The following is a 56975-nucleotide window of genomic DNA, read 5'->3' as shown; positions in this document are numbered from 1 at the left end:
CTTCATCCGGAGGTTGTCGATCGCCTCGCGCAGCGTGAAGAATCCGCCGAAGAAATAGGCTGCGATATAGCAGGCGGTCGGCAGCCATTCGGGCGCGCCAGCGACCAGCCTCTCGATCGCGTAGCCGATCCCCAGCAGCGCGCCACAGGCGAGCGCGAAGATCAGCTCGGTATTGGGGCCGAGAAATTCGGCGTGGCTATGGTCGTGGCCATCGCCGGGGCCGTGCTTCTCTTCGCCCGCGCCGTGGCCCCCGGGGCCGTGGTCGTGGCCGGCATGTTCATCGGCAGCGACCCGCTTGCCCACCCTCACCTTCAGCTTGCGAAGCGCAGCGCGCACCTCCTCTTCGGTGGTTTCGCGGCGATCATATTCGACCCGGACAGACCCGCTGGTGCTGGCGCTTGCCTGGACCACGCCGGGCAAGGCGCACAGCGCATCGCTGACCGTGCGCGCCCGACGTTCGTGGTTGATCCCCGTCACCTGCCAGATCGCATGGCCGTAGCGCTCGGTGATTTCGGCACCTGCGGCGCGCACCATTTCGCGCAACCGTGGCAGCGGCAGCTTGGCGGCATCGAAATGGATGCACAGCGCCGCTGGCGTGTTGCCGTCGAGACAGATCACATGCGCCCGCTCGACACCTTCGCGCTTTGACAGGGTTGATACGAGACGGTCCAGGCAGGCATCGGCCGCGTCAGGAAGGTCCGGCAACAACACTGGAATGTCGAGTTCGAGCTTGTCGTTCATGACGACCTCCTTTCGCTTTTCTTGGTTTCGGCGCGCGCGTCGCGCAGGATTTCGACACCGCCCTTGATGGCGATGATGGCGGTGGCGAAGCCGACCAGCAGGTCCGGCCAATTGGTACCCAACCACAGCACCAGCACGCCGGCGATCAGGATGCCGCCGTTGGAAATGAAGTCGTTGAAGCTGAAGGTGGTTGCGGCCCGGAGATTGACGTCCGGATCCTTGAGGCGCTGGAGCAGCCGCAGGCAGAGGTAATTCACGACGCCGGCGATCGCGGACATGACCATCATGGTAGGTCCGATGGGCTCGCTGCCCTGCACGTAGCGCCGTCCGACATCGATCAAGATGCCGCCCGCGAAGATCAGCAGCATGACGCCCGAAGCGACCGCGGCGCGTGTCTTCCATGTCTGGCCCCGGGTGAGCGCCACAAGGCTCAGCGCATACACAGCCGTATCGGACAGGTTGTCGACGCCGTTGGCGATCAGCGCGCTCGAGTCCGCGAAGAAGCCGGAAACGAAGAAGCCCGCAGCGATCGCCGCGTTCAGCAGCAGGACGATCCACAGTGTGCGGCGCTCCTGCCCGCCATTGTTGTCGTTGCCCGGGATCATCCCATCATCTCCTCAAGTGTCAGCAGGGCCAGGAAGCCGACGAAAAACATCGAGCTGATGAGCGGGGTGTCGGGTTTCTCGTGCGCCTCGACCAGCAACTCCTCCGTGACGAGGTAGAGCAGCGCCATCAGCCCGAAGCTGAGGAAGCCGGCGATCATCACCGGCGACAGCGCGGCGACCGGCACGGCAGCGAGCGCGCCGATCGGCAGCAGCAGGGCCAATGCCGAGACGATCACGATGATGCGCAAGCGCGAGCGATAGGTTTCCGCCAGCTCGTCGGTCAGCGTCAGTCCCAGAAATAACACTTCCAGAGTGAGCGCGATCGTCAGCAGGAGACCTGCCTTCTCGCCCGCCACGAAAGCGAGGCCGAGCACCAGGCCGTCGACCAGAATGTCGATGCCGATCGCGGCGAGTAGCGCCATCGGCCCCTTGAAGCGGGCCTCAAGAGCCTTGAGCCCCAGCATGGTCGCGACGCCCGCCGCCCCGCCGATCAACGTCGCGCTGGGCGATGCCTCATGCTTGACCTGCGGCAGGATTTCGGTCGCTGCCGCCGCGAACACGACGCCGGCAGCGAGATGCTGTAGGCCCGCCACGAGGCCAGGTTTCAACTTGGTGCGGCTCGCGACAATCGCGCCGAGCACGACCGCCAGCACAGGCGCAAGCGTATAGAGCAGTGCCTGCATTTCCTAGGACTCCTCCGGGGTTCGGTGGCAGACGCGGATCTTCCCGCGTCGCGTGAACGCGATCGATCCGCCCGCCACGACAGCCCGCGAATGGTCGCCGCGAAACTCGTCACCGGTTCGCTGCGCGCGCAGGATCTCGGTCCTGCCCTTCGGCAGCCAGGTGACGGCCATTTTCAAGCCGTCATCGATGAAGTCGACATCGGCGCGTGTGCCGTCGTCGCAGTACATGATGCGCTGCGCGATTAGTTTCGACGTCAGATGCTTTTCATGCGCCGGCTCGGTAGGCTGGGTCGGCGCTGGATTACACGCCCCTATAACCGCCCCGGAGACGAGAACGACGCCGAGGCGCGCGATCGCCAGACCGGCCCGATTCAGGCCGCACAAGGTTGTCACATTTGAAATCGACGTGTCAGACATCGGTCTCTTCCGACGAAGCGCCCTGTGGCGTTCGAAGGCAGGGCAGTTCATCGCGTGCCTTCCCGCTCGCAGATCCGGGTACGGCCATCGCCTTCCACGATGGTGAGCTGCGACCCCTTGAAGGTCGCGGTGGCTGTTTCGCCGACATATTGCAGGCCCTGCGCTGGCGCGGTCAGCATCATCGGCGGTCCCCCGTTGGAGCGCCGCAAATCGATCTGCAGGCCGTTGTCCTTGTAATCGACGAACAGCGGTTCCCCGTCGGAACAGCGATATCTATGCCGCCCCATTTCCCCGGTCGCCACGGCGCTGTCGGACGAATGGATCTGCTGCTCCGTTGGCGGGGCTGGCGGCTTTCTTTCCGAGCACGCCGCGAGCCCGACAACGAGGATGACGGCGGGCAGCACCCGCTTACAGTGCATCATCATCGCGCCTTCCTCCTGTAGCGGAAGGGGACGCGCTGACGATTGATAGCCCGGGCAGGCTGACCTACCCGCCAGCGGAGATAGGTTGCGAGGCGATCGTCAGATTCGACCATCAGGGATCGCAGGCGGCGCAACATCATCGCCGCGAACGGCAGGGAGAGCGCCCCGCGCAGCGTGCAGCTATGCGTTAGCCTGGTGCCGCCATCGTCCCCCGCCAGCTCGTACCGCTCTTCGAGCGTGAACAGATAGGGGATGCCGCAGGACCAAGCGAAGGCGTGCGGTTTATCGAATCGATCAATCCGTGCTGGCGTCCGAATTGGCCGGGTGATGCCCTGGATCGCAAAGGTGCATTCTGTGTCGCCGAGCCGGGACGGATCATCGAGAAATACGAGCGGACTCCACGCCCGGCGATGATCCGGATCGGTGAGTGCCGACCAGATGCGCAGTGGCCCGCCGTGAAGCATCGAGCTGGTTATGGTGCGAGGCATATCCCCATCTCCCAGAGATGGGCGGGGCGATCGCGGATCGCCCCGCCCATCCATCAGGCCAAGTTGTTCACGAAGGTCTGACCGTGGTCGTCCCCTTCATGCTCCTCATTGTAGTGCTCGGGTTTCTCGATCACTTTCTGCCCGAACCGGGCATAGAGTGTCGGCAGCACGAACAGCGTAAGAAGCGTCGCCGAGATCAGACCGCCGATGACGACCGTCGCCAAAGGCTTTTGAACCTCTGCGCCGGCGCCTTCGCCCAGCGCCATCGGCACGAAGCCGAGGCTGGCGACTAGCGCGGTCATGATGACGGGTCGCAGACGCTGCATCGCGCCAACATGCGCGGCTTCCTCGCGGCTCATCCCTGATCGGATCAGATCTTGGATCGAGCTGACCATGACGAGGCCGTTGAGGACCGCGATGCCCGAGAGGGCGATGAAGCCCACTGCCGCCGAGATCGAGAAGTCCATGCCCCGCAGGAACAGCAACAGGACGCCGCCCACCAGCGCGAAAGGCACGCCGGTGAACACGATCGCGGCGTCGCGGACCGATCCCAACGCCCCGTAGAGGAGCAGCAGGATCAAGATGAAGCAAGCCGGAATGACCAGCTTCAGCCGTTCGCTTGCCGATTGGAGGTTCTCGAACTGGCCGCCCCATTCGAGATAGGTGCCGGCAGGCAGCCGGAGTTGGCTGCCGATCGCCGCCTGCGCATCCGCCACGACGGATCCGACGTCGCGGCCACGCACGTTGGCTTGCACCACCACGCGCCGCTTGCCGTTCTCGCGGCTGATCTGGTTCGGACCATCGACCACCTTGATCTCGGCGACGCTGGACAGCGGTACATAGCCGCCGCCTGCCACCGGCACCTGCACCTGTTGGAGCAGGCCGATGTCGGCACGCTGCGCCTCCGACAGGCGGATCACCACGGGGAAGCGACGGTCGCCCTCGAAGATCTGGCCCGATGTTCGCCCGCCGATCGTCGCAGTCACGGTGTCCTGCACATCCTGAGCCGTAACGCCCAACCGCGCCATCGCGTCGCGGTTGACACGAATGTCGAGCATGGGAAGACCGGTCGTCTGCTCCACCTTCACGTCCGCTGCGCCTTGCGTTCTGCGCAGCACCGCCGCGATTTGCTCGGCCGTCCGGTTCATCTGGTTGAAGTCGTCCCCGAACACCTTCACCGCGATGTCGCCGCGCACGCCGGCGATCAGCTCGTTGAAGCGCATCTGGATGGGCTGGGTGATCTCGTAGGCATTTCCCGGAATCTTCGCGAGATTACCCTCGATCCGGCTGACCAGCTCCTCCTTGGGAAGCTCAGGATCCGGCCAATCCTTGCGCGGCTTCAGGATGACGAACATGTCGGTCGCGTTCGGCGGCATCGGGTCGGCCGCCAGCTCGGCGGTGCCCGTCTTGGAATAGACGAATTGCACCTCCGGCTGCTTCGACATCATCCGCTCGATCGGCACCTGCATCGCCTGGCTCTGCTGGACCGACGTTGCCGGAATGCGGAGCGACTGGATCAGCAAATCGCCTTCGTCGAGCTGCGGCAGGAACACCGAGCCGAGCGTAGTGAAAGCAAGCGCCGCCACCACAAGGCTTCCCACACCCGCACCGATCGTCAGCGTCGGGCGCTTCATGGCCCGGTCGAGACCGGGTTCGTAGCGCTTCTTCAGCCACGTGATGATGCGGCCGTCCTTCTCCTCGACCTTCTTCGACAGCCAGATCGCAATCATCGCCGGCACGAAGGTGAGAGAGAGGATGAAGGCGAAGGCGAGCGCGATGATGACGGTCAGCGCCATCGGTCCGAACGTTTTACCCTCCACGCCGGTCAGCGTGAGCAGCGGTACGTAGACGAGGATGATGATTGCCTGCCCGTAAACCGAGGGGCGGATCATCTCGCGAGCGGCGGCTGCCACGGTCGCAAGCCGTTCCTTGACGGTCAGCAAGCGACCTTCATGATGCTGTTGTTCGGCAAGCCGCCTCAGCGCGTTTTCAACGATGATGACGGCGCCGTCGACGATCAGACCGAAGTCCAAAGCCCCAAGGCTCATCAGATTGGCCGAGACCCCAGCGCGCAGCATACCAAAGCCTGTCAGCATCATGGTGATCGGGATGACCAACGCCGCGATCAGGGCCGCACGGAAGTTGCCGAGCAGCAGGAAGAGCACGACGATGACCAGCACTGCGCCTTCGGACAGGTTTTTCGCGACCGTCTTGATCGTCGAATTGACCAGCTCGGTGCGGTTCAGCACCGGCTGAATTACGACGTCAGGAGGCAGCGAAGCGTTGATCGTCTTCAGTTTCTCAGCGACCGCGGTCGACACGATGCGGCTGTTCTCGCCGATCCGCATGATCGCCGTGCCGACGACGACTTCGGTACCGTTCTCCGATGCCGAACCCATGCGGATCGCCTGACCCGTCTTCACAGTCGCAACTTGTTCGACCGTGATCGGCACGCCGTTACGTGTCGCGATCACGGTCCTGGCCAACTCGCTGGCATTGCGAACGAGCGCATCCGAGCGAACAGCCAGACCTTCGCCATTGCGATTGACGAAGCCACCGCCGACGCTGGTGTTATTGCGCTCCAGCGCATTTCCCAGGTCCGTCAGCGTGATGCCGAGCGAGGCCAGCTTCTGCACGTCGGGCACGACGAGGAACTGCTTGGCGTAACCGCCAATCGAGTCGACACCGGCGAGGCCCGGTGTGGTCTTCAGAAGCGGCGTCACGATCCAGTCCTGCGCGGTGCGCAGGTAGGTCGCCTTGTCCTCTTCGGTCGTCAGTCGCTCGCCCTCTGGCGTGATGTAGCTGCCATCGGGCTGTTGGCCCGGTTCACCGGGCTTGTGCTTGTCGTCCTCGCGATGATCGAGACGAACGGTGTACATGTACACCTCGCCCAGGCCTGTCGCGATCGGACCCATTTCAGGGTTCACGCCGTCGGGCAGATTCTCTTGCACGCCCCGCAGACGCTCGCCCACCTGCTGGCGGGCGAAATAGATGTCCGTCGCGTCCGAAAAGACCGCCGTGATCTGCGCGAAGCCGTTGCGGCTCAACGAGCGCGTATATTCCAGGCCGGGGGTGCCGGCGAGCGCGGTTTCGATTGGAAACGACACCTGCTTCTCGACCAGCTCGGGCGAGAGGGCAGGCGCGCGGACGTTGATCTGGACCTGATTGTTGGTGATGTCCGGCACCGCGTCGATCGGTAGCCGGTAGAGGGAAAAGGCGCCGATGGCGGCGACGATGACGGTGAGGAGCAGGACTAGCCAGCGCTTCTCGACCGCCCAGGTTACGATACGGGCGATCATGGCTTAATCCTCGTGGCTCGCTTCGCCCTTGCCGATCTCGGCCTTGAGCGTGAAACTTCCGGTGGTGGCGATCTGTTCGTTGCCGGTCAGGCCCGACCGGACGATCACCGTGTCGCCCGACGCATCGCCGAGCTGGACCGGGGTCGCCTTGAAGCCGGTGGGCGTGCGCACGAACACGACCGACTTGCCCTCGAAACTCTGGACCGCCGTCGTCGGCACGCGGACCGCCCCGCTCCCGCCGCTGCCCGTGAGCTGCACGGCTGCCGTCACAGGCTCGCCGACCCGCCATTCGCCACCGCGATTGTCGAGGGTGGCGAGCGCAGGCACGAGCCGCGTCTGCGGATCAAGCGCCGGCGACACGAAGGTCACGCGGGCGGTCGCCTGACGGCCTGCCGCCTTCACCAGCACCGTATTGCCGGGACGCACCCGGCCCGCATCCTCGGGCTTGAGATTAAGCGCGATCGACACCTGGCTCAGGTTGGCGATGCGATAGAGTTCGGCATCCGCCGCGACCGTTTGTCCCAGCGTCACGGGGCGCGCAATGATCTGGCCCGAGATCGGCGCGGCAATGCCGAGCCGGTTGAGCCCGCCGCCGCCGACACCCGCCGCCGAAACCATGCTCTGCGCCTGCGTCAGGGCGATCCGCGCCTCCGTCGCCGCTGTGCGGGCGGCGATCAGATCCTGTTCAGGGGAGACTCTCTGCGCGAACAGCCGCTGTTCGCGCGCGAGGTTCGAATTAGCGAGCTGAAGCCGCGCCCGCGCCGCCTCGACCTCGCCCTTGATCTGCGCCGCCTCGCGGCTTTCGATGACCGCAATGGTCTGGCCGCGTCCGACCGATTGGCCGAGGTTACGGGTGAGCGCGACCACGCGTCCCGCAATTGCGGCCGAGACGACCTGCGTTCCCTGTGGGTCGCCCTCGATGATCGCGGGCAGCTCGATCGTCCCGGCCCCGCCGATGATCGGCCGTCCGACCTGGACGCCCGCTGTGGCGATCTGGTCGGCACCCAATGTGACGACGCCTTCACCGGCATGACCGCCTTCAGCACCGCCCTTTTCCGTGCCCGCTGCCGTCTCATTGGCAGCTGCGCCTTCGGCAGTTGCCTCGTTTCCGCCATCCTTGCCGCCGCAGGCAGCCAAGAGCAGGGCGAGCGACGCCGCGCCCGCGAGATAAAAGCTCTTCATCACTGATTCCCCCCATTGGGCGCACGAGCGGTCAGTCGCTCCACTTGCGCGCGGGCATTCTGGTAATTGGCAAGCGCGTCGATCGCGGCGACCCGCGTTTCGGCGAGCGTGCGTTCAGCATCGAGCAATTCGAGCTGGCCGAACTTGCCCTCGCGATAGCCGATCCGCGCGATGCGGGCGGCCTCCTGTGCAGCCGCCAGCGCCGGCCCCGACGCCGCACGAGCCGTCGTTGCGGCATTGGCCGCCTGCGCCTGCGCGTCCGTGATCGCCTGTTCGATGTCGAGCGCGGTCACGCGGCGCTGCGCATCCGCCTGGGTCCGCTGCGCGGTCGCCTGCGCAATCGCGGCGCGACCATTGTTGAACACCGGGATCGGGATCGACACGCTGAACACCGCCGCCATGTCGTTGGTCGCTTCCAGGCGGCGGATCGACGGCCCGACGTTCAGGTCAGGCACGCGATTGGCGCGCGCGAGCCGCACGCCGGCTTCGGCAATGGAGAAATCCGCGTTGGCTGCCGCCAGCGCGAGTGTGCCGGTCGTGTTGACCGGTGCCAACGGCCCATAGACGTTCACACCGGGAAGGCGATCGAGCAGCGTGTCATCGAGCAGGCCGTCGATCGGCCGTCCGATCCGACGCGCCAGATTGGCGCGGGCCGCCTCGGCCAAGCGAAGCTGCCGCTCCACATTGGCGTCGGCATTGATACGCGCGACATCCGCGCGCTGTTGCTCGAGTGGCGATGCCCGCCCTGCCTGCACGCGAACGCTCGCGGCCCGCAGCGCATCGCTGGCGATCCGGGCCTGATCGCGGGCTGTCATTACCCGGCGATCGGCCGCGACCGCTTCGACATAGAGCTGCGTTACCTGAAGCCGGACATCCGCCGCGATGATCGCGGCCTGGATCTCGGCCCGGGACAATTGCGCATTGGCGACCGCGACGCGGGCGCCGCGCTTGCCGCCTAGCTCGATCGGGATCGCAAAGCCGACCGTGGTTTCCGCGCTGCGGACCCCCCGATACGGCCCGGAGCCGATGACATTCTCGACTTGGCCTTGAACCACCGGATTGGGCCGCAAGCCGGCGACTGTGCGACCTGCACGGGCCGCGTCGATTCCAGCTGTCGCCGCTTCCGCAGCAGGGGCCGAACCGCCCGCTGCACTGACCGCTTGGTCAAGCGTGTAGACCGGCGCATCCTGCGCAACAGGCGCGGACGGTCCGACCTGCGCCTGCGCCATCGTGGCGCAAGACGCTGCGGCCAGCATGGCCGCGAGGATACGATTCATGAAAATAGGACTCCTGACGATGATCGACAGGGGCGCGCCAACGCACGCCCAAATCGGACGTCAGGCTTGGGGGGGCCTCAAATGGACCATGCCGGTGCGGCCGTCGAGCGACGCAGAGGCGGAGATTGTCGGCTTGGGCACTGTGAGGACGGGGGTATATTCCATCGTCGTGCGCGCAGGCGCGCCGACGTCGTGTCCGTGACAATAATTGTGATGATGCGGGACATTCTTGTCCGAGTCCGATGGCACCTGATCGATGTCACCGGCGGTATGGACCGTGAACTCAACGCCCGCGATGCTTCCCCCCGCCAGATCGGCGGCATGGGCCATGCCGGAGAAGCTGGTCAGGACCAGCATCAGGCATGTCAGGAAAGGCAAAAAGGCTCGCACTAGCTTGCCTCTATCACGGAAGGGTTTTCATGTCATTGCACTAATTCGAACCAAGGGTCACTGAGCCGGAACCCGAGCGGGATCGGTCGCGCCCGTTCCAGGCGAACCCGACCGCAATGGCGACCGCCATCAGGAGTTGCGCCAGCACCGATTGCCAAGTGGGAAACACGCCGAGCATCGACAGCCGTGGCACGTCCGCGAGCGGTGCGATGTTGATAAGGCCGGCTTCCTGGAGCGCGGCGACGCCTTTACCCGCCAGCACGACGGTCAGGACCGCCATGAGCCAGGAGCTATAGCGGAAGAACTGCGCGATCGGCAGCTTGCGACTGTAGCGAAGCATGGCCCAAGCGATCAGGCTGAGCAGTCCAATCGCCGACCCGGCCCCCGCGAGAAGCATCCCGTTGTCACCTTGCGCCGAAAGCGCGGCATAGAACAGGATCGTCTCGAAGACCTCGCGATAAACTACGACGAACGCCAGCCCGAACAGGAACCAGCCCGACCCGCCCGAGAGCGCCCGCGACATCTTCTCGCGAATATAGCGCTGCCACTGATCGGCCTGCGCCTTGCCGTGCATCCAAATCCCGACCGAGAGCAGCACGACCGCGGCGAACAGCGAGCCAAACCCTTCCGTCAGCTCCCGGCTCGCACCGCTGATCCCGATCGCATAGGTGGCGACCGCCCAGGTGATCCCGCCCGCGATGATCGCGCTGACCCAGCCGCCATGCACGTACCGCAGCGCCTCGCCGCGCTCGGCTTTACGCAGGAACGCGATCATGGCGACAACGATGAGCAGGGCTTCGAGCCCTTCACGCAGCAGGATCGTGAACGCGCCCAGGAACGTGGACGCTTCGGTGGCGGCATCAGGCGCGAGCGCCGCTTCCGCATCGTCGAAAAGGCCGCCCAGTACTGCGACCTTCTCCGCGAGATCATCGGGCGACGCGCCCCGGTCGATCGAGGCGCGGAACTCCCCCATCGCGCCCTCGATTCGACCCATCAGCGTCGCGTCGCGCGCGGTGAGTGTTGGCTCGATCGGCTCGAACCCATCGAGATAGGCCGACAGCGCCAGCTCTTTCGCCATGCGCGCATCGCCGCGCCGCGCAGCCGCCACGCTTTCGGCGAGTTTGGCGCGGGCGACCGCGAGCGAGCCGGGAGCCTGTTGTATCACCTGTTCGGGATGACGACGCAGGAACGCGAGCACTGGGTCAGCCTTGGCGTCGCCGATCGCCGCGCCGAGCGCGGCCGGGGTGAGCGCGACCAGGGTTTTCAGGTCCGGAATGCGCCGGCGAAGGGTCGGGTCGGATTTCCAAAGCCGCTCGCCTTCGCGCGCCTGCGCATCCGTGAAGGCGAAGCTCCCGGCTCGGAATGCTAACGCCCAGCGCTGATCGTTGGGCAGATCGGCGAAGCTCTGCATCGCGGTCCCGTCGATGCCTTGCGTCACCACCTGATAGAGCGCGAACACGCTGCGCTGGCGCGCGCGCTCGGCATCGGTGAAAGCAATCGGGGGCGTAGCGAGCTTGGCGGCGTCAGGGCCACGGCCGTTGCCCGTCATCCCGTGGCAGGACGCGCAGGATTGTCGGAACAGGGCATCGCTGGAGACGAGGTTCGGAGCCTTATCGGGCGCGAGCGGCACCGGGTAGGCGCGCAACAGATCGGCCGCGAGCCCGTGCGCCAATGTTGCCACCTGTTCAGTCGGTCCCTTTTCCGCGATCACCGCCTGGAGGTTGGCAGCCCGCTGGATGAGGGCTTGACGCTCCGGCTTCGCCGGCAGGCCCTGAAGCCGTGTCGAGACCGACGCGGCGAACTCCGTCATCTCGGCATATTCCGACGTGCTCTTGATCCGACCGTTGGCGACCGCGCCGCCATAATCGACGGCCATATAGTCGAGCAGCCGCCATGCGGTTTGCACGTCGCCGGGTTCGGCGATTGCCGCAGCAGGGATCAGCAGCGCCGCGAGCGCGGAGAGCAGCCGCAACGAGAGCATTGCCCGGATCAACGCGAGCAGACGCACTACCGCTCTCCCAATTCGCGCCGAGCGCCAGTGACGATTTCATAAGCGGAGTGGAGGAACAGGAGGGCGATGAGGCCGGCGACGGCGAGGTCCGGCCAGGCGCTTCCTGTCCACGCCACCAGACCGGCCGCGGCGATCACCGCCACGTTGGCGAGCGCGTCGTTGCGGCTGAACAGCCAGATCGCGCGAACATTGGCGTCCCCTTCCCGGAAACGCGCAAGCACCAAGGCGGACACGACATTGATCGCGAGCGCGACAACGCCGATTGTGCCCATCAGTTCGGCATCGGGCGCGGTTGCGTTCAGGGCGCGCCAAATCGCGAAACCGATTACGCCCACGCCAAGCGCACCGAGAAACAACCCCTGCGTCAGCGCGACCTTTGCCCTCGCCCGTGCGGACCAGGCAAGCGCGAGAAGACCGATAAGGCTGATCGACCCGTCCCCGAGAAAATCGAGGGAATCCGCTTTCAGCGCTTGGCTATCGGCGATGAACCCGCCGAACAGCTCGGCGACTCCGAAGCCGAGGTTGAGCACCACGACGGTCAGCAGCGCACGGCGATAGGCCGGATCGGTTTGCGCGCGCGCGGGCTCCCCGTGGCACCCGCAGCTTTCGGTAGAAGCATTCATGCGGCCTTCCTTACCACCTCCAGTCGCTGTAGAAGCAAGCGAAATGTGCGACACGTTCGCATAAGCAAGGATGGCATGATGAAGCCGGTGATGATTGGGCAGCTCGCCAGCGAGACCTCGACGAAGGTGACGACGATCCGCTTTTATGAGTCGATCGGGTTGCTCCGATCCGCCCCTCGCACGGCGTCGGGTCGCAGAACCTACGATGCCAGTGACATTGAGCGTTTGCACTTCATCCGCAACGGTCGCCGGCTTGGCTTCTCCGTCGACGAGATCCGTTCGTTGATGGGGCTGGCGCAGAACCCGGACCAGGATTGTGGTGCCGCCTCAGCTATCGCTGCTCAGCACCTCAAGGATGTGGAGGAGAGACTGGCGCAACTCGCGGTGTTGCGGGATGAGTTGGCAATGCTCAGCCAGAGCTGCACCAAGGCGCGCATGGCCGATTGTCGGATCATGAAGGCGATCGGCAAAGGCCACCCTCAAGCCGATCAATAATAATCGGCCAGCCTGAGCTCGCGCACATCACCCGAGGCCATCGTCAGCTTTACGAGGGTGCCAGCAGGCCGGGAGCGCACTTGCCAGAGCTCCCCACGCGTATAGTTCGCATCGATCGAATGGCCGTTCACCGCCACGATCCGGTCGCCGACCGCCCAGCCAGCCTTTTCCGCGGGACTGTTCGCCGCCACATGAACAACGGTGAGCGCCGTTGGTGAGGCTGCGAGGCCAAGGCCGCTACGGTCCTTCAGCATCGGCAGGCGACGACGAGGACCGAGTGGCCGGAGCCACACGAATCCGGCGGTCACGTCGAACACCACGTCGAATTGAGCGATCAGCGGTAGGCCGACATTGCCAACCGTGCTGGTGGAGAGCCAAGCTCTCATCCCGAGTGTGGGGACGTTCGAGACGCCAAGCCCTTCGATGTTGATGTTCTGGATCGTGAAAGCATCGTTGATACGCACACCATCGACGCCGCCGATCGCCGCGGTCGAGACGAGCTTCCCGTTCAACAGCCCTTGATCGCGGGCATAGGCCGACGAGAGCATCAGCGCGGCCGAGCTGCCAAGATCGATCATCAAGGGCACGGGAGGCAAACCCGAGACGGAAGCTCGAATGAACAGCTCCTGCTTGGCACCGCGCCCGAGCGCGACAGCGCGCCAGTCGGGACCGGCGAGAAACGTGCCTGACTTGACGACCGCCATACGCCTTTTCGCGAAATCGAGCGCGATGCAGCTACCCGTGAACATATCGGCACCGAGGAGGATATCGATCGGTCGTCCGAAGGCCGCCGACACTGAACTCAGATCACCAACGACGGCAAAGGGTAAGCGACGGGTTTCGCGGGCGAGCTGTACGTCGATGTCGCGGACCAGCAGCACCGGGGCCTTGGCGCTCAGCCCGCTAATCATGCGCCGCTCACCATCGTTCAAGCCGAGCTTCGCCGCGAGCGCCGTGCTCATGATCGACGCGCCGCTGCCACTGTCGAGCACCGCCCGCACCGGCACTCCGCGCACTTGTGCCGAAACAAGGAGGGTATCACCCGTGCCGACTTCCAGCGGCTCCCATTCGAGGTGAGCCGCACCGAAGTTCCACGAGCCCGCAGACCGGGAAGTCTGTCGCGCGAGCGTTGGAGAACCGAGCACCAAGCCGGTTCCACAGGCCACCAGCCGCGCCACTAATGAGCGTCGAGACATACCGATTGCTTCAACACGGGCCGTCAAAAAGCCACCTCCAGCCCCCCGTCCGCAGGAGAGCAAATTGCGGTTACATGCTCCAGCCACTGGAGGAGCAAGTGCTTTTGGTGCGCCCGAAAATCCTCAGAAGCGCTTGGAGAACTTTAGATGAAGGATGGTGCAGACCGCTTAGATGCCTTCCCGATAACGAACGGTTCCGGGGGACGCTGGGCCGATCGGGACCGCAAACGGTGTAAACGCTCGCGCTAAGTGGCGGCATTCTGATCGCGCTATTTGTCGGCGAGCGTCGCTACGCGGCTACCGGCTTGGTCTCGGCCGATCGCACATAGGCGTAGAGTTTTGGCTTGGAGATGCCGAGCATCGAGCAAATCTTGGCGATCGGCATCGTGTTCTCGTGGTAGAGCCTGACGGGCAGGTCGCGCTTTTCCTTGCCGAGTGCGGCCGGCCGGCCACCCTTCTTGCCGCGAGCGCGGGCTGCGGTGAGACCGGCCTGGGTCCGCTCGCGGATCAGGTTGCGCTCGAACTCCGCCAATGCCCCGAACAGGTGGAAGGTAAGCTTGCCCGACGTGGTGGTCGTGTCGATCGCCTCGTGCAGGCTCAGCAGCCCGACCTTTTCCTCGTCGAGGTAGGTCATCCATCCGATCAGATCACGGAGCGAGCGGCCGAGCCTGTCGAGGCGCCAGACCACCAGTGTGTCGCCGGCGCGAAGCAGCTCCTTCACCTTTTCCAATCCAGGGCGAGCGGCAGTCGCCCCGGAGGCCTTGTCGGTGATGACCTTCTCGCAGCCGGCAGCCTTCAGCGCATCACGCTGGAGGTCCAGGTTCTGCTCGGCGGTCGATACGCGGGCGTAACCGATTTTCATGCGTAGGGCCGGTGGCGCCCCGATCGGGCGCGGTTTGGGAAGAAAGTCGTCATCGGCAGGTCTATGTTGCCCTAGTTTTCTTTACCGGGTAGATTTACGTCGAACAGGCCGGTTTGGCAACGCGAGCGGACTCGCATGGCGATGGGCAGGCAAATCTCCGTTTTCCTTACCTGCGACACGGACCGTCGGCGGTGACGCATCCGGCGCTTGTCCCGCCGCTGGCGATCGAGCGCTACCGCGTCCTTGAACCGCACCTCGCCGATGGCATCCCGCTCGCGGACCTCGCCCGCACCGGCACGCTGAGCGAGCGGACGTTGCAGCGCTGGCTCGGGCGCTACCGTGCCGAAGGACTTGCCGGTCTCGCGCGTCTGCCGCGCAACGATCGGGGCAGGCTGCACCTGCCGGAACATCTGGTCGAACTGACCCGCACTCTCGCCACCAAGCGCCCGCGACCCCCGGTCGCCGCCATTCACCGAAAGGTGCAGGAACTCGCCATCGCGCATGGACACCGAACCCCCAGCTATGCGGCCGTCGCGCGTGTCGTCAGGGCGATACCGGCAAGCCAGATCGCCGCAGCCTCCGATCCGGCCGTCTACCGCGACCAGCACGAGCTAGTGCATCGGCGCGAAGCCGCGACCTCGAACGAGATGTGGCAGGCCGATCATACCGTTCTCGACATTCTCGTGCTCGATGATGCCGGAACCCGGTGCGTCCTTGGCTGACCGTCATCGTTGACGATCACAGCCGAGCCATCGCCGGTTACTTCCTCAGCCTCGATGCCCCCAGTGCCCTCAACACGGCGCTCGCCTTGCGGCAGGCGATCTGGCGCAAGCCCAATCCCGAATGGATCGTCAGCGGCATTCCCGAACAGCTTTACGTCGACAACGGCTCGGATTTCATCTCCGAGCATATCGAGCAGGCGTGCATCGCCCTCAAAATCCGCCTCATCCATTCGCTGCCGGGGCGTCCTCGCGGGCGCGGCAAGATCGAGCGGCTGTTCCGCACCATCAACGACATGTTCCTGCCCGACCTGCCCGGCCACCTGATCGCGGGCAAGCCGCTGTCGGCGCCAGTGCTCACGCTCGACGAGCTGCGCGCCCGCTTCGAGGCGTTCGTGTGCGGCGTCTATCATCGTCGCCCGCATGGCAGCACCGGCGAACCGCCGATCACGCGCTGGCAGAAGGGCGGGTTCCTGCCCGCAATGCCCGACAGCCTTGAACAGCTCGACATGCTGCTCGTGCACGTGCCCAAGCCCCGTAAAGTGCTGCGCGACGGCATCCGTCTGATGGGCAGGCGCTATGTCGAACCCACGCTCGCGGCCTTCGTCGGCGAGCAGGTCGAGGCGGTCTATGACCCCCGCGACCTGACCGAGATCCACGTCTACCACCAGGGCCGGTTCGTCTGCCGTGCGCTCAGCTCCGAGCACGCTGGGCACCCGTCGTTGCGCGCGATCCAGCGCGCCCGGCGCGGCGCGAAGGAGCGCGACAAGCAGGTGCCTGCCCCCACGGAGACCTTCGATGGCGACCAAGAGGATACGGCTTCCCGGCCCACCACCTACCGAGGGCTCCGGCTCTACGCCGCTGACGATTGAGTTCCTGGTCGAGCAGCCGTTCCTGGCGACCCGCGAACATGCCCGGTTCGTCGAGTTTGCCGAAGCCTGCGCGCACTACCGCTATATCGGCGTGTGTCATGGCCGGCCGGGCGTCGGAAAGACGCGATCGGCGCGCGAGTTTTCCAGCTTCCCCGACCTGGGGGAATATGCCGCGCTCCGTCCCATTGCCGCGCTCCTTGGCGAAAAGGTCGCTCGCTGCCGCGCCGTCTTCTACACCGTGTCGGTCAGCAACACGCCCAAGACGATCGACGCGGTGTTGGGCCTCAACCTCATTAAGCTGGGCTATGCCCGGCTGACGGTCGCGGGCGGCTCGCAGGACGAAATCACCCATGACGCCGCCCGCATCGCCTGCCCCCTCGTCATCGTCGACGAGGCCGACCGCCTGACCATAAAGTCGCTCGAACATCTCCGCGACATGGCCGATCGCCACGGCTTCGGGCTGATCCTGATGGGTATGCCGGGCTTGGAGAAGCGCCTCGCCCGCTATGCCCAGCTCTACTCGCGGATCGGCTTCGTCCACGAGTTCAAACCGCTTACCGAGACCGAAATGCGGCTGCTGCTCGCGACCCACGCCGGCGATTTCGGGATCAGCTTCGACCCGGCCCAACTCGACGCGATCGAAGCGCAGGCAGCCGTGATCCGCATCACGCGCGGCAACTTCCGGCTCATGGAGCGCCTGTTCGCGCAGATGCGGCGGATCATGACCCTCAACCGCGTCGAGGAGGTCACCGCTGACATCGTTCAGGCCGCGCGCGATTGCCTCGTCATCGGACCCGGCAACTGACAAATAGCGCGATCAGAACGCCGCCATTTAGCGCGAGCGTTTACACAGGATAAGATCCATACCGTTTCCGGAACCACTTTCTTGTTTCCTCTTCGAAATTGGACTGTGCTGATGAGTTTGAGCGATGGTGGCTTCGCTCATACACTACGCGCTACCAGGCCCCTGCCCGTTTCTTAGGCTTAACGTTGTAGCTCAAGACCCCGGGGGCTCAGCCTCCCTTCTCCGGTTCTTGCCGCTGCGCAAATCCCTCGATCTACCTGCCGCCGTCGTGTGGTCGCACGGCATCATCCAAAGACCTATTTAGGCCGTCATGACTAGCCAATCTTCGCCATAAGGCGCCCCGCCGCCCCCTGCTCTGCCGCGAGATTGCGATTATAAGCGAGCGGCATCCGCGGCGACTTCCACCGCAGCGCGTCCATGATGCCGGCCAAATCCTCCCCGCTGGCGAACAGGTCCTGATTGAGCCCGATCCGCGTCGAGTGCGCACTGATCCCCTTCAGCAACCGCGCCAGATCGTCCGCCGTCAAATCGGGCAGCGCGCCACGGTCGAACGCGCGGCCGATGATCGACCGAAAGATTGGTCCGATCGAGCCCGGGTGCAGCGCCACGGCGCCGATGTCATACTCGACCCGCGCCTTCACAGCGGGCTTGGACAGCGTCTTGCGCAGATCCCAGGTCTCCCGGCCCGAGATGCTGTCGATCGAACGACCCTTCACAGCCGCCCGCGCTTTGTAGCGCCGTACCTGCACCCGCCGGAACAACGGCCCCGCGTCGATCCCAGCGGCCTCTCTCCACGCCGCGACAGCCCGCACAGAGCGGGGCGACAAATAGGCTGTGGCTCCCTCGCCCTCCTGATCGCCTTTGCTTCGCGCGATGGCGAGGAGGCGCGCTTCGGGATCAAGCGCCTCGAGAATGTCATTGATGCTGATTGCGACGAGCTCCGATGCACGGAGCCCCGTGTCATAGGCCACCGACAACAGGGCTCGGTCCCGCAAGCCTGGCAGATCGCCCGCGCACGCCTCCAGCAAAGCTCGCACATTCAGTCCGCGAGGACTGTCGCGCTCCACGTCTCGCACTGGCCCCTTGAAGCGCAAGGGACGCGCCTGAGCCTGCGCGGTGCCCTTCTCGCGCCGGATCGCGCGTAGCCGCAGCTTCACGAGATCAGCCTGGGTGGGATCCTTGAGATCAAGCAGCTGATGGATCTTGGCGATCGACGCCTTGTAGCGGCCAAGCGAGGCGGGCTTGGCCCCCTGCCCTGCCCGCGCGTCGAGATAGTCGGCGACGATCTCGGGCGTGGCCGGCAGTGCAATCCGGTTGTTGCGCCGACACCACGCATCGAACGCCTCGACGTCGGACTTGAGCGCACGGATGCTGTGGGGCGATGAAGCGGCCTGATAGGCGGCGATCAGGCCCTCGTTGACGGTGATGCGCTCGCCGGCGCGCATCTGCACGATCGTCCACGCAAGGTCGGCCGGCGCCCTGACGGCCGGCAGGACAGCCTCAGGCGGCGCTACGGGGATTTCTGGCCCTTCCCGGGCGGTTTCGGTGCTCACGACGCGCCTCGCTCCTCAGCCGCGCTTGTAGCCCACCTTATAAAGAACGGTCAAATCTGCTTATGTGATAAGTGCAATTATCACATGTTTCTTTAGAGCCATCCGAGCGCTTGTGGAGTTGGCGGCCTTTCACGACGCATCGCCCATGAAGCCTTTCTACCCGTGGACCGGAGATGCCAACGCCGATCCAGAGAAAAGACATTGTTTTGCTGGATATTTCTGTGGCAGGTGCTCCGCGGCGCCATGTCCCGGGACGGGTTTGCCGATGCCGAGCCACGCTTCGAGGGATGATTCGTCGGCACGAACCGGGCTCCGCAGGAAGACCCCCCTCACCACCTGTCGGCCCAGACGATCATCCGCAACTCGCCAAACTGGCGCGCTGCCCGTGGCGACAACTTGCGAGGCAGCACTGGTGATTGAGCGATGTGGCATGTTCGCCCCAGAACGGGTGTAGCTGGGCTTGGTCCATGGCAGGATCTGGCTGACTGACGATGGAATTATGCCTGCCGAGCCGGGAGTTTCCAGCAGAAGATCGACGGTGGCCACCCCTTTCAGGGAAACCTACCTGAACGACCCCGCTCAACGTGCCCTCTTGCAATCCGGACCAAATCCCTCCACATTGCTCATGCGGACCGGGCCCCTCTGGCGCGGCGTTCTAGCCATAGCGGCAGTGCGCTTCGTGATGTCGGACCGCATCGGTAATGCCGATGTCATGCGGGTCCGGGTCTCTTCCCCTCGTTTCCGACTTTGGCCTCGCGGGCTTCGGCATTCCCGATCGAACGCAACCGTTTCGACAAGGGAACTTTCAATGTCCGATCGTTACTTCCGCCTGATGGAGCGTCACCAGAAGCTGGACGATGCGCTGCGCATCGCACGCGACCCGCTTGATGTGCTGCGGCTGCGCAGCCTCAAGAACGCCGTGAAGGCGCGGCTTGCGGCGCTGTTCCTGCGCCGTCCCGAAGCCGCTGGTTTTCCGGCGTCCTTGGCAACAGTCTGACACAGAGGAACGCCCCCGCGGCCCGAGCATTGCCGAGGCAATCGCGGGACGTGCGGGGGCACAAGGAGTCTGACTGATGGAGTTCCTTTTCGCAGACTGGCTGGGCACGCCTGCGTGGTTCTGGCTGGCCTTCCTCGGCCTTGTCGTGGCGCTGACCGCGTTTGACCTTGGCGTCCTCCACAAGGAGGACAAGGCCATGGGCATCGGTGAATCGCTGAAGCTGACGGCGTTCTACATCACCATCGCGCTGCTGTTCGGCGCGTGGGTCTGGGCCGAGAAGGGCGCGGACCTGGGGATGAAGTATTACACCGGCTTCTTCATCGAGAAGGCACTGTCGATCGACAATGTCTTCGTGATCAGCCTGATCTTCACGTTCTTCGCCATTCCGCCCAAGTACCAGTACCGTGCCCTGCTGTGGGGCATCGTCGCCGTGATATTCCTGCGCGGCGCGATGATCGCAGGCGGCGCCGCGCTGGTCGAACAGGCCTACTGGGTTCTGTACATCTTTGCCGCGTTCCTGGTGTTCACCGGCATCAAGATGTTCTTCGCCAACGACCATGACCCGGACATCGGCAACAATCCCGCGGTGCGCTGGATCAGCCGCCACATGCGCGTGACCAAGGAGCTGCATGACCAGCACTTCTTCGTGAAGGTGCCTGACGAGAAGACCGGCAAGATGGTCAACGCCGCTACGCCGCTGTTCCTGGCGCTGGTGGTCATCAACCTTGCCGACCTTGTGTTCGCGGTGGATTCGGTCCCGGCGATCTTTGCGATCACGACCGATACCTTCATCGTCTATACCTCGAACATCATGGCGATCCTCGGCCTGCGCGCACTCTATTTTGCGCTGGCTGCGATGATCGACCGCTTCGCCTATCTCAAGTATGCGCTGGCCGCCGTGCTGGTGTTCATCGGCTCGAAGATCTTCGTTTCCGATTTCCTGCTTGGCGGTGACAAGTTCCCGCCGGTACTCAGCCTTGGCGTCACTTTCGCGCTGATTGCCGGGGGCGTGGCCTATTCGCTGTGGAAGACGCGGGGGCAGCCCCTGCACGATCCGGCCGAGCCGATTGCCTCGGGCACGATCAACTGAGCATGCCCCTCCCCTGACCGGGAGGGGGTTTTGCTTTCAGCTTACCACTGCCGGATCACTTCGAGGAAACGATCGCCATAGGCATCAAGCTTGCGCGAGCCGACACCGCCGATCTGGCCGAGTTCGGTGAGGCTGCCCGGGCGCGTAGCCGCCATCTCGCGCAGCACGGAATCGTGGAAGATGACGTAAGGGGGCACGCCATTTTCGCGCGCGAGATCGCGGCGAAGATTGCGCAGGGCATCGAACAGGGGATCGCCCACAGGGTTCAGTGCCGCCCCTGTACCGCTGCGGCGGCGACCTGAGCGGCCTTCCTTCTTCGGCACGAGGACGAGGGGCACGTCCGCTTCGCCCTTCAGGATGGCGCGGGCATCGCCGCCCAGGGCAAGGCCGCCGTGTTCCGTGGCCACCAAGGCACCCCTTGCCTGCAGGGCGCGGGCGAGCGGGCGCAGCAGGGGGGCTTCATCGCCGGTTACGATGCCGAACACGGAAAGCTGGTCGTGCCCGCGCTGGGTCACGCGATCGTCGGCAACACCCGTGAGAACTTTCTCGACGTAGCCGAAGCCAAACGACTGTCCGGTGCGGTAGACGGCGGAGAGCAGCTTGCGGGCAACCTCGGTAGCATCAGTGACGCGCGGGGCTTCCAGGCAGTTGTCGCAATTGCCGCATGACGGTGGCGGGTTTTCGCCGAAGTGGCGCAGCAGCAGGGCGCGGCGACAGTGCGGGGTTTCGACCAAGGACGCGAGCGCATCGATCCGCGTGCGTTCGCCGGCGCGGCGGTGCTCTTCGACTTCGGCGAGGCGCTGGCGGGCGCGCATGAAGTCTTCTGCGCCCCACAGCATGACTGCCACGGAAGGATCGCCATCGCGCCCCGCACGGCCGGTTTCCTGGTAATAGCTTTCGATCGATTTCGGGCATGCGGCGTGGGCAACGAAGCGCACGTCGGGCTTGTCGATCCCCATGCCGAAGGCGACCGTCGCCACCATGACCATGTCTTCGGAGGCGACGAAGCGCGCCTGATTGTCGGCCCTTACCTGCGGATCGAGCCCGGCGTGATAGGGCAGGACGGGGCGACCGCTGGCCTGCAGCTGCTGGCTGAGCTTTTCCACCTGCGCGCGGGTGGGGGCATAGACGATGCCGGGGCCGGGGTTTTCGGCGATGACCGTCATCAGCTGGCGCAAGGGATTGTCGCGCGCCGTGATGGCGTAGCGGATGTTGGGCCGGTCAAACCCGGCAACGATCAGGCCCTCTTCCGGGATGCCCAGCTGGGTGAGGATGTCGGCGCGGGTGTGGCGGTCAGCAGTGGCAGTCAGCGCGAGGCGCGGCACGTCCGGGAAAGCGTCCATCAGCGGACGCAGGAGGCGGTAATCGGGGCGGAAGTCGTGGCCCCACTCGGAGACGCAGTGCGCCTCGTCGATGGCGAACATGGCGACGCGGCCGCGGATGAGCATCTCGAGGAAATGCGGCTGGCTGGCGCGTTCGGGGGCGACGTAGAGCAGATCGAGATCGCCCGACAGGAACCGGTCGATGGTCTGGCCCCGGTCAATATCTACGCTGGTCAGCGTGGCGGCGCGGATGCCGTTGGCGGTGGCGCTGCGCAGCTGGTCATGCATCAGCGCAATCAGCGGCGAGACGACGACGCAGGTGCCCGGCAGCATGACGGCTGGCAGCTGATAGGTCAGCGACTTGCCCGCGCCGGTGGGCATGACGGCGAGCGTCGAGCGACCCGCCAGCGCGCGCTCGACCACGTCCGCTTGCACGCCGCGAAAGGCGTTGAAGCCGAATACGGCGTGGAGACGATCGAGGATTTCGGATTCCGGGAATGCGGTGTCGGCGATGTTCACGCCAGCGCTATGGCAGATCGTGCGCAGTCATTCCACGCCGGATGCGCCCAAGTTACTCGCCGACGATCACATGCAGGCGGCTTATGCGGCTCGTCACGATCTTCCAGCCGCCTGCCTCCTTGCGGTAGGTTTCGTGGTAGTGGCCCATGCCGTGGAGGAAAGGCTTGCCGTCGGCGTCCCAGATCTGGTCCTCCATGGCGATGACGCCGCGCGCTTCGCTTTCGGAGAGCAGTTCGATTTCGTGGCAGTGGCCGTGGTGGACGGTGCGCAAGGGGGCGACTGCGGCCTCGACGAAGGCGGCGATGGCGTCACCTCCCGCATGCGTCCAGTTCTCCGCGTCCTCAGCGGGTTCGATGGAGAGCGAGCAGGAGGCATCGAACACCGCGTCGTCGGCAAAGACAGCACGCAGGCCAGTGTAGTCCTTGGTGTCCATGCAGCGGAAATAGCGCGCCTTGAGCTGCTTGATTTCCTCGATGGCGATCAGGCGGGTGACGGGGTCGATGACGGACATGCAGGGCCTCTCCGGTATTTTGCGACAGGAGAAGCGAGATTGCGCGCCTGCGCCACTCTTACTTGTGCGAGACTTCGGCGGCCGAAAGATCGACCAGCCATTGTGGGGGCTGGCCAGTTCGCGCCCAGTCTATGCCCCAGGCGAACGTGGCATAGAGCGCAGCGGAGGTTAGCAGGGCCATCGTGAACCAGTATCCCGGGCCATAGGCAGTGACGCGCTGCGGATCATCGCGGCGGTACCAGATGCGGAACACGCTGGAGGGCTTCCACGACCGCTGCACCTGCCGACCGACCATGGCATGAACGCGGGTGCCCTCGGCTGTTTCGAAGACGACCTCGTCCTCGATCCAGCGCTTGCCCCGCCATCGCGGATGTCGAAGCCGCGCAGGGTGCCGATCGATTGCTGCAGGTGGACGAAGTCGTCCAGCCGCTCGAGATCGCTGTAGCCGCCGCGCCAGACATGGGCGACGGCGACCTGCGAGCCAGTGAGCAGCGTGACGCCGTGGTACAGGCACCAGCACATGCCGAGCACGAGTGCGGCAACGCCAGCCATGAGAAGATCGACGGGTTCCATGCCGCCGATCCTATCGCGCCGGCGTTAATGGAGCGTTGGCTTGGCCAGCGCCTTCAGCCTGGGGGTGACCAGCGGGACGGTCAGCATCGTGCTCATCACCGCCATCAGCAGCAAGGCGGTGAAGGTCTCGTTGGTGACGATGCCCTTGTCGAGCAGGACATTGACGAAGATGATCATGATCAGCGCCTTGGTCTGCAGCAGCCAGCCGATGATCGAGGCCTCGCCCCTGGCCCAGCCGAGCAGGCGTCCGGCGATGCGCACGCCGACAAGCTTGCCCGCGACCGAGGCGACGAGGAACAGGAAGGCGGCGCCAAACACGGCAAGGCCGCCGACGTCCCACTTGGTGCGCAGACCCGTCGAGAGGAAGAACACCGGCATGACGGCAAGCAACAGGAACTGGCGGAAGCCGTCGAGCCGCTCGCGCGTGAACCACTGCGCATCGAGCACCGCCCCTGCTAGAAACGCGCCGACCATGAAGTGCAGGCCGGACCAGTCCGCGGCAAAGCCGACCATGGCAAGCCAGATCAGCGAGACGTACCAGCGATCGTTCTCGGACAGGCGGCGGAACAGGGCCCGCACGGCCCACGAGGCCACGGCGAAGGTCGCAAGGAAGATGCCCTGACGCCCGACGCGCTCCCAATCGACCAAGATCAGCGCGAGGACGCCCCAGATCGCCACGTCATCAAGGCTGGCGTAGCGCAGGATGCGCTGGCCCAAGGGTTCGCGGAAGATACCGAGCTTTTCCATCAGCAGGACGAGGATCGGCAGCGCGGTGACGGCGCAGGCCATGCCGATGCCGAGGACGACTTGCGCATAGCTGCCCTTGGGGCCGATCCAGCCCGGCGTCTGCAGGAGCAATGCGGCAGCAGCCGCGCCAAACAGCAGTGGCGTGATCAGTGCGCCCGCAGCGGTGATCGCGGTTTCGCGGCGATTGGCCCAGGCATCGGGCAGGTCAAGCTCAAGCCCCGCCGCGAAGACGAACATCATCACCGCCCACCAGGCGATGCCGTTCAGCGAACCGATGACCTGCGGGTTGAAGACGAAGGCGTAATAGTCAGGAAATGCCGCACCCAGCACGCCTGGACCAAGCAGGATGCCCCCGATGATCTGCACGACGACGAGCGGCGCCCAGTAGTCGGTTCGCAGCAGGCGCCAGACCAGATAGGGTACGGCGAGGATGATCGTCAGCGCGATCAGGAACACTTCCGTCGTGCCCATCGCGGGCGCAATTGCCGTCACCGTCTATCCCCCGAGTTGCCGTCGTCTATGCAAGGATGCGGCGGCTTGTCCAACTGATCTCAAGGGCCATATCCTGCCTGGAGGAGTTGGCCCATGACCTTTGACCTCGGCAAGGCCCTGTTGCGCAAGGAAGAATACGAATCCGCAAGGCTGACGGAGTTCGAATTTGCGGAGATGGTGCGGGCCCTGAAGGCCTTGGCGGCGGAGCTTGCCGTGCCAGTCGAGCCGATGCTGGGGGTGCTTGCCGAACGCGGGCTCGGCGTAGCGCTCAGTCACCTTGCACAACTGGCCGGGCGCGATGTCGAGGCCGACTACCTGCGCTGCCGGGCGAATGCGCGGGCAAAGCTGATCGAGGAGCGTGGCGATCCCTCTCCGGTAAGACTCGGCTGACAGGAATCTTACCGCTTAACCATTGCGCGGTTCCGGCAAGGTGCGCTGCGGTCGGTTAAGCGAGAGTTTGCCGAGGCCTGACAGCTTCTCCTCATGGCGGGTTGGTCCGCCGCGAGAGGAGAATGGCCATGGGCTTCGAGATGCGCGACAGCTTCGTTCACCGCGAGGAATGCAAGGCGGCGTGGGAAAGCGAAGTGGAGTTCGCCGAGATGGCGCGCGTGCTCAAGACATTGGCGGCTGAACTGGGACAGGACACCGACGCCGCGCTGGGAGAACTCGCCGCGCATGGCCTGGGCGCGGCGCTGGGTATTATGGGAGGACAAGCCGAAGGTTCGGACATTGAGGCCGACTACCTGAGGCGGCGGGCAATGGCGCGGGTGGCGGCAAGCCGCTTGCAGTAACCCGTTCATCCACATAGCCGCCTCCGATGCGGACAATCGATCCGCTTGACGCACTCCAGCGACACTGACGAGGCTTTTCCCAAGCGAGCCGAGCCGGGCATTTTGGCGTGCATAGGGCGGCTGCGGGTTGCGTACGAACGGCGGATCTGCCCTTGTGGCGGTTCTTGGCTGGATGCGCGACGCAGAGGAACGCGCGCGGATAGCATGCGCCATGCAGCCTCCCGCCTTCGCTATCGAGCGCGGCATCGAACATGGCGGTCAAGGACAAGGCGCGCCGGGAGGCGCGGCGGCGTGGATATCGGGAAGCTTCAAGGCCGAGACCCGGGTGGAGATCTGTGTGGTCTCCAGGCTTTCGTGGCCGGGCATCGTAGCACCTGAAGGCCCTCCGCCAACATGAACCCCTGTCGCTCGGGCCCGATCCCTGCCGTCACCAAACCTGACTTGCGGCTCCACTCTAGGACAGTGATGCCGTCCGCCGGGCAAGGATTTTCCTAGCCTCTATGCCACAGGGGCACCTGAAAACGAAGGCATTGCGCCAGACATCATCGTGCTGCGGCCCGCGCAATTTCCGCAAGGCCCTGAGCCAGCGCCAGTTCCCCGTTCCTGTTGTCGGCAATCAGCACGCGATGCAGCTGAACGAGTCTTTGGCACAGGCGGACTAGCCGCGGACCGCGCCAGCGCTTGAGCTGCTGGGTCAGGTCGGCGCGGTCACGGAAAAACACCCGACGCGCATCGCTTTCCTGTTGCATGAAAGCATTTACGTCTCCGCGTTCCCCAAGCCGACCAGCGAGTTGGACCAACTGCCCGGCGCGGCGTTCAAGTGCGAGGACCAGCCCGACCGGGTTCATGCCCTGTTCGCGCATGCGGGATAGCTCGGCGGGAATGCGCCGCACCTCACCGCCAAGAACGGCGTTGACCAACGGCATCATGCCGTCGTCCTCGCTGACGGCGCAGACTTCGTCGAGGTCAGCCGCCGTCGCTGTTCGCGGCGCCTGCGGGCTGGCATCGAGATAGAGAGCGATCTTTTCAAGCTCGCTTCGGGCCATGCGCGTATCGAGCGCAGTCGCGCGCGCGACTCGCTCCGACAGCTCGTCCGTCATGCGCACACCCATCGCATCGGCCGAACTCCGGATCGCACTGGCGACCGATTTGAGGTCTGGCGGATGGAACATGCCGACCAGCGCATCGGCGCGGTTCTCGAGCAATTTCGCAATGCGCGACTTGTCCGTGGCCGAACTGGCGACGATCAGGACAGGCCAGCCGTCGACAGGGCTTTGCAGCAGGGTTTCGACGGCGTCGTGCGCATCGTCGCCGGTCGCCCGGACATGGATGATCCGCCTGTCGCCGAACAGCGAAACCGAGCGCGCCTCGTCGGCGAGGCGCACCGGGTCGCGCTTGAGTTCGGCTCCGCTCAGATCGACCTTCTCGGCCTCGCCCAACATGCCTGCGATCTTCGCGGCGGCATCGCTGGCACCGGATTCATCCGGCCCGCAGAAATAGAAGATGCGGCAGTCATTTACCGCGCGCGCCGCACTTGCCGAAAAGTTTTTCTGGGTAACCTTCACGCCCCGTCTCAGGAGCGCTTGCGCAGGCGGACCGAGACGCGTGTGACGATCTGGTCGGCCACTTCCTGTGACAGGTTTTCAAGCGCCGTCTGTTCGGCCGCGATCACCGCGTATTCGCTGTTGACCACGTCGAACCCGGCGTCCGATCCCGCGGTCGCATCAAGGACGACCTCACCGTTCTGCGTGTCAACCAGCTGGTAGCGGGCGCGCAGGGTACGGCGTTCGCGCGTGATGGCGTCGTTGGAAAGCTGGCCAAGCCCCTCCACGCGATCGTCCAGCCGGACATCAAGACGATAGCGGGCGCCGGTCCCTGCCGCGCCAGCGCCCAATCGGTCGACAAGCGCATTGCGGACAAGCCAGCCGGACTGCCCCTCGATCGGCGAGATGGTGACGTCGGCAAGCGCCCGCGCCACCTCGCCCTTGCCGCCGCCTGCGTACATTGGCTGCAGACCGCAACCGGAGAGCAGCGCAAGCGGCGCGAGAATCCGGACGAGGCGCTCAGGCGACAAGATTCACCAGACGGTCAGGCACGACGATCACCTTCTTCACTTCCGCCCCTTCAAGTGCACGCTGCACTTTCTCGGAAGCGAGGGCAAGGCGTTCGAGGTCTTCCTTCGGCGTCCCCTTGGCCACAGTCAGGGTATCGCGAAGCTTGCCCTTGACCTGGATGGCAACGGTGACTTCATCATCGACCAGCAATGCCGGATCGACTTCGGGCCAGGCCTCGTCGGCGATCAAGCCGGTACCGAAGCGCGCATGCGCTTCTTCGGCAAGATGCGGCATCATCGGCGCGACGAGCAGCAGGACCTTCCTGATCGCGGCGGAGCGGCTGGCCGAAGGCGCAGCCTTTTCAATCGCGCCGGTCAGTTCGTAGATCCGCGCCACGGCCTTGTTGAAGCCCAATGCCTCGATGTCGGAGGCAACCGCGTGGACGGTCTGGTGCGCCTTGCGGTCCAGCGCCTTGTCTTCACCCACTGCGGCAGCGTCGTACTGGCCGAACAGGCGCCACAAACGCTGAACGAAGCGTGCGCAACCCTCGATCCCGGCTTCCGACCACGGCAGGTCGCGCTCGGGCGGAGAATCCGACAGCATGAACCAGCGGATCGCGTCAGCACCGTACTTTGCTACGATCTCGTCCGGGTCCACGACGTTCTTCTTGGACTTGGACATCTTGATGACCCGGCCGACCTCGACCGGCGCACCGTCAGCTTTCAGCGTTGCGCCATCACTGCTGCGTTCAACTTCTGTGGGCGAGTAGAACACCGGCTGACCATTCTCGGGATTCCGGCGCTCGTATGTCTCGTGCGTGACCATGCCTTGGGTGAACAGGCTGCCGAACGGTTCTGTCACCTCGATCTTGCCGATGCGGGCGAGCGCACGGGTCCAGAAGCGCGCGTAAAGCAAGTGCAGGATCGCATGCTCGATCCCGCCGATGTACTGCTCCACCGGCATCCAGCGGTTGATTTCTTCGGGATCGAACGGGCGATCTTCCGGCTGGCTGGCAAAGCGCAGGAAGTACCACGACGAATCGACGAAAGTGTCGAGCGTATCGGTCTCGCGCCGGGCGGGATGGCCGCATTGCGGGCAATCGACATGCTTCCACGTCGGATGCCGGTCAAGCGGGTTGCCGGGCACGTCGAAGCTGACATCCTCGGGCAAGGTCACGGGCAGCTGCTTCTTGGGCACCGGCACAACGCCACACACCTCGCAGTGCACGAACGGGATCGGCGTTCCCCAATAGCGCTGGCGCGAGACGCCCCAGTCGCGCAGGCGCCACACCGTCTTGCCTTCGCCCCAGCCTTCGCTCTGTGCGCGGCCGATGACCGCAGCCTTGGCCTCGACGACGTTCATGCCATTGAGGAAGTCAGAGTTGACGAGAACGCCGTCCCCCGCCTCGGCTTCACCGGCAAAAGGCTTGTCGGCAGCTGCCGGATCGGAGGCAACCACGCGCAGGATCGGCAGGCCGTACTTGGTGGCGAAATCAAAGTCGCGCTGGTCGTGCCCCGGCACGGCCATGATCGCACCGGTGCCGTATTCCATCAGCACGAAGTTGGCGATGTAGACCGGCAGGTACTTGCCCGTCAGCGGGTGCTTCGCGCCGATGCCGGTGTCGAAGCCCAGCTTCTCGGCCGTTTCCAGTTCGGCGGCGGTGGTGCCGCCCTTCTTGCACAGCGCGATGAAATTGGCCGCTTCGCAGTTTACCGCCGCGACGCCCTGCGCGATCGGATGGTCCGCAGCGACGGCAACGAAGCTTGCGCCGAAGATAGTGTCGGGGCGCGTGGTGTAGACCTCCACGCTCTCGCCATTGGAAAGGTCGAAGCGGAACTGCAGGCCCTGGCTCTTGCCGATCCAGTTCTCCTGCATCACGCGGACCTTCTCGGGCCACTTGTCGAGCGTCGAGAGGCCTTCGAGCAATTCGTCGGCAAAGTCGGTGATCTTGAGGAACCACTGATTGAGCTTGCGCTTCTCGACCAGAGCGCCCGAACGCCAGCCGCGTCCGTCGATCACCTGCTCGTTGGCCAGCACGGTCATGTCGACCGGGTCCCAGTTGACCGTCGATTCCTTGCGATAGACCAGGCCTGCCGCATAGAGATCGAGGAAGAGCGACTGTTCGTGGCCGTAATACTCCGGCTCGCAGGTCGCGATCTCGCGGCTCCAGTCGAGCGCGAAGCCGAGGCGCTTCAGCTGCGCCTTCATGTTGGCGATGTTGTCCCGCGTCCAGCCACCGGGGTGGACGCCCTTTTCCATCGCCGCGTTTTCCGCCGGCATGCCGAAGGCGTCCCACCCCATCGGGTGCAGCACCTCGAATCCGCGCATCCGCTTGTAGCGCGCCAGTACGTCGCCCATCGTGTAATTGCGCACGTGGCCGATGTGGATGCGGCCCGAGGGATAGGGAAACATCTCCAGCACGTAGCTGCGGGGTTTGGTGCTGGAATCGTCGGCGCGGAACGACTGGCGGCTGTCCCACACCTGCTGCCAGCGGGTGTCGGCGATTGCGGGATCGAAGCGCTCAGGAGCAGAGCTGGCGGGAGCAGTGTTCTCGGTCATGCGCGCTCCTCTAGGGAGCGCTGGCGCGACACGCAAGATTCGCCTCTCGGCAGATCAGGCCGGCCCTTTGCTCTGGACCGGCGCCTTATCCCGTGATTGCGGCGCGGCGCAGATCGCGCGCCTTGCTCAGGATGATGTCTTCGAGCTTCTGCACGGTGGCGGCCTGGACAGGGGCATCAATCCACTGGCCGTTCTGCGAGACCTGACGGCTGGCGGCAACGCGCAGCGCATCGGCGCGCAAGTCCTGGTCGACGATCGAGACAGTCACCTTGACGCGCTCGCCCGGGTTCTTGGGGTTGGCATACCAATCGGTCACGATCACGCCGCCGTTGCTGTCAGTCTGCAGCAGAGGCATGAACGAAAGCGCATCGAGCGTTGCGCGCCACAGGTAGGCGTTGACGCCGATCGTGGTCACCTGGCTGGCGGCGAGATCCGCCCGCGGGCGCTCCTTCTTGCCGCAGGCGGTGACAGCCAGGGCCATGGTCCCGATCATCAGCCCACGAAGAATCAGCTTGCGGGTGCTCTGCGCGGTCTTGACGGTCATGGTCACTACGAAACAGTCCTTGGCTTGCGGGCATGCCGTTTCCGGGCATTGCCGCAGGTTTGCGCGCATGTGAACGCGCGTGATCGAAAGAGCCTCTATCACCGGCGCGCGCCATGCGGCAAGCACGATGAACGAGGCACGGAATTGCGGGGCCAAATGGTCAAGGCCCGCGTGAACCGTGACTGAACATCACATGTCCTGCACAGCGGCAAAGCGCAGTCGCTTGCCAGGCACCTGTGGATATTGCGCCACACCTTGCAAGGAAGAGTCTTTCGCCGCCACTTCTATCTGGCGTGGGACTGGAAACCTTCACGCATTAGAGGTATTGCGTAGAACAGTCCGAGTGGTGCGCGGAGTCGTTATGACGGCAAGCCGCTCTCGGTCGCATAATGGGGCGGATCACAGCCCGGGTTGGGGTAGAACGGACGTATCATGGTCGGCAACGGCAACAGGACTGCAGGTAAGGGTGCGATGCGCCGCCGCCTGCGCGCGCCTGTGACGCTCGGGCTGGCGGTCGTGGTGGGTCTTGCCCTTTCGCCAACGGTCACCTCCGCCTTCTCCAGCGGTTTCGACATGGCGCCCGTCAGCCTTGCGGCACGCGGTGGCATCGGTTCTTTCACGCCGGCCTCGGTTGACGAACGCCTTGCTTCGCAAATCACCGTTCGTGCGCTCAAGAACGGCAAGCTTTTCCGCTTCACGCCCACCGGCACCGATACCCGGCCGACTCGCTCGGTTACCGTTGCGGTCCGTGTCGATGCGCTGAATTCGTCGAACTTCGCGGTCCGCACCGCAATGGCCGATACGGCACAGCCGGGGGCTTCGCCGGTCCGCATCGCGCCGATGGCGTTCAACCTCGGCATGGCCCGTGGCTACGCCAGCTTCGCATCGCCAGCTGCCGCACCTTCGCCTTTGCATGACCTGCAGCGGATCGAGATGCCCGATTTGGCCAAGTTCAAGGCTTCCGGCCCGACGTCGACGCCCAGCCGCTTTGCGCCCCGGATCGAAGCCGAAGGCCGCGATCAGGCTGGTCGCGCGCCGCGTACGCTTGAAGGTCAGGGTGATTACCAACTGGACCTCGGCGGCAGCTATCGCCTGACCAAGAATCTGAACGTCACCGCGGGCGTACGTTACTCGCCCGAGCGTGATCGCCTGCGTCCGCTGACCGATGGCAAGCAGGACAATCAGGCCGTCTATGTCGGGACGCAGTTCCGCTTCTGATCGCGGTCAGCATCTGACACTATTAGCTTCATTGCTGCAGCAATTCTGCGCTGTGTTTCCTCGTTCTTTTGCAGCATTTACGTATTCGGCAACTTGTCGCATCTCCGTCATGAACCTACCCTACCCGCGAGAGGGAACAATGGAGGGTAAAGCATGTCGCGAGTTGCAGTGGTTACCGGCGGTACGCGCGGAATCGGTCAGGCGATCTGCCTGGCACTAAAGGCGCAAGGGCGCACGGTTGTCGCCAACTATGCAGGAAACGAGGAAAAGGCCCACGCCTTCACCGCGGAAACCGGAATTCCCACCTACCGCTTTGACGTGGGCGATCATGAAGCCACGATCAAGGGCTGCGCACAGATCGCCGCCGAAGTCGGTGAGATCGACATCGTCGTCAACAATGCCGGCATCACGCGCGATGGCGTGCTCCACAAGATGAGCTTCGATGACTGGAACGAGGTGATGCGCATCAACCTCGGCGGGTGCTTCAACATGGCCAAGGCCACGTTCCCCGGCATGCGCGAGCGCGGCTGGGGCCGCATCGTCAACATCGGTTCGATCAACGGCCAGGCCGGGCAGTACGGCCAGGTCAACTATGCCGCTGCGAAGTCCGGCATCCACGGTTTCACCAAGGCTCTGGCGCAGGAAGGCGCAAAGTACGGCGTGACCGTCAACGCAATCGCGCCGGGCTACATCGACACCGACATGGTTGCCGCCGTGCCGGCGCCGGTGCTGGAAAAGATCGTTGCCAAGATCCCGGTGGGCCGTCTCGGCCACGCCGAGGAAATTGCTCGTGGCGTCGCCTTCCTCACGGCGGACGAGGGCGGTTTCGTCACGGGCTCGACCATGTCGCTCAACGGCGGCCAGCACATGTACTGATGCGCAAAGGCCCCGCCTCACGCAGAGGGCGGGGCCTTTGCCTGCTTACTCGACGGTTATGGCAGTCACCTTCCAGCCGCCGTCTTCCGACGCCATTTGCAGGGTCTCGGTCACGTCCCCCGCCTTCGCGTAGCGCGCCTTGAAGGTTACGGTCCAATAGCCGTTGGGCGGTGCAGGCGTGAAATCGACCTTCTCGAGCCTGCGCGTGATCGGCTTGCCGACACGGCCCCGCACGCCCTCGGAGGCCTTCGCCCACCAGTCCACGGTGTTGAGCAACTGGAACGACTTGTGCGTTGCCTGCCAGCTTGCGGCCCAGTCATCACGGTCAACCAAGGCAAGGAACGCCTCGGCGGAGCACAGCCAATCAATGGGTCCTGAGCCCAGGTATTCCAAAACCGCGGCGAATCAGATACCTGTCTGACATTGCACCTACACATTGGAGCGGAGGTGACGCTGTCGGACATAGTGACCAGACGCGGTGCGAAGCGCCTGTCCTCGAATGACGGCAAACGCATTCTCCTCGTCGATCTCAACAATTTCGCTTCATTCCCGACGCTTGCTGTGGGGTTGCTGGTCGCATCGCTGCGAAATGCCGGGCATCGCGTTGATCTGCTCGTTCCGCTGGCGTACGACGTTCCAGCCGCAGCGCGCGAAAAGCCGGATCGGTTGCATCATAAATGGATGCGGGCTCTGCACCTCTCGACGACTCCAGGCCTCATCGTGTTCCGCAATGCCATGCGATCGGCGTTTTACTGGTATCACAGGCGTCCCCACGAAACAGTGATCCGTGAAGTTGGCCGCGCGTTGGATCAGCGGCCAGACATCCTGTTGCTGTCCGCCTATCTTCAGCATCACGCAACCGTCGTGGAGCTGTGCCGCTTAGCGAAGGAGCGCAGCGTTCCAGTGCTATTGGGCGGCCCAGCCTTCAACTTGAAGGGTACGACTGAAGCGTGGCGCACCATTCCCGGCTTGACCGCAATTTACGGCGGTGAGGCCGATCTTGTCGCGCCCGAACTCGTCACCGCCATCCTCGCCAAGCAGGACATGTCCGGGGTTCCCGGCATCACCCTGAGCGACGGGCGGGGCACGCCTGCCGCGCCGCCATTTAGAGAATTGGATCGCTCTTCGGTTCCAGATTTCACCGATTTCCCGTGGGATCGCTATCCGGTGCGGATCGTGCCGATCATGACTGGCCGCGGTTGCCAGTGGGGGCGCTGCCTGTTCTGCTCGGACGTCGTTTCTGCAAATGGCAGGACGTTCCGGACACGGAGCGTCGAATCCGTCCTCAATGAAATGCGGGAACAGTCGCGGCGCTGCGCCACAACCAACTTCCTTTTTCTGGACCTCAAGCTCAATTCAAACCCACATCTCTTGCGTGGACTGGTCGAACATGTGCAGACGGCCGTACCGGGCGCTCAGTGGATCGGGACCGTCCATGTCGACCGTCGGCAAGATAATGGCCTGTCCAGAAATGAACTACGCGCTGCGGCTCGAGCCGGAATGCGTCGGGTCAGCTTTGGCCTTGAATCAGGCAGCCAGCATGTGCTCGACCTGATGGATAAGGGCTCATCTGTTGAAGGCAACGAAGCCTTCATTCGTCATGCCAGCGAGGCTGGGATTTCCGTGCGCTGCACAATGTTTCAGGGATTTCCGGGCGAAACCGCCGAAGACCTCTCCATGACCGCCGATTTCCTCGTCCGGAATGAGCGCTACATTGATCGTGTCCGTTTCAATGACTTCTCGATCTTGGAGGATACGCCGATTTGGCACAAGCTGATGGCGGAGGCTAACTCCTATCCCGGGCTATCGATCAAAGGCATCGACAAGCGTCATGCAAAGGCTTCCTACGCCTACACACCTTCGCGCCATCCCGAGTATCGCAGGGCGCGAGCACGAGTGCTTGAAGCAGTCTATGGCATCAACCGCAGACCACTTCGCGATGAGGCGCGCATGTTTGACGGGCTGATGTGACGAACGAGGCAGATCGCTTTGTTCAATCCGATCCGGTGCGCAGGCGGTTACGACGTCTTACGCGCTCGGAACGGATTGAGGAAGCCGTTGCTTTCATCCGTCAGTTTGCTTCCGAAACCGGGCAAAGTTCAGCAGATGCCGATCTCCGTATCCGCGATATTCGTCGCAGCATTCGGCAGAAGGGAACCTATTGGCATAGTCCCGACGAGCTGGTGTTCGGCGCCCGCGTCGCCTGGCGCAATCATGCGCGATGCGTGGGGCGTCTCACGTGGAAATCCCTGCAGGTCAATGATTGCCGGACGATCACGGATTGTGATGAGGTCGTCGATCGAACCCTGATGACTCTGCGCCAGTCCCTTTCCGGCGGCGAGCTGCGATCCGCGATCACCATCTTCGCGCCCGCGACCGTTGCATCCATGCCGCCTACATTCGAAAGTGCGCAGATCTTTCGATACGCAGGCTATATGCTGAATGATGGTGCTGTAATCGGAGATCGAGCGAATATTGAGCTTACGCAGATCGCTCAGCGGCTTGGCTGGATCGCACCGGCGCAACCCACCAACTTCGACCTGTTGCCGCTTATCATGCGGACGGCAGATGGCGTGCGACATGCCTACAACATCCCGTCGGACCTCAGGCATGAAGTACCAATTCATCACAACAGCTTTCCGGGCCTGAGCGACCTTGGGCTACGATGGTATGGGGTGCCGGTCGTCACCAATATGGTGCTGACCATCGGCGGCATCGACTATCCCTGCGCACCGTTCAGTGGGCATTACGTCGCGACGGAAATCGCATCGCGCAATTTCATCGATCCAACGCGCTATGATCTGCTTGACACCATCGCACGCGCCTTCGGCTTCAGTCCCGATAAGCAAGAGCGCTCTCTCTGGAAGGATCACACGCTAACTGAACTGAACCAGGCTGTGCTCGACAGTTTCAGGCAAGCCCGGATCACCATTGCAGATCACCACAGCGTCAGTGATCAGTACGTTACTTTTGCACAGCTGGAACATCGTGCCGGCAGAACGCCCTCAGGCGAGTGGCCCTGGATCGTACCGCCGCAAGCTGCAGCGGCGTGCCCGACATTCCATCTGCCTATGGCGAACATTCAGGCAGTCCCTAACTTTTACGTCAGCCGTCATATTGATGGCGCCAGCCTTGCAATCGACCGGACCAGCCTGCGTGATGGCAAATGGCGGACGCGATATGAGCGGCTGAAGCGGCGCTGGCGCAACTGGCGCAAACGCCGAGACTACATCTGGCAGCGGGCGTGACACCGCCGCGCTTCAGCATCATCATCCCGCATAGGGACGATTCCGTGGGTCTCTCTTGCACCCTCGCGGCGCTTACCCGCCTTGACGCTACGCCATCGTTTGAGGTCATCGTCGTCGACAATCGCTCAGCTTGTGGCGTTGACGGCGTCAAAGTCGTCACTGCCCGGTTCAATCAGCTGGACATAACCTTTGTCGAAGCACCTATTGTAGGAGCAGGACCTGCACGTAACGCTGGCGCGCGCGCGGCGCGAGGTGATTTGATCGCCTTTCTCGATTGCGACTGTCTTCCCGAGCCTGATTGGCTAAGCGTGGCCGAGCGACTGCTTGCTACACCTGGTGCGGTTGTCGGCGGTCCTGTCGAGGTATCAGTAGGCTCGCTACCTGCCGATAAGATCAATCCGGCGCAGCTCTTCGACCTACTGTACGGCTTTGATGTCGCGCGCAGCTTCCGCCTTGATGGCCTTCTGCTTTCCGGCAATCTGTTGACATCGCGAGAGACGTTTTTTCGCGTTGGTGACTTCAGGACGGGCCTCTCGGAGGATCGCGATTGGTGTATACGTGCGCGATCCATGGGCTATCTGCCGACGTTCTCATCCGACCTTGCCGTCATGCATGTCGCACTAGATGACGTGAAGCGCCTGCGCGCACGGTGGGCGCGCGTCGCACGGGAAACGCACGCCTTCCACCGTTTTCATGGTGCGGGCCGATCTGGCGGGCTGCTCTACTGCTTGACGGTTGCTGCCTCGCCCTTGGTGCATGGATGGCGTCTTTTCGGCGCCAAGGCTGCCAGTGCACCTGCGTCCATCCGTTGGCGCACACTGCTCCTGCTGATCAGGATCAGGAGCCAACGAGCTGCAATCGCCGCCTCTCTCCTTGTGAGGGATCTGTTGAACGCCGTCAGAGACGCTCTGTCGGGTGCGTCAAAAGCAGGACCGTGAGCGCAATGAACACCAATAGCGTGATCGCACTCATCGCCAGCGTGTTCGTAGACTGGTCGAGGTAAACACCATTGGCGCAAACCGCCGCAACGCTGTCAACGAAGGTAGTCTTGGTCGAACTGAACTAACGTGAGCCGAGCGGCCCGGTAAATCCGTTCAAATGGGCGAACGATGCGCCAATCCTAAGAGTGAGCAGTTGATACGAGCGGCCGCTCCCATTGCACTGAGGATGCACGCGCCGAGCTTGGTTCCGGGGCTTGCCCCTTCCGCAAGCTTGAGCCAGATGCCGAGCCGCACGGACCACGCTCAATCGTCAGTCGGCATCGGAGGGGTGACAGTTCCATGGTGACTCATTGTCATTGGGCTCATCGTTCTGGTAGCTGTTCTCCGAGGTAAAAGGAGAGGCTTCCATCGTGATAGGGGATGTGTCGGTTGTTCGCTTGGGTGCGTAGACATGTGCGACTGATCGTCGCTTTTTATGACCAGCTTTATGACTTCGGCTTACTTTTCTGCCAGAGGCTAATAACTGCAGAAAGTTGTCGGACTCCTGCTCCTTCTCGCTCAGTGCTTCGTAGCCTCTTGCCATCATGCAGGGGGAGGAGCGAGGCGGGTTGCGGGCCACCCCCAATAATTCCTATCCCTGGCGCATGACCAACCCGTACCACCCGCCGGCAAAGCGCTCGGTCGAGATTGCCGGACACAAGACTTCGATCAGCCTCGAGCCGATGTTCTGGGACATGCTGCGCGAAGCTGCTGCCGCCGAGGGCATGCCGATCAATGCGCTGGTTGCGCGGATCGATGCCGAGAGGATCAGGGTGGAAGTGGCGCCAGGGCTCGCCGGCGCAATCAGGCTGTGGCTCGTGGCGCGTCTGCGCAGTCATCTTGCGGACGGCATGGGCGCTTCCTGAACGGGAACCGTGGCTTCCGGCAGGGCAGGCTGCGCGCGGGCATCGAGCATCTCGGCCGCAGCATCCAGTGCCTTTGCGTCATCCCGCGATACGCCGCCGGGCTTCTCGTCCTCGCCTGGACCGCACGCACTGACAAGGCCGACCAGTGCAGCGATGGCGAATATGCGGAATTTGTCGCGGGGCGTCGCCATGGCTAAGGTTGCGGGGGCTAAGGTTGCGGGCGGCGCGTGAGCGCGTCGCCCGCTTGTGTCTTTACTGCGCCGGGGTCTGCGGATCTTCGCCTTCATCAGCCGCAGCCTGTGCCGCGGCTGCCACCGCTGCCGCATTGTTGGCAGTATCGCGCACGGCGTTGGCTTCGGCATCCGCTGCTGCCGAAGCATCAACCACAGGTGCCATCGGAGCCGCTGCAGCCGAAGGCTCCATTGCCGGCAGTTCGTCTGCGGGCATTTCCACCGTGTCCTCGGCAGCTGCTTCGGATGCATCGTCGGACTTGCCGCATGCCGAAAGGGCAAGGGCTGCTGAGGCGACGATCGCGAGGCTTGCGTACTTCTTCATCGAATTCCCTCTCTGGGCTGTTTCTGGGCTGTTCGCGGACGGAACTCCGCCCGGCGTGAAGCCGAACGAGGCTGTTCTATAAGTGGCCAGAGGCTAAGGCAAATGCATCCTGTGCGCAAAATAGGCAGGCACTGGAAAAACTATAACAATTGATATAACAAAAACCTTATATCAATTGACAGGCATAAAGGTTTCTTTATATGAAGCCCCACATGAACCTTGAAAATGCCATTCGCGCGCTCGACGACCCGACGCGCCTGCGCATCCTGCGCCTCCTTGCCAGCATGGAGCTGGCGGTGGGCGAAGTCGCGCAAGTGCTGGGGCAAAGCCAGCCGCGCGTGTCGCGCCATATCAAGATCCTGTGCGATTCGGGCTTGGCCGAGCGTCGCAAGGAAGGCGCCTGGGTGTTCCTGCGCAGCTCGATCTCGGAAAGCTCGGACAGACCGCTGGCCGCTGCGATCGCACGGCTGCTCGCCGTGGCCGAGCACGAGGACACCGCCTTCGGCCGTCGCTGCGCCGAAGACCGCCAGCACCTCGACGCGATCCGCGCCTCGCGCGAATCCCACGCTCTCGACTGGTTTTCGCGCCATGCCGAAGAGTGGGACGAGTTGCGCTCGCTCCATATCGAAGATGGCCCGGTAGAAGCCGCGCTGACCGAGATGCTGCTCGATCTTGCAGGCGAGGCAACGCCATCCCAAGGCAGATTGGGCCGCGTGCTCGATGTCGGGACCGGCACCGGCCGCATCGCCGAACTGCTGGCACCGCATGCCAGCCACGTCGTCGCCTTCGACAAGAGCCACGACATGCTGCGCATTGCCCGCGCCCGGCTCCAGCACTTGCGCGCCGACAGTGTCGAGCTGGTGCAAGGCGATTTCGCGCAGATCCCGTTCGCCGCGCGCAGCTTCGACACGGTGCTGTTCCACCAGGTCCTGCACTATGCCCAGGCACCCGAAGCCGTGCTGGCGGGCGCTGCCCGCGTCACCGCGCCGGGCGGCCGCATCGCCATCGTCGATTTCGCCGCGCACGATCGCGAAGACCTGCGCCAGACCCACGCCCACGCGCGCCTCGGCTTCTCCGATGCCCAGATCGAGGCGATGCTGCGCGATGCCGGTTTCGTGCCCCACGAAACCCGCGCGCTCGCGGGTCATGAACTCGTCGTCAAGCTCTGGACCGGCACGCGCCGGGAAGACAGCGTGGCGCAACTTGAACCACGGCAAAGCCGGAAAGCCCCATGAACGCCAGCTACGATCAACCCACCTACGACAAGTTGCGCGAAGCCCGCACTGCGCTCGACACCCCGCTCTTCGCCGGGCTGCCAGGCGACATCAATGTGTCGTTCGAATTCTTCCCACCGAAGACCGACGCGCTGATGGCACAACTGTGGGACGTGGTCGAAACGCTGGGGCCGCTGCAGCCGAAGTTCGTCTCGGTCACCTACGGCGCGGGCGGCTCCACCCGGGACCGCACCCACGGCACTGTCGCCCGCATCATCAGGGAAGCCCGCCTTCCCGCTGCCGCGCACCTGACCTGCGTCGATGCCAGCAAGGCCGAGATCCGCGAAGTCGCCGAAAGCTACTGGGAAGCGGGCGTGCGCCACATCGTGGCCCTGCGTGGCGACATGGGCGCACCCGGCGTGCCGTTCACGCCGCACTCGGACGGCTATGCCAACGCTGCCGAACTGGTGGCCGGCCTGAAGCAGATCGCTCCGTTCGAGATTTCGGTGGCCGCCTATCCGGAATCGCACCCGGATTCGCCGAGCAGCCAAGCCGACATCGACAACCTCAAGCGCAAGCTTGATGCCGGTGCCACCCGCGCGATCAGCCAGTTCTTCTTTGAGCCCGAAACCTTCTTTCGCTTCCGCGACAAACTGGCAGCAGCGGGCATCGACGCACCGGTGCTGCCCGGTATCCTCCCGGTCTCCAACGTCGCCCAGACGCGCAAGTTTGCCGCGGCCTGTGGCGCGGCGATCCCGGCCTGGATGGATGGACTGTTCGAAGGGCTGGACACCCATCCCGCCTCGCGCCAGCTTGTCGCCGCGACCATCGCTGCCGAATTCTGCCGTCGCCTCTATGCCGGCGGCGTGCGCGATTTCCACTTCTACACCCTCAACCGCGCCGAACTGTCCTACGCGATCTGCCACCTGCTTGGCCTTCGCCCCAAGGCTCCAGCGCTGGAGAAAGCCGCGTGACCTTGCTTCCTTCCGCCGCCCGCACCGCTTTCCTTGAGCAGGCTGCCAAGCGTATCCTGATCACCGATGGCGCGTTCGGCACCGAGATCCAGAACTTCAAGCTGTCCGAAGCCGACTACGCCGGGACGCTGGGCCTGGCCAAGGACCAGAAGGGCAACAACGACATCCTGGCGCTGACCGCTCCGCAAGTGCCGGAATCGATCCACCGCGCCTATTTCGAAGCCGGGGCCGACATTGCCGAGACCAACACCTTCAGCGCCAACCGCATCAGCCAGGCTGACTATGCCGCCGAACATCTGGTGCGCGAGATCAACGTGGAATCGGCAAGGCTCGCCCGCCGCGTGGCCGATGAGTTCACTGCACAGGATGCCGAAAAGGGTATAAAGCGCCCCCGTTTCGTCGCCGGTGCCATCGGCCCCACGAACAAGACCCTCTCGCTCAGCCCCGACGTCAACGATCCCGGCTTCCGCGAGATCGACTGGGACCACCTCGTCGACGTCTATGCCGAGCAGGTCCATGCCCTTGTCGAAGGCGGCGCGGACTTCATCCTGATCGAGACGGTGTTCGATACCCTCAACGCCAAGGCCGGCGTCATGTCGGTGCGCCAGGTCGAGAAGGAACTCGGTCGCGAGATCCCGATCATGATGTCGATGACGCTGACCGACCTTTCGGGCCGCAACCTTTCGGGCCACACGGTCGAGGCATTCTGGTACGCGATCCGCCATGCCAAGCCGCTCACCATTGGCCTCAACTGCTCGTTCGGCGCCACCCAGCTGCGCCCGCACGTGAAGGCGCTGTCGGAAATCGCCGACACGCTGATCATGGTCTATCCCAACGCCGGCCTGCCGAACGAGCTCGGCGAATATGACGAGATGCCGCAGACCACGGCGGGCCTCGTCAAGGAATGGGCCGACCATGGACAGGTCAACGTGCTGGGCGGGTGCTGCGGCTCCACTCCGGCTCACATCGCGGCGATGGCGCAGGCGGTGCGAGCCCTGCCGCCCCGCAAGATGGCCGTGCCTGCCACCGTTACCCGACTCGCCGGGCTTGAACCTTTTGTAATGGCTGCCTGATTTCCATGACCGATACATTTACCGGCTCGCGCTTCGTCAACGTCGGCGAGCGCACCAACGTTACCGGCTCGGCCGCATTCAAGAAGCTTATCCTTGCCGGCGACTACGCCAAGGCCGTCGAAGTCGCGCGGCAGCAGGTCGAGAACGGCGCGCAGGTGATCGACGTCAACATGGACGAGGGCCTGCTCGACGCTGTCGAGGCCATGACCACGTTCCTCAAGCTGATCGCTGCGGAGCCCGACATCGCGCGCGTGCCGGTGATGATCGACAGCTCGAAGTGGGAAGTCATCGAAGCCGGTCTCAAGTGCGTTTCGGGCAAGCCGATCGTCAATTCGATCAGCATGAAGGAGGGCGAGGACGCCTTCCTCCACCACGCCCGCCTGTGCATGGATTATGGCGCCGCCGTCGTCGTCATGGCCTTCGACGAGAGGGGCCAGGCAGACACGAAGGACCGCAAGGTCGAGATCTGCGAACGCGCCTACAAGCTGCTGACCGGCATCGGCTTCCCGCCTGAAGACATCATTTTCGATCCCAACGTCTTTGCCGTCGCTACCGGCATCGAGGAGCATGACAACTACGGGCTCGATTTCATCGAAGCCACGCGCGAGATCAAGGCGCGCTGCCCGCACGTCCACATCTCGGGCGGCTTGTCCAACCTCTCGTTCAGCTTCCGCGGCAACGAGACGGTGCGCCGCGCCATGCACTCGGTGTTCCTCTACCACGCCATTCCGGCTGGCATGGACATGGCCATCGTCAACGCCGGCCAGCTCGACATCTACGACCAGATCGACCCCGTCCTACGCGAGGCTTGCGAGGACGTGGTGCTCAACCGCGCGCCTGCCGCAGGCGGTGATCAGACCGCGACCGAGCGCCTGATCGAGCTTGCCGAAAGCTACAAGGGCAAGGACAAGGTCGCCGAAAAGGAAGCCGAGGAATGGCGCGGCTGGGACGTCGTCCGCCGCCTCGAACACGCGCTGGTCAAAGGTATCGACGCTTTCGTCGTCGAGGATACTGAAGAAGCCCGCGCTGCCATCGCTGCGCGGGGCGGTCGCCCGATCGAAGTGATCGAAGGCCCGCTGATGGAAGGCATGAACACGGTCGGCGACCTGTTCGGTTCAGGGAAAATGTTCCTGCCGCAGGTGGTGAAATCGGCCCGCGTAATGAAGAAGGCGGTTGCCCACCTGATCCCGTTCATCGAGGCGGAGAAGGAAGAGGGCGCCAAGGCGAAAGGCCGGATCATCATGGCCACCGTCAAGGGGGACGTTCACGACATCGGCAAGAACATCGTCGGCGTGGTCCTGCAGTGCAACGGCTATGAAGTGATCGACCTGGGCGTGATGGTGCCGTGGGCGACGATCCTCGACGTTGCGCAGAAGGAACAGGTCGACATGATCGGGCTGTCCGGCCTGATCACGCCTTCGCTCGACGAGATGGTCACCGTGGCGGAGGAAATGCAGCGTGCCGGGATGACCATTCCGCTGCTGATTGGCGGCGCGACGACCAGCAAGGTCCACACCGCGCTGCGCATCGATCCGGCCTACGACGGCCCGGTCGTCCACGTGCTTGACGCCAGCCGCGCCGTGGGCGTCGCTTCGCAGCTCTTGTCCGATACGCAGGCCCAAGGCTTCATCAAGGCCACTGCCGCCGATTACCAGCATGTCCGCGATGCGCGTGCAGGCAAGGGTGCCTCGAAGCTGCTCAGCCTCGAAGACGCGCGCCTGAATGCCTTCGCGCCGGACTTCTCGGAAAAGGCCCCGCCGCCCGAACAGCCCGGTCGCCACGTCTTCGAAGACTGGGATCTCAAGGATCTGGTCGAATGCTTCGACTGGACGCCGTTCTTCCGCTCTTGGGAACTGGCAGGCACCTATCCTGCGATTCTTGAAGATGAAGTGGTTGGCGAAAGCGCGCGCAATCTCTATGCCGACGCCCGCGCGATGCTTGAAAAGATCATCGCCGAGAAGTGGCTGACGGCCAAGGGCGTCGCCCAGTTCTGGCCCTGCGCCCGGCACGGTGACGACGTCATCCTGCACCCGAACGACGACGAGCTCTCGGTGCGCCTGCCGTTCCTGCGCCAGCAGTTCATCAAGAGCCGCGGCCCAAATGGACAGGGGAGGGCCAACTTCTGCCTGGCAGATTTCATCGACCCTGCGGGCGACTGGATCGGTGGTTTCGCCGTCGGAATCCACGGCATCGACGAACACCTCGCCCGCTTCAAGACCGACAACGACGACTATTCGGACATCCTGCTGAAGGCCCTGGCCGACCGCTTTGCCGAAGCCTTTGCCGAACGCCTGCACCAGTACGTCCGCACCACGCTGTGGGCCTATGCCCCAGGCGAGCAGCTGACCAACGAAGCACTCATCCGCGAGCAGTACCGCGGCATCCGCCCGGCGCCCGGCTATCCTGCCTGTCCGGACCACACGCTCAAGCCGATCCTGTTCGACCTGCTCGATGCCACCAACACGGCAGGCATCACGCTGACCGAATCGCAGGCGATGCTGCCGACCTCGGCGGTATCGGGCTTCTACTTCTCCCACCCCGAAAGCCAGTACTTCGGTGTCGCGACCATCGGCCGCGACCAGCTCGAAGACTATGCCGGCCGACGCGGCTGGGACGTGTCCGTCATGGAGCGCTGGCTCCGGCCCAATCTGGACTGACACGCCCCTCCCCTGCATTCATGGCACATGGCTGCTCTCGAAAGTCACCGATCGCTTGGGCACTGCCATGACCTTCCAGCGTCGCCTAGGGTCTGAGCGCGCGCACGAAACAGGGCCTGTGACAGAACGCAGCGAGCAGGACTTGGCTCGGGACCTTCTGCCCCGACCTTCACGCGAAAGGCACGGATTATAAAGTTGACCGGGCAAGACTGCCTGTGGTGCCATGCAGGCAAAGGGGAACGCTGCTATGCTGGATGGGGCCATTACGCCAGTCACCGTTTTCAACCAGAGGTATGCCAGCGGGAGCGATGGAGACCGCGCTGGACAAGGCACTGCTGATACCGAGCAGACAGCCTACAAGCGGCTGATCAACTGCGAGCTGACTCGCCAGGTCATTCCTCTGGCCCACATGGCCGACCGGCTGGGCGTCTTGCGGACAAAGCTCCATAAGGTGCTGCGGCAAGGCGCTCATCTTGACGAAAAGCTGCGGCTGCGATTGTTCGAACAATTGCAGATTGACCAAACGCGGGCAACAATTGCTGTTTCCCTGCTGAGGAGCCACCTTGCCTATTACGATCAGGCTGTCTTCCTTGCAGCAGAAGGCCTCAAAGGTCTCTATTGCGAGGCGCGTTTGGCAAATCAGGGAACAATCCAGATCGATCTGCAACCAGCCATCATCCATACGGCCGCGGGTCGGACGTACGCCATGCTGATGGTCCATCAGGCCCGAGTCCTCGAGGCCAATCAGACCCTGTTCTGCTGATGCAGGACCCCAGCACCAAGCTCGATCTGCCCAGCACGATCCACCCAGCGTAGCAGTCTTGTCGTTGCAGGGCGCAAAGACCGGATCCCGGACCAAGAACAGGTTGAGGACGCGTCCATGTCCCTGATTCCTGGCGCAGGCCGGGCAAGCGGCCTGTCGGGATTCTCGAATGGCACTGCAGTCTTGCCGAGGCGCATTTGCTGGTTTCGGGCGATGCAAGAGTCGCGCGGCTGGCTCGGAGAGGCATGCCGCGACGTCTCGCGGCATATCACAGGAACGAGCACCGCCAGTAACGAACCGTGTCGAAGTCCGCGGCCTTGATGCGGGGCTTCAAAAGCATTGCTTCCTGACGTAAGATCTGCAGGAACTGGAATTGGTCTCTGCCCAACTGCGCACCGGGTGCTAGCCAGCAAACTCAGATATGTCGCCTCTTTCGTGTTCCTCTCGCGGCTCTGCCATGACACATTCTGGAAGGAGCCACCCTGTGAGCCGTCAAACGAAACGCAATGCCGGACAATTCGATACGGAGCTTCTCAAGCTCGCGTTTGCAGCCGTCCGCGACCAGCCTGTTGCTGTCCAGCGCGCGGTAACCAGGCAAATCGAGGACTGCACCTTGCGCCTCACGATCGAAGGCAAGGAAGTTGAAGCCGAAGCGCTCTGCAGGTTCGTCTCATCCATCTTGCCCGGCAGCTTTTCCGATGCGCGCGACACGGCCACCCCGAACCGTCCTGTGGCTGAAGCGGCGCCTCCCTCGGCAAGCCCGGTCGGCACGTTCTTCCGGTAGAGACACGCGCCCGCGCAGTGCCCAGGAGCCCACTCCGGCAAGCCGTGAAGAACGTTGCGTTCGTCCTGGCGTTATCACGCAGCCTGCAGAAGCGGCGCAGACGCGCTGACGGCCGCAGGGTGGCTGCGCAAACGGCGAACGAGCCCGTCCAGGTCCTGCGCCTCCCTGATGAGGGCCCTGGCTGCCGCGTCTGATTGCTCGGCCATGGCTGCATTATGCTGCGTCACCTCGGCAATCGCCTGAGACGCGCACTTTACAGTGCCAAGCGAATGCGTCTGCTCCCCCATGCTGGCAACAATCGTCCGGACATTTTCAGCCACCATGCCCATGCCTGCCACGATCCGCCCGAGCGCCGCGCCGGTTTGGCCGACCAGGAGCACGCAGGAGCGAATCTCGTCGCCTGAAGCGGCAATCACGGTCCTGATGTCGGCAGCAGCATCGCCTGCACGTTGCGCCAGAGACCTGACCTCGCTGGCAACGACAGCAAAGCCCCTGCCGGCCTCGCCCGCGCGGGCTGCTTCCACGCCAGCATTGAGCGCGAGGAGATTCGTCTGGAAGGCAATTCCGTCGATCAGGCTCACGATCTTCTCGATGTCGCTGGAGGACTTTTCCAGGGCATGAACAGCATCGACGGCCTCGGCGGCGACAGTGCCGCCCTGCACCGCCTCTTCGTGCGCCCGCGATACGTTCAGCCGGATCTCGCCAGCCAGGCTTTCGCTTGTCTCCAGCATTGCAAGGACATTTCCAAGTGCTTCGAGGTTGCCCTCGACGCTGCCTGCCTGCGCCACATTTCTATGCGCAAGGTCGCTCGATGCCGCACCGATCTGCTCTGCCGCGATCGCGACCCGGCCTGCCGAGCTGGACACTTCTCCGACAACTTTCCCCAAAGTTTCAAGGCTCACGTTGAATGTACTGCGCAAGCTCTCGAACTCCGGGGCAAAGGCTTCGCGAAGCCGATGGTCAAAGTCTCCTCTCGCCAGCGCGTCCAGACCGCATGAAACACTCGCAACGACTTTGCGCACTTCTGCCTCCACCGCTCGCTGGTGCTGGGCTGCAATTCGGAAACTCTCGATAGCACGGGTCATGTCGCCCACCTCGTCGTCGCGGTGAAGCTGGGAGCGTCCCGCTTCCAGATCGCCTTCGGCCATGGTGCGCATCGTCCGCGCCGCTGCAAGCATCGGGTCGAGCGCACTCGACATGAGCCTGTGCAGGCCAAAGCCGACCAGGGCCATTGCGCTCAGGGCAACCAGGCCAAGCAGGCCAAGGACAGTCTGCACCGTTCCCAGTGCTTCCTCTTCAGCAAGGGCGTTGCGGCGGATGCTTTCCTGGGACAAGGCCTGGATGGCAGTGCGATGTGCATCAAAAATGCGTCAGCCTTGCGATAGACCCTTGCTGCAGCTTCCATGTCGCCCCGCTCGACCGCAGGCAGCAGTTCCGTGTCGACAAGTTGCCAGAAGCGGTCCGCCTGCATCATAGCGTCTTTCTCATGACGCTGCTTGAGATCGCCATCAAGCTCGCTGGCCGCCCAGTATCGCGAGCGGTCGTGATAGACCCTTTCAAGCTCGGCAAGCCGGTGGCGGCGCAGGTCAAGCGATGCGGGATCCTGCACGATCCTGGTGACTTCCAGCATGGGTTCGATGACATACTGCGGTGGAGGCAGGATATCTGCGAGGTACTCGCCGGTCAGTTTCTGCCTCTCGTGCAAAGGTCCGCCCAAGCGAATCTGTGACATGCCGAACGCTGCAAATGCTGAAAGAGCCAGAAGAGCACAGATGACGAACGTGCCACCCCTGCGCACTGTTTGCCTGATCATGTCCAGACCCCCCGTGTCTGATTTCGCGTGAGTTGGTAGACTGCAAAGGGCCACGAAAATGATTGCTGGCCCTTCCCGGCAAACACGAGGTGTTATAGCCTGGCCACATTAAGGCCCTAAGTTTGCTGCCCCGAACAAACTTGACGCTGTACAAAGTGTTACAAGGCCAGACATTGCAGAAAAGATTAACGCTATCTGGGTGACCGACAGAATTGCCGCAGACGTACGACATCATCGAGTTTGGAGGGTGGCCCGCACAGGCAGGCGATCTTGACACCGGCGGCACAACCAACAGCAAGCAACCGTGCCGCCCTCCCTCCACAGCGCTTACCGCGCCTCACGATCTAAATGCTTGCGCTTGCCTTTCCCAAAGCGGCTCGACAGCGGAAGGCCTGAAAAGCTGTCGGGCGGAGCAGCGGTGATCGGATAAGTTGCCCTTTCACGCCGCCGAGTGGCCCGCAACAACACTCTCACTAATATTCTGACGGGTGCTGCGGCCGGACTACTAGAGGCGACCGCCTGGCAAAAGGCACGTGATCGACGGGGTGATCGACAAGCTGCCACTGCACATTCCGGACCTGATCCCCTGCCAGATCCACGGCCCGGATCAACAGCGGTATCCCGTAGGGCGCAGGTTTGGCAGCACCTCGGAACACCTGGTTCGAAAGGATGCGGCGGTCGCAACACACGGACTTGTGCGTATTGGCTAACAGGTGATTGCACACTATCGTCCCCTTCGGCGCCTGCACTTTAAGGATAGCTGCCCGGTCCAGACACGAGTTCTCTCGCAAAGGGCGGACAATCTTGAAGTTCGTGCGTCTGGGTCAAAAGAACAGAAGTCCTCTCCGCAAGTTGCGGTGGCGTCGCCAGCCGATTGGAGAAGGACGGGAGACGTAAGATGCAGCGATCAGCCCACCCGTTCTGGCACAGTGGCCAAGGCACCGGGTCCGCAGGCAAATCGAGCACATGGCGGGGATGGTTGCGTCTGACTTTGCCACTCGGCATCTCCATGGTGCTCTGGTACGGGATATGGTTGATCGTGCGGACCCAGCTTTGATCGAACGGTCCCGCCTGATCGTGCAACTGCCGCCTTGTCCAGTGCCTGGGACGATCGGGACCGAGCAGATCACACAGCCTAAAGTCGGCGCAACGCCTAGCCTATCGCTCGTGTTCGCTCGATCAGAATAGTTGTGACAGGTGCCCGCAACCCGGTGTCACCCTGATCGAATTATTTCTTGCCAGTTCACCTGCTTCTCGGCAGCGGCTCGCGACAGATTTTCGTGCGAAACCAGGCTTCCAGCAGGGACGCACAGGCTGGCACCCAAGAGCAGGACTGGAACCAGAAATCTGCAGGCGCGCACGGAGTACAGCTTATCTGCTGCAGGGCGGATCACAGGTGCTGTAAGAAGTTTGGTTTATCGTCGCTCGATGCGGCGAAACTAGGGGCAATCGCGCCAGGTCAGCTGTGAGCAACCTTTCCTGGAAGCGATCCCGCAGCCTGCATGGCCAGGCACTTCTCGATCAGCGTCACCGCTGAATCATTGAGGACAATCCACGTCCTGCGCGCATCATTGCGATCGGGCGAACGCAGGACAAGCCTGCGCGAGCCGAGCAAGGCAAGCCAGCGAATAACGGTCGCAGTGGGAATGCCCGTGGAATAGACAATGTCGGTCACGCACATGCGCGAACAATCGCAGCGCGACAGGTAGAGCGCCACCAGGATCGCCCAGCAATACTCGCTCGACAATTCTGCGCCCAATATCTCTTTTCGTAGCATGCAGCTTCTCAGGTAATCATTCGCAAGCTTGCGAAATTGCCGACCTCCCGCTGAATCGGGTGAACCACGGACAGGCGAGCGACAATCTTCGGAAAAATCATCGAAGTACTGGTTGAGGATCGCCAAAGCTTCACGTGCTTCTGCCAGACGATTCAGCGTCATACTGCCCTCTCCAGCTCGCCGAGGACTACCAAAGGCTTCGGCGCCGTGGCATGGAAGACCTTTAATCAGACAAGACTACCGCAACTCGATTACCCAGACCCTCAAAGAAACGTCGAATCTGGAGCGTTCCTCGCATTGGCTCGCAACACCGTCGATTATCTGAGGGGCGGCTGGAACCGCTGCCGGGCCGTCACTCGCTGGCGATAGCCAGATCGCCCTGAAGACGCAGTCATCGTGCAGGACAGACGCCACCCGCCACCCGCAGCGATCAGCTCAGCCCTGCAGCCTCGATCTCGACTCGGATTGCTTGCGCGGACGTCTTGGCGCCCAGTTTTGTCATCATTTTCATGCGGTGGATTTCAACCGTGCGCGGACTGATATCGAGCTCCCGCGCGATCTCCTTGTTCGACAGTCCCGTTGTCACGAGTCGCAGCACTTCGGCCTCACGCCTCGATAAGGCCTTGATCGCCCGCCGCGCGACCGCCTGGCGCAGGCGGACCGCAAGGCACGCCTGGCCTTCTGCGTAGCCATGGTGCAACTTCGTAAGCAGTTCTTCCCGCGATACATCGCCGACAAGATAGTTCACCACTCCGGCCTTTATCCCCGCGACTATGGCATCGCAGTCCAGCGTCCGGGCAAATGCGATGACCGGAAGCCAGATGCCCTGGCTGTCCATCATCTCCATCAATCGGCACGCCGCCCCGGTCCCGTCTTCGCACAGCAGGACCAGCCCTTGCTCGGGCATCATGGCAATGAGTTCGTCGGCATCTTCGTAGACCTCGGCATGATGACCGAGTGAAAAGATCAGGCGCGCCTTGGCCGCGCGCTCGAGCTGATTGCTGGCAACGACATGAATGTACATGCGATCCGGCACTTGCATGGTTGCCCGCGCGCCGTACTCGTCGGACACAGGCTGGGCGAACAGGTCCATGAGCAGCGCGCGATCGGCTGGTGTGCTCGGAATGGCGTTCACTGGCATTAAGAAGCTCATCTGATCCCCCTCACAAGTGTGCCGCAAGTTGCGGCCTGACCTAAGGGAATGTGCAGAATGAAGGTTAACGCCGGGTCCGGGGAGCGGGTAGGCTTTATCCCTAAGGACTTTTGACTATACCGCGTCATGTCCTCGCTTGGGATCTGGCGCAATCGAGCTGAAATCCCGACGTCGGACAGCCGTCCGGGATAGGACGACCCGCCGTCAGGACCTGAAAAGATTAACAAGCAAAAACGGCAGCTTAACCATCCATCTTGAGCTTTACATGAATGCCCGTCGTCTTTCTCTCGATCAAATAAACCTTGAGGCAGGATCGCGATAAGGATTTCCCTGCTTGCTGAACCTGCATTTTTGAGAAGCGTCGCTGGCTGCCCGATCTCGTTCCTGATTTCCGGCGCGATCGCATCTATGCCGCCTTGGCGCCTTTACGCTGATTGCCTGTGCTCTGGCCATAGCTGGCTCACGGCCTGCCCTGTCCGCCGCCTCCCGACCCTACGCGAGCTGAGTAGTTCCGAAATTGCACCCTTACGCTTTTGCAGCATGGTCCCTGCAGTCGAGCGGTTGATGCCAGGCGACGCCTTATGGCGATGTCGTGGCCGTTGGCGTAACTGTCGTTTCAGGCCCGATCGTCAACGGCCCGGCATACTGTGCGCTGCCATTGCGCAAAAAGGGTCACCAGCTGCTTGACGTCGCATTCCTGGTCATGTTGCCCGGCGCCCTGCGGGGTAGCAGAGCCGCTTTTGGCCATTCTCCATGCGAGGCCACGGCCATCCGCACCATGATGAAGGGCGACCACGTATACTGCGCATCAGCGCGCTTGCATGCCCTGGATATGTTCTGCAAACTTCCGTTTGGGCGAAACGCATGCCATAGCTCAATACAGCGGAGGCGGGAACATTCTCGTCACGGTACTGGTTCTCGCCAGAGCCCCAAGCCTGTCACGCGCTGACGACCGGCATCGGGCTAGCGATGGCCTTTTCTTCGTGGAGAAACCATCTGGTCACCCCCTCCAGCCCAATCGCAGTCAGACGCCCGTGCAGGTAGGCGCCCGTATCGATACCGATGCGGCAGGAACCAGAAATGACGTCCGGCGCTACGGTATGGCCGTGAACGACCACGAAACCCGGATCAAAGTCCGCGTCGAGGAAATCCTTGCGGATCCATCGCAGATCCTGCTCCGACTGCTCCGCAAGCGGCACCCCTGGCCTTATGCCGGCATGCACGAAAACATAGTCGCCAATCATCAGGATATTGTCCATGGATCGCAGCAGCTGCAGGTGACGCTCAGGTACAAGTCTCGGTAATTGTTCGCGCAGCTCCTCGATGGTCAGCCGGGCATAAGCATCGGCATCCTCCATGTAGCTTAGGATTGTCTCGCGTCCTCCATGCTGGAGGAACTGGCGCAGGACGCGCCCGGACCCAAAACTTGCAAGAAACATTTCTTCGTGATTGCCGACGATCAGTCGGACGTTCCGGCGGGTCTGCAAATCAGCAACCATGTCAAGCACGCGCGCGCTGTCCGGGCCGCGATCGATAAGGTCACCCAGGAACACGACCGTCGTTTCCGCCGGTTCGCGGGCGAAGTCATCGGCATCGATGCGCTCGAGCAAAACCGCCAGAAGATCTGCGCAACCGTGGACATCACCAATGGCATAGACCCGGTGGCCTTGCGGTATTCGGGCCTTCAATCCGCAAGCCCGGGAATTACGCTGCCAATGTCGCAGAATTTTCGAGAATTGACCAAAGCCTAACACGTTGATGCATATGCTCTGTTTAACAGCAGCATGCAATGACGTCTGCCACGCTTGGCGCACAGCTCGTCTCCTTGATGCGGCTCGCTGTCTGGTTGCGACCCATCATTTCGACACGTACGCAGTGCTCTTGCGAACCACATGTGACACCTTGCTGCGCACGTTGATGACGGTGGCCTTGTCAGAAGCCTCCAATCCAAGGCACTTCACGCAGCTGCGTTCCAAGGCACGTCTTCCCGTGCCCATGCAAGAATTGTTACTCCGTCCCCGTTCGAAGTGCGATAATCCTACCGATTGGATCTGCGCCGGGCAAAGGAGGCTGCGACCGCTTTGGCTTGACTTCTACCTTGGAAGCAACATGAGATGAAGTTGCATTTGTTGCAATCTCAGGCGCTATGCCATCGAGGAAAGAGGCTGTGATCGCCGGGGATTTGGTCGGGCGTCGGGGCAGCGAGTCTCCATCCGCTGCATGCGCCGTCGCAGCAAGCGCAGTGATCGCGAAGAGTATGATCAGCAGGCGAGATATGAGTGGCATGGAAGCGTGATAGAGCTTTCTGATTAATCTACTGTGAAAACGCGTTTTTTGCCTGTACGCCGCTGCGGTCCGTGTGTGCCAAGCTGGCGGATAGGACGTTTGGCTGGAAGATCATGAGAAGGCGTCGCCCGCTCAACTTTTAATGCTTGAAAGGATTTCGAGCCTTGCTCTGCGGAGAAAGAAAGGCCGCGCTCGAGATGCGTAGGGGATAATCGCGGCCTAGTCATAAAAAGGGATGTCGCTATCGCTCTAGCTGACGACCAGACCCTAGACGTTGCATGGTTACTGATTGCTTAAAGCTTCAAGAAAAAGCCCCTCGCAACCGGTGGGTGCGTGGGGCTTTTCCTGGCTGAGAATTCGGGACGGGGAAATATCCTGATGTCCTTTAGACAGGCGACAGTTAAAGACGTCCTAACAGATGTAGAAAGGCCCCAGATGCTCGGCCTCGACTGCGTAGGCACGGTGCTTGGCCACGTCGGCACTCAGCAGTAGAAGCGTCAGAAACGCCTTCGATGAGAACGAGTGAACCCATCACAAACTGGCGAAGCCTCCCCGAAATGCTTGGATAATCTGTTATCCCCTGCACTGTGCGGCGCCACAAATACCACAGGTCATGCAAGTCGATCCTGTTCAGCCAGGCAAGGCAACTGCATGCTCGTCAGCTACGGAGCCGCGTCCGTCGCCAACGGCTACGCAAACCACCCCTTCCCGCATTGCTTAGCATACAGCGACATACCGATCCGGTCGTGCCCCCAATCATCTTCACCGACGACCAGGAGCGACCACGGAAACCGTTGAACCGCGCCGATTGGGTATCTTGTAAGATCCTGCAGGACCATCAGTGCCAGTTACTGCATATCGCCAGGGGCCACCGCGATCCACCTTCGTCGATCTGCCGGAACCATAGCGACGCCTTCAAGCAGCCAGAACCGGCACGATCGTCGTCAATGACCTGTACGTCTACCTCGAGGCCCGACTCCGGCACGTCAGTTCCAATAGCCATCCTGCCGTTGCTATTCGCCACGCGCCCATCGTCTGGCCCGGGCTGTCGCTGCTCCTCGACGGCAGTCGCGTCAAGCTGGCTTCCAACACCTTCGAGCGGTCGATCGGTCCGCTGCTTCTCAGTCGCAAGAAGGCCCTCTTAGCAGGCTCCGACGAAAGTGGCGACGACTGGGCAGTGATCCCCACGCTCATCGAGAACTGCAAGATGCCAGCATCAACCGGCATGCCACGCTGACCAGGCTGGCCAGCGATCATCCTGCAAACGCCGTCGCAAACCAATACCGTGGACCGCCGTAGCCCGAGTAGACCGCTTACAGCTTATGGTCGATCACCGCCGGAACGAATGCCTGATAAATCTGTGGCCAAGTGGCCCGGCAGCACAAGCCATTGGAAACATCATGGCGCCGCGCAACTTCGTAAGCGTGGCCTGAAGGCCGCCGGTTAGGCGGCCTCTGCGATCAGCGGCTGCTGGCTGGAAGTCCAGTGCCAGGGCATGAGCTCGTCCCAGCGAGCGGCTGGCCATCCGCCCGCAATCTTTGCGATGACATCGGCGATATAGGCCTGCGGCTCGATGCCATTGAGCTTTGCCGTCTCGATGACCGAGTAGATGGCGGCGGCGCGTTCACCGCCAGCCTTCGATCCTGCGAATAGCCAATTCTTGCGGCCGATCGCGACGCTGCGCATCGCGCGTTCGGCGACGTTATTGTCGATCTCGGCCAGGCCGTCATCGAGGTAGCGCGTGAGCGCAATCCAGCGCTTGCGACCATAGGCGAGCGCCTTGGCCATCGCCGACTTGGGCGACAGGCGGCGCAAGGCATCGTCGATGGCCGCGCGCAGATCGTCGACCAGTGGCCTGGCTTTTTCCTGCCGCCGTTGCCGACGCATATCGGGCGGTTGTCCCCGCACCTCGTCCTCAAGCCGGTAGAGCGCCGCGATCCGCTCAAGCAGATCGGTGGTCAGCGGTGTCGGACTGGTCTGGTGGTTCTCGAATATCTTGCGCCGGAAGTGCGCCCAGCATGCCACTTCCTTGATCCGGTTGCCGGCATAGAGCTTCTCGTAACCGGCATAGCCATCGGCCTGGAGGAGACCCGCGAAGGCCTTCAGTTCGGTTTGCGGATGGATACCGCTACGGTCGGGCGTGAACTTGTACCACACCAGCGCCGGAGCGGTTGATCCGCTGGCCCGATTATCGACGACATAGGTCCATAGCCGTCCCTGTGCGGTCTTGCCCTTGCCGGGCACCAGCATCGGCACGGGCGTATCGTCGCTGTGGATCTTGGCGGCCTTGAGGCCTTCCTCGCGGATCCGGGAAACGATCGGATCGAGTAAATGCGCGGCTTGTCCTGCCCACCCGGCCAGCGTCGAGCGATCGATGTCGAGGCGCTGCGCTGCCATCATCTCGGCCTGCCGATAGAGCGGGAGATGATGGTCGAACTTGGACACGACCACATGGGCGAGCGTGGCGAAGCTGGCCTTGCCGCGGGCGATGGCCTTCGCCGGGGCTGGCGCCTGCACGATCTTCTCGCAGGACCGGCAGCTGTACTTGGGACGGATGGTGCGGATCACGCGCCATTGCACGGGCAAGACGTCGAGCATCTCGTCGCTGTCCTCACCCAGCGGGCGCAGGACGCCGCCACAATCGGGGCAATTGCAGTGGCCCGCTTCGGGTTCGATCCGCTGCTCGGCACGAGGAAGATGGGGCGGAAGGCTGCGGACCGGCGCTGGCCGTTCGGGCTTGGCTGCTGGCGCATCCTTGCGGGCATCGGCGACAGCGGCTTCACCTTCCAGCTCCTCGAGTGCAAGTTCAAGCTGCTCGATCTGGGCCGACAGCTTCTCCGACGACTGCCCGAACGTCATGCGGCGCAACTGCGCCAACTGGAAACGCAGCGTGTCGATCAGCGTGTCACGAGCGGCCAAGGCTGCTTCCAGCTCGGCGATCCTGGCATCTTTATCCAGGTTGGAAGTGGCTGCGTCCGACACCGTGACCCACTAGCAAAGTGGGTCATTCCGCACCAGAAAAACCACGCAAATCTGCGACTTTTTATCCCGCCAACAGCGGCACGGCAGTGCGTTCGGGCCGGCGCCAGTCAATACCTTCGAGCAGCATGGAAAGCTGCGCCGACGTGAGATTGACCTTGCCTGTCTTCGTGACCGGCCAGACAAATTTACCGCGGTCCATGCGCTTGGAAAACAGGCACATGCCCTGACCATCGAACCAGAGCAGCTTGATCAGATCGCCACGCTTGCCACGGAAGGCAAATAGCGCGCCGCTATGCGGTGACTGTTCCAGCACTTGCTGGACCAGCACGGCAAGCCCGTCAAAGCCCTTCCTCATGTCCGTCGCCCCGCAGGCGAGATAAACCCGCGTCGAGGGTGGCAGGGGGATCATCGGCCAAGCACAGCGATCACCCGGGCCAGGGCGTCGGCATCGACCATTGCGTCCACGGTCAGGCGGACACCCTTCGGCAGTTCGATGCTGATCTGGCCGCAGCGCGGTGGGACCGGCAGCGCAACATCGCGGACGACCGGATCTGCGATCTCAACCTCCGAGAATGCCGGCAAGGCCGGTGGCCGGACGCCAGCAAGTTCTCCCGACATAGCCTGTCGGCGCCACGTGTAGATCGAGCCGCTGCCAACCTCGTGCCGGTCGCACGCTGCGCGGACCGAACCCTCCGGCCCAAACGCATCTCGCAGAATCGCCAGCTTCTGCTCCACCGTCCAGCGACGCCGGCCGGATACCCGACCAACAACCTCAATCTGAGTAGTCATACGACCTCTCGTATGACTACTCGCTCGTTCGTCTTCGAAATCATCCATCGTCGGCGCCCCAAAAAAGGAGCGGCTATCAGCCCATCAATCCCGCACAGTGCAAGGCGGCCTACAGCCCACGGTTACGC

General features: G+C 63.2%; 56 protein-coding genes (1 of these 56 running past the window's edge). 21 read left to right on the top strand and 35 right to left on the bottom strand.

The window, feature by feature from the left end; genetic code table 11:
• From NJ75_RS13530 to NJ75_RS13475, 12 genes are all read right to left on the bottom strand, one after another.
• Window positions 1–741, bottom strand: the beginning of a protein-coding gene (locus NJ75_RS13530) for a heavy metal translocating P-type ATPase (protein WP_004212886.1). It extends 1761 nt beyond the left edge of the window; 741 of the gene's 2502 nt are visible here — the first part of the coding sequence; it begins with the start codon at window positions 739–741; its stop codon lies off the left edge, out of view.
• Complete coding sequence (locus tag NJ75_RS13525; RefSeq protein WP_004212885.1) at window positions 738–1346, bottom strand: cation transporter; 609 nt, start codon at window positions 1344–1346, stop codon at window positions 738–740. Before NJ75_RS13525 ends, NJ75_RS13530 begins: the two co-directional genes overlap by 4 nt.
• A complete protein-coding gene (locus NJ75_RS13520; RefSeq protein ID WP_004212882.1) occupies window positions 1343–2029 on the bottom strand; it encodes a ZIP family metal transporter in 687 nt (228 codons plus the stop codon). The genes NJ75_RS13525 and NJ75_RS13520 overlap by 4 nt, the downstream gene beginning before the upstream one ends.
• Window positions 2030–2032: 3 nt before the next feature.
• Window positions 2033–2446, bottom strand: a complete 414-nt coding sequence (locus NJ75_RS13515) for a hypothetical protein (RefSeq protein ID WP_004212881.1) — start codon at window positions 2444–2446, stop codon at window positions 2033–2035.
• 47 nt (window positions 2447–2493) lie between these two features.
• Window positions 2494–2871, bottom strand: a complete 378-nt coding sequence (locus tag NJ75_RS13510) for a hypothetical protein (RefSeq protein WP_004212880.1) — start codon at window positions 2869–2871, stop codon at window positions 2494–2496.
• Window positions 2868–3356 carry an SRPBCC domain-containing protein gene (locus tag NJ75_RS13505; RefSeq protein ID WP_004212879.1) on the bottom strand — a complete coding sequence of 163 codons (489 nt, stop codon included), beginning with the start codon at window positions 3354–3356 and terminating at the stop codon, window positions 2868–2870. Before NJ75_RS13505 ends, NJ75_RS13510 begins: the two co-directional genes overlap by 4 nt.
• A gap of 53 nt (window positions 3357–3409) precedes the next feature.
• Entirely contained in the window at window positions 3410–6655 is a 3246-nt protein-coding gene (locus tag NJ75_RS13500) for an efflux RND transporter permease subunit (RefSeq protein WP_039335367.1), read from the bottom strand.
• A 3-nt stretch (window positions 6656–6658) separates the two neighbouring features.
• Window positions 6659–7837: an efflux RND transporter periplasmic adaptor subunit gene (locus NJ75_RS13495; protein WP_004212877.1), complete on the bottom strand. Its 1179-nt coding sequence runs from the start codon at window positions 7835–7837 to the stop codon at window positions 6659–6661.
• Entirely contained in the window at window positions 7837–9114 is a 1278-nt protein-coding gene (locus tag NJ75_RS13490; protein ID WP_004212875.1) for a TolC family protein, read from the bottom strand. Before NJ75_RS13490 ends, NJ75_RS13495 begins: the two co-directional genes overlap by 1 nt.
• A 60-nt stretch (window positions 9115–9174) precedes the next feature.
• Complete coding sequence (locus tag NJ75_RS13485; protein ID WP_007406840.1) at window positions 9175–9471, bottom strand: hypothetical protein; 297 nt, start codon at window positions 9469–9471, stop codon at window positions 9175–9177.
• Window positions 9472–9544: 73 nt separating this feature from the next.
• Window positions 9545–11512: a cytochrome c/FTR1 family iron permease gene (locus NJ75_RS13480; protein ID WP_004212871.1), complete on the bottom strand. Its 1968-nt coding sequence runs from the start codon at window positions 11510–11512 to the stop codon at window positions 9545–9547.
• Window positions 11512–12138 carry a cation transporter gene (locus NJ75_RS13475; protein WP_004212870.1) on the bottom strand — a complete coding sequence of 209 codons (627 nt, stop codon included), beginning with the start codon at window positions 12136–12138 and terminating at the stop codon, window positions 11512–11514. Before NJ75_RS13475 ends, NJ75_RS13480 begins: the two co-directional genes overlap by 1 nt.
• Window positions 12139–12216: 78 nt before the next feature.
• Here NJ75_RS13475 and NJ75_RS13470 point away from each other — a divergent pair, with 78 nt between their 5' ends.
• A complete protein-coding gene (locus tag NJ75_RS13470) occupies window positions 12217–12633 on the top strand; it encodes a MerR family transcriptional regulator (RefSeq protein WP_004212867.1) in 417 nt (138 codons plus the stop codon).
• Here NJ75_RS13470 and NJ75_RS13465 read toward each other — a convergent pair.
• Together NJ75_RS13465 and NJ75_RS13460 are read right to left on the bottom strand one after the other, a co-directional pair.
• Entirely contained in the window at window positions 12627–13829 is a 1203-nt protein-coding gene (locus NJ75_RS13465; RefSeq protein WP_013039112.1) for an aspartyl protease family protein, read from the bottom strand. The genes NJ75_RS13470 and NJ75_RS13465 overlap by 7 nt on opposite strands.
• A gap of 289 nt (window positions 13830–14118) precedes the next feature.
• A complete protein-coding gene (locus tag NJ75_RS13460) occupies window positions 14119–14691 on the bottom strand; it encodes a recombinase family protein (RefSeq protein WP_021224432.1) in 573 nt (190 codons plus the stop codon).
• A 191-nt stretch (window positions 14692–14882) separates the two neighbouring features.
• Between NJ75_RS13460 and NJ75_RS25075 the strand changes: the two genes are divergently transcribed.
• From NJ75_RS25075 to NJ75_RS23780, 3 genes are read left to right on the top strand one after another with little or no spacing between them, the layout of a single operon-like run.
• Window positions 14883–15413, top strand: a complete 531-nt coding sequence (locus tag NJ75_RS25075) for a helix-turn-helix domain-containing protein (RefSeq protein ID WP_226018256.1) — start codon at window positions 14883–14885, stop codon at window positions 15411–15413.
• A complete protein-coding gene (locus NJ75_RS25070; RefSeq protein ID WP_226018257.1) occupies window positions 15398–16282 on the top strand; it encodes a Mu transposase C-terminal domain-containing protein in 885 nt (294 codons plus the stop codon). The genes NJ75_RS25075 and NJ75_RS25070 overlap by 16 nt, the downstream gene beginning before the upstream one ends.
• Complete coding sequence (locus NJ75_RS23780) at window positions 16209–17087, top strand: AAA family ATPase (protein ID WP_009824028.1); 879 nt, start codon at window positions 16209–16211, stop codon at window positions 17085–17087. The genes NJ75_RS25070 and NJ75_RS23780 overlap by 74 nt, the downstream gene beginning before the upstream one ends.
• A 314-nt stretch (window positions 17088–17401) precedes the next feature.
• On the opposite strand, the gene NJ75_RS13445 is transcribed toward NJ75_RS23780, so the two are convergent.
• A complete protein-coding gene (locus tag NJ75_RS13445) occupies window positions 17402–18640 on the bottom strand; it encodes a tyrosine-type recombinase/integrase (RefSeq protein WP_039335349.1) in 1239 nt (412 codons plus the stop codon).
• Window positions 18641–19448: 808 nt separating this feature from the next.
• On the opposite strand from NJ75_RS13445, the gene NJ75_RS13440 reads away from it, so the two are divergent.
• Window positions 19449–19637, top strand: coding sequence for a hypothetical protein (locus tag NJ75_RS13440; RefSeq protein WP_039335347.1), 189 nt, complete (start codon window positions 19449–19451; stop codon window positions 19635–19637).
• A gap of 76 nt (window positions 19638–19713) precedes the next feature.
• Window positions 19714–20727 carry a TerC family protein gene (locus tag NJ75_RS13435; RefSeq protein ID WP_039335345.1) on the top strand — a complete coding sequence of 338 codons (1014 nt, stop codon included), beginning with the start codon at window positions 19714–19716 and terminating at the stop codon, window positions 20725–20727.
• A 41-nt stretch (window positions 20728–20768) separates the two neighbouring features.
• Here the strand turns inward: NJ75_RS13435 and recQ are convergent, their stop codons facing one another.
• From recQ to NJ75_RS13415, 5 genes are read right to left on the bottom strand one after another with little or no spacing between them, the layout of a single operon-like run.
• Complete coding sequence (gene recQ, locus NJ75_RS13430) at window positions 20769–22568, bottom strand: DNA helicase RecQ (RefSeq protein WP_174544607.1); 1800 nt, start codon at window positions 22566–22568, stop codon at window positions 20769–20771.
• Between the two features lie 52 nt (window positions 22569–22620).
• Window positions 22621–23079 carry a nuclear transport factor 2 family protein gene (locus NJ75_RS13425; protein WP_052242495.1) on the bottom strand — a complete coding sequence of 153 codons (459 nt, stop codon included), beginning with the start codon at window positions 23077–23079 and terminating at the stop codon, window positions 22621–22623.
• Between the two features lie 58 nt (window positions 23080–23137).
• A complete protein-coding gene (locus NJ75_RS25315) occupies window positions 23138–23260 on the bottom strand; it encodes a hypothetical protein (RefSeq protein WP_269078595.1) in 123 nt (40 codons plus the stop codon).
• Complete coding sequence (locus NJ75_RS24375) at window positions 23248–23652, bottom strand: hypothetical protein (RefSeq protein ID WP_156135802.1); 405 nt, start codon at window positions 23650–23652, stop codon at window positions 23248–23250. The genes NJ75_RS25315 and NJ75_RS24375 overlap by 13 nt, the downstream gene beginning before the upstream one ends.
• A 24-nt stretch (window positions 23653–23676) precedes the next feature.
• Window positions 23677–24870, bottom strand: coding sequence for a cation:proton antiporter (locus tag NJ75_RS13415; RefSeq protein ID WP_039335342.1), 1194 nt, complete (start codon window positions 24868–24870; stop codon window positions 23677–23679).
• Window positions 24871–24984: 114 nt separating this feature from the next.
• Between NJ75_RS13415 and NJ75_RS13410 the strand changes: the two genes are divergently transcribed.
• Window positions 24985–25281 carry a hypothetical protein gene (locus tag NJ75_RS13410; protein WP_039335340.1) on the top strand — a complete coding sequence of 99 codons (297 nt, stop codon included), beginning with the start codon at window positions 24985–24987 and terminating at the stop codon, window positions 25279–25281.
• A gap of 128 nt (window positions 25282–25409) precedes the next feature.
• The gene (locus NJ75_RS13405; RefSeq protein WP_039335522.1) at window positions 25410–25682 is read left to right on the top strand and encodes a hypothetical protein; all 273 of its coding nucleotides are present in this window, start codon (window positions 25410–25412) and stop codon (window positions 25680–25682) included.
• 542 nt (window positions 25683–26224) lie between these two features.
• Here NJ75_RS13405 and holA read toward each other — a convergent pair.
• The 4 genes from holA to NJ75_RS13385 all read right to left on the bottom strand — a co-directional run bounded on the left by holA (window position 26225) and on the right by NJ75_RS13385 (window position 30788).
• Window positions 26225–27247: a DNA polymerase III subunit delta gene (gene holA / locus NJ75_RS13400; protein WP_039335338.1), complete on the bottom strand. Its 1023-nt coding sequence runs from the start codon at window positions 27245–27247 to the stop codon at window positions 26225–26227.
• An 8-nt stretch (window positions 27248–27255) separates the two neighbouring features.
• Window positions 27256–27687 (bottom strand): LPS assembly lipoprotein LptE, encoded by a 432-nt coding sequence (gene lptE / locus NJ75_RS13395; protein ID WP_174544606.1) that lies wholly within the window; start codon window positions 27685–27687, stop codon window positions 27256–27258.
• A 58-nt stretch (window positions 27688–27745) separates the two neighbouring features.
• Window positions 27746–30295 (bottom strand): leucine--tRNA ligase, encoded by a 2550-nt coding sequence (gene leuS, locus NJ75_RS13390; protein ID WP_052242494.1) that lies wholly within the window; start codon window positions 30293–30295, stop codon window positions 27746–27748.
• Between the two features lie 85 nt (window positions 30296–30380).
• Window positions 30381–30788, bottom strand: a complete 408-nt coding sequence (locus tag NJ75_RS13385; protein WP_370584389.1) for a DUF3576 domain-containing protein — start codon at window positions 30786–30788, stop codon at window positions 30381–30383.
• Between the two features lie 522 nt (window positions 30789–31310).
• Between NJ75_RS13385 and NJ75_RS13380 the strand changes: the two genes are divergently transcribed.
• Together NJ75_RS13380 and phbB are read left to right on the top strand one after the other, a co-directional pair.
• Window positions 31311–32057: a hypothetical protein gene (locus tag NJ75_RS13380; protein WP_039335519.1), complete on the top strand. Its 747-nt coding sequence runs from the start codon at window positions 31311–31313 to the stop codon at window positions 32055–32057.
• A gap of 153 nt (window positions 32058–32210) precedes the next feature.
• Window positions 32211–32933 carry an acetoacetyl-CoA reductase gene (gene phbB, locus NJ75_RS13375; RefSeq protein ID WP_039335334.1) on the top strand — a complete coding sequence of 241 codons (723 nt, stop codon included), beginning with the start codon at window positions 32211–32213 and terminating at the stop codon, window positions 32931–32933.
• A 45-nt stretch (window positions 32934–32978) separates the two neighbouring features.
• On the opposite strand, the gene NJ75_RS13370 is transcribed toward phbB, so the two are convergent.
• A complete protein-coding gene (locus NJ75_RS13370) occupies window positions 32979–33326 on the bottom strand; it encodes a DUF4019 domain-containing protein (protein WP_052242493.1) in 348 nt (115 codons plus the stop codon).
• 54 nt (window positions 33327–33380) lie between these two features.
• Here NJ75_RS13370 and NJ75_RS13365 point away from each other — a divergent pair, with 54 nt between their 5' ends.
• From NJ75_RS13365 to NJ75_RS13350, 4 genes are all read left to right on the top strand, one after another.
• Window positions 33381–34904 (top strand): B12-binding domain-containing radical SAM protein, encoded by a 1524-nt coding sequence (locus NJ75_RS13365; RefSeq protein ID WP_052242492.1) that lies wholly within the window; start codon window positions 33381–33383, stop codon window positions 34902–34904.
• A complete protein-coding gene (locus NJ75_RS13360) occupies window positions 34901–36181 on the top strand; it encodes a nitric oxide synthase oxygenase (RefSeq protein ID WP_052242491.1) in 1281 nt (426 codons plus the stop codon). Before NJ75_RS13365 ends, NJ75_RS13360 begins: the two co-directional genes overlap by 4 nt.
• The gene (locus NJ75_RS23390) at window positions 36178–37119 is read left to right on the top strand and encodes a glycosyltransferase family 2 protein (protein WP_052242490.1); all 942 of its coding nucleotides are present in this window, start codon (window positions 36178–36180) and stop codon (window positions 37117–37119) included. Before NJ75_RS13360 ends, NJ75_RS23390 begins: the two co-directional genes overlap by 4 nt.
• A gap of 647 nt (window positions 37120–37766) precedes the next feature.
• Window positions 37767–38027 (top strand): ribbon-helix-helix domain-containing protein, encoded by a 261-nt coding sequence (locus NJ75_RS13350; RefSeq protein ID WP_039335332.1) that lies wholly within the window; start codon window positions 37767–37769, stop codon window positions 38025–38027.
• On the opposite strand, the gene NJ75_RS13345 is transcribed toward NJ75_RS13350, so the two are convergent.
• Together NJ75_RS13345 and NJ75_RS13340 are read right to left on the bottom strand one after the other, a co-directional pair.
• Complete coding sequence (locus tag NJ75_RS13345; RefSeq protein WP_039335331.1) at window positions 37997–38218, bottom strand: hypothetical protein; 222 nt, start codon at window positions 38216–38218, stop codon at window positions 37997–37999. The genes NJ75_RS13350 and NJ75_RS13345 overlap by 31 nt on opposite strands.
• A 61-nt stretch (window positions 38219–38279) precedes the next feature.
• Window positions 38280–38582: a hypothetical protein gene (locus NJ75_RS13340; RefSeq protein WP_039335329.1), complete on the bottom strand. Its 303-nt coding sequence runs from the start codon at window positions 38580–38582 to the stop codon at window positions 38280–38282.
• A gap of 212 nt (window positions 38583–38794) precedes the next feature.
• Here NJ75_RS13340 and NJ75_RS13335 point away from each other — a divergent pair, with 212 nt between their 5' ends.
• The 6 genes from NJ75_RS13335 to NJ75_RS13310 all read left to right on the top strand — a co-directional run bounded on the left by NJ75_RS13335 (window position 38795) and on the right by NJ75_RS13310 (window position 46047).
• Complete coding sequence (locus NJ75_RS13335) at window positions 38795–39817, top strand: ArsR/SmtB family transcription factor (protein WP_156135800.1); 1023 nt, start codon at window positions 38795–38797, stop codon at window positions 39815–39817.
• Complete coding sequence (gene metF / locus NJ75_RS13330; RefSeq protein WP_039335324.1) at window positions 39814–40770, top strand: methylenetetrahydrofolate reductase [NAD(P)H]; 957 nt, start codon at window positions 39814–39816, stop codon at window positions 40768–40770. The genes NJ75_RS13335 and metF overlap by 4 nt, the downstream gene beginning before the upstream one ends.
• On the top strand, window positions 40767–41843 hold the full coding sequence (locus NJ75_RS13325; protein WP_039335322.1) for a homocysteine S-methyltransferase family protein: 1077 nt from the start codon (window positions 40767–40769) through the stop codon (window positions 41841–41843). The genes metF and NJ75_RS13325 overlap by 4 nt, the downstream gene beginning before the upstream one ends.
• A 5-nt stretch (window positions 41844–41848) precedes the next feature.
• The gene (gene metH, locus NJ75_RS13320; RefSeq protein ID WP_039335320.1) at window positions 41849–44500 is read left to right on the top strand and encodes a methionine synthase; all 2652 of its coding nucleotides are present in this window, start codon (window positions 41849–41851) and stop codon (window positions 44498–44500) included.
• Window positions 44501–44747: 247 nt separating this feature from the next.
• Window positions 44748–45263, top strand: coding sequence for a hypothetical protein (locus tag NJ75_RS13315; RefSeq protein ID WP_039335317.1), 516 nt, complete (start codon window positions 44748–44750; stop codon window positions 45261–45263).
• Between the two features lie 484 nt (window positions 45264–45747).
• A complete protein-coding gene (locus tag NJ75_RS13310; RefSeq protein WP_039335315.1) occupies window positions 45748–46047 on the top strand; it encodes a hypothetical protein in 300 nt (99 codons plus the stop codon).
• A gap of 74 nt (window positions 46048–46121) precedes the next feature.
• Here NJ75_RS13310 and NJ75_RS25370 read toward each other — a convergent pair whose 3' ends face one another.
• The 5 genes from NJ75_RS25370 to NJ75_RS13285 all read right to left on the bottom strand — a co-directional run bounded on the left by NJ75_RS25370 (window position 46122) and on the right by NJ75_RS13285 (window position 52604).
• Window positions 46122–47324 (bottom strand): methyl-accepting chemotaxis protein, encoded by a 1203-nt coding sequence (locus NJ75_RS25370; protein WP_156484059.1) that lies wholly within the window; start codon window positions 47322–47324, stop codon window positions 46122–46124.
• Window positions 47285–47860: a hypothetical protein gene (locus tag NJ75_RS24370; RefSeq protein WP_156484058.1), complete on the bottom strand. Its 576-nt coding sequence runs from the start codon at window positions 47858–47860 to the stop codon at window positions 47285–47287. The genes NJ75_RS25370 and NJ75_RS24370 overlap by 40 nt, the downstream gene beginning before the upstream one ends.
• A 1459-nt stretch (window positions 47861–49319) precedes the next feature.
• Entirely contained in the window at window positions 49320–49763 is a 444-nt protein-coding gene (locus tag NJ75_RS13295; protein WP_156135798.1) for a helix-turn-helix domain-containing protein, read from the bottom strand.
• 304 nt (window positions 49764–50067) lie between these two features.
• Window positions 50068–50790: a response regulator transcription factor gene (locus tag NJ75_RS13290; protein ID WP_082013384.1), complete on the bottom strand. Its 723-nt coding sequence runs from the start codon at window positions 50788–50790 to the stop codon at window positions 50068–50070.
• 938 nt (window positions 50791–51728) lie between these two features.
• On the bottom strand, window positions 51729–52604 hold the full coding sequence (locus NJ75_RS13285; protein ID WP_236727146.1) for a metallophosphoesterase family protein: 876 nt from the start codon (window positions 52602–52604) through the stop codon (window positions 51729–51731).
• Between the two features lie 1409 nt (window positions 52605–54013).
• Here NJ75_RS13285 and NJ75_RS23775 point away from each other — a divergent pair.
• On the top strand, window positions 54014–54313 hold the full coding sequence (locus NJ75_RS23775; RefSeq protein WP_082013394.1) for an IS66 family transposase: 300 nt from the start codon (window positions 54014–54016) through the stop codon (window positions 54311–54313).
• A 206-nt stretch (window positions 54314–54519) separates the two neighbouring features.
• Here NJ75_RS23775 and tnpC read toward each other — a convergent pair whose 3' ends face one another.
• The 3 genes from tnpC to tnpA form a co-directional block, all read right to left on the bottom strand.
• Complete coding sequence (gene tnpC, locus NJ75_RS13275) at window positions 54520–56058, bottom strand: IS66 family transposase (protein ID WP_039335308.1); 1539 nt, start codon at window positions 56056–56058, stop codon at window positions 54520–54522.
• 61 nt (window positions 56059–56119) lie between these two features.
• On the bottom strand, window positions 56120–56467 hold the full coding sequence (gene tnpB, locus NJ75_RS13270; protein ID WP_039335306.1) for an IS66 family insertion sequence element accessory protein TnpB: 348 nt from the start codon (window positions 56465–56467) through the stop codon (window positions 56120–56122).
• A complete protein-coding gene (gene tnpA / locus NJ75_RS13265) occupies window positions 56464–56847 on the bottom strand; it encodes an IS66-like element accessory protein TnpA (RefSeq protein WP_039335304.1) in 384 nt (127 codons plus the stop codon). Before tnpA ends, tnpB begins: the two co-directional genes overlap by 4 nt.
• Window positions 56848–56975 lie beyond the last annotated feature (128 nt).

It is taken from the genome of Novosphingobium subterraneum (assembly GCF_000807925.1).
Taxonomy (GTDB): domain Bacteria; phylum Pseudomonadota; class Alphaproteobacteria; order Sphingomonadales; family Sphingomonadaceae; genus Novosphingobium; species Novosphingobium subterraneum.
Note: the sequence above shows the minus strand (reverse complement) of the source record. Positions and strands in the feature narration are given on the sequence as shown.

Excerpts from the sequence above, each read along its gene's own strand:
- NJ75_RS13490 (WP_004212875.1), bottom strand. The coding sequence starts at position 9,114 with ATGAATCGTATCCTCGCGGCCATGCTGGCCGCAGCGTCTTGCGCCACG.
- NJ75_RS13525 (WP_004212885.1), bottom strand. The coding sequence starts at position 1,346 with ATGATCCCGGGCAACGACAACAATGGCGGGCAGGAGCGCCGCACACTG.
- NJ75_RS13495 (WP_004212877.1), bottom strand. The coding sequence starts at position 7,837 with ATGAAGAGCTTTTATCTCGCGGGCGCGGCGTCGCTCGCCCTGCTCTTG.
- NJ75_RS24370 (WP_156484058.1), bottom strand. The coding sequence starts at position 47,860 with ATGATCAGGCAAACAGTGCGCAGGGGTGGCACGTTCGTCATCTGTGCT.
- NJ75_RS23780 (WP_009824028.1), top strand. The coding sequence starts at position 16,209 with ATGGCGACCAAGAGGATACGGCTTCCCGGCCCACCACCTACCGAGGGC.
- phbB (WP_039335334.1), top strand. The coding sequence starts at position 32,211 with ATGTCGCGAGTTGCAGTGGTTACCGGCGGTACGCGCGGAATCGGTCAG.
- NJ75_RS13335 (WP_156135800.1), top strand. The coding sequence starts at position 38,795 with ATGAACCTTGAAAATGCCATTCGCGCGCTCGACGACCCGACGCGCCTG.
- NJ75_RS13460 (WP_021224432.1), bottom strand. The coding sequence starts at position 14,691 with ATGAAAATCGGTTACGCCCGCGTATCGACCGCCGAGCAGAACCTGGAC.
- NJ75_RS13475 (WP_004212870.1), bottom strand. The coding sequence starts at position 12,138 with ATGAATGCTTCTACCGAAAGCTGCGGGTGCCACGGGGAGCCCGCGCGC.
- NJ75_RS13515 (WP_004212881.1), bottom strand. The coding sequence starts at position 2,446 with ATGTCTGACACGTCGATTTCAAATGTGACAACCTTGTGCGGCCTGAAT.
- NJ75_RS13405 (WP_039335522.1), top strand. The coding sequence starts at position 25,410 with ATGGGCTTCGAGATGCGCGACAGCTTCGTTCACCGCGAGGAATGCAAG.
- NJ75_RS13470 (WP_004212867.1), top strand. The coding sequence starts at position 12,217 with ATGAAGCCGGTGATGATTGGGCAGCTCGCCAGCGAGACCTCGACGAAG.
- NJ75_RS13410 (WP_039335340.1), top strand. The coding sequence starts at position 24,985 with ATGACCTTTGACCTCGGCAAGGCCCTGTTGCGCAAGGAAGAATACGAA.
- NJ75_RS13380 (WP_039335519.1), top strand. The coding sequence starts at position 31,311 with ATGCGCCGCCGCCTGCGCGCGCCTGTGACGCTCGGGCTGGCGGTCGTG.
- NJ75_RS13520 (WP_004212882.1), bottom strand. The coding sequence starts at position 2,029 with ATGCAGGCACTGCTCTATACGCTTGCGCCTGTGCTGGCGGTCGTGCTC.
- NJ75_RS24375 (WP_156135802.1), bottom strand. The coding sequence starts at position 23,652 with ATGGAACCCGTCGATCTTCTCATGGCTGGCGTTGCCGCACTCGTGCTC.
- NJ75_RS13435 (WP_039335345.1), top strand. The coding sequence starts at position 19,714 with ATGGAGTTCCTTTTCGCAGACTGGCTGGGCACGCCTGCGTGGTTCTGG.
- leuS (WP_052242494.1), bottom strand. The coding sequence starts at position 30,295 with ATGACCGAGAACACTGCTCCCGCCAGCTCTGCTCCTGAGCGCTTCGAT.
- NJ75_RS13290 (WP_082013384.1), bottom strand. The coding sequence starts at position 50,790 with ATGAGCTTCTTAATGCCAGTGAACGCCATTCCGAGCACACCAGCCGAT.
- NJ75_RS13465 (WP_013039112.1), bottom strand. The coding sequence starts at position 13,829 with ATGTCTCGACGCTCATTAGTGGCGCGGCTGGTGGCCTGTGGAACCGGC.
- NJ75_RS13425 (WP_052242495.1), bottom strand. The coding sequence starts at position 23,079 with ATGTCCGTCATCGACCCCGTCACCCGCCTGATCGCCATCGAGGAAATC.
- tnpB (WP_039335306.1), bottom strand. The coding sequence starts at position 56,467 with ATGATCCCCCTGCCACCCTCGACGCGGGTTTATCTCGCCTGCGGGGCG.
- NJ75_RS25315 (WP_269078595.1), bottom strand. The coding sequence starts at position 23,260 with ATGGCCCTGCTAACCTCCGCTGCGCTCTATGCCACGTTCGCCTGGGGC.
- NJ75_RS13510 (WP_004212880.1), bottom strand. The coding sequence starts at position 2,871 with ATGATGATGCACTGTAAGCGGGTGCTGCCCGCCGTCATCCTCGTTGTC.
- metH (WP_039335320.1), top strand. The coding sequence starts at position 41,849 with ATGACCGATACATTTACCGGCTCGCGCTTCGTCAACGTCGGCGAGCGC.
- NJ75_RS13315 (WP_039335317.1), top strand. The coding sequence starts at position 44,748 with ATGCTGGATGGGGCCATTACGCCAGTCACCGTTTTCAACCAGAGGTAT.
- metF (WP_039335324.1), top strand. The coding sequence starts at position 39,814 with ATGAACGCCAGCTACGATCAACCCACCTACGACAAGTTGCGCGAAGCC.
- NJ75_RS13385 (WP_370584389.1), bottom strand. The coding sequence starts at position 30,788 with ATGATCGGGACCATGGCCCTGGCTGTCACCGCCTGCGGCAAGAAGGAG.
- NJ75_RS13415 (WP_039335342.1), bottom strand. The coding sequence starts at position 24,870 with ATGGGCACGACGGAAGTGTTCCTGATCGCGCTGACGATCATCCTCGCC.
- NJ75_RS13440 (WP_039335347.1), top strand. The coding sequence starts at position 19,449 with ATGTCCGATCGTTACTTCCGCCTGATGGAGCGTCACCAGAAGCTGGAC.
- NJ75_RS13505 (WP_004212879.1), bottom strand. The coding sequence starts at position 3,356 with ATGCCTCGCACCATAACCAGCTCGATGCTTCACGGCGGGCCACTGCGC.
- NJ75_RS13500 (WP_039335367.1), bottom strand. The coding sequence starts at position 6,655 with ATGATCGCCCGTATCGTAACCTGGGCGGTCGAGAAGCGCTGGCTAGTC.
- tnpA (WP_039335304.1), bottom strand. The coding sequence starts at position 56,847 with ATGACTACTCAGATTGAGGTTGTTGGTCGGGTATCCGGCCGGCGTCGC.
- NJ75_RS13345 (WP_039335331.1), bottom strand. The coding sequence starts at position 38,218 with ATGGCGACGCCCCGCGACAAATTCCGCATATTCGCCATCGCTGCACTG.
- lptE (WP_174544606.1), bottom strand. The coding sequence starts at position 27,687 with ATGTACGCAGGCGGCGGCAAGGGCGAGGTGGCGCGGGCGCTTGCCGAC.
- NJ75_RS13340 (WP_039335329.1), bottom strand. The coding sequence starts at position 38,582 with ATGAAGAAGTACGCAAGCCTCGCGATCGTCGCCTCAGCAGCCCTTGCC.
- NJ75_RS13350 (WP_039335332.1), top strand. The coding sequence starts at position 37,767 with ATGACCAACCCGTACCACCCGCCGGCAAAGCGCTCGGTCGAGATTGCC.
- NJ75_RS13485 (WP_007406840.1), bottom strand. The coding sequence starts at position 9,471 with ATGCTGGTCCTGACCAGCTTCTCCGGCATGGCCCATGCCGCCGATCTG.